At 72.4% G+C, this 57671-nt stretch carries 45 protein-coding genes, 2 tRNA genes and 1 other RNA gene (2 of these 48 only partly in view); 34 read left to right on the top strand and 14 right to left on the bottom strand.

Translation table 11 applies throughout. From position 1 onward, the window contains the following. On the bottom strand, positions 1-554 hold the 5' portion of the coding sequence (locus tag ITJ55_RS05175) for a DUF3105 domain-containing protein (RefSeq protein ID WP_370544021.1). Its footprint begins 121 nt before the window's first position; the window shows 554 of its 675 coding nt (coding positions 1-554); it begins with the start codon at positions 552-554; its stop codon lies off the left edge, out of view. A 248-nt stretch (positions 555-802) separates the two neighbouring features. On the opposite strand from ITJ55_RS05175, the gene ITJ55_RS05170 reads away from it, so the two are divergent. From ITJ55_RS05170 to ITJ55_RS05135, 8 genes are all read left to right on the top strand, one after another. Further along, positions 803-2167 carry a cystathionine beta-synthase gene (locus ITJ55_RS05170; RefSeq protein ID WP_194594360.1) on the top strand — a complete coding sequence of 455 codons (1365 nt, stop codon included), beginning with the start codon at positions 803-805 and terminating at the stop codon, positions 2165-2167. A 97-nt stretch (positions 2168-2264) separates the two neighbouring features. Beyond that, positions 2265-3419, top strand: coding sequence for a cystathionine gamma-synthase (locus tag ITJ55_RS05165; protein WP_194594359.1), 1155 nt, complete (start codon positions 2265-2267; stop codon positions 3417-3419). Between the two features lie 128 nt (positions 3420-3547). Beyond that, positions 3548-4927: an MFS transporter gene (locus tag ITJ55_RS05160; RefSeq protein ID WP_194594358.1), complete on the top strand. Its 1380-nt coding sequence runs from the start codon at positions 3548-3550 to the stop codon at positions 4925-4927. 88 nt (positions 4928-5015) lie between these two features. Further along, positions 5016-6035: a LacI family DNA-binding transcriptional regulator gene (locus ITJ55_RS05155; RefSeq protein ID WP_370544020.1), complete on the top strand. Its 1020-nt coding sequence runs from the start codon at positions 5016-5018 to the stop codon at positions 6033-6035. A 334-nt stretch (positions 6036-6369) separates the two neighbouring features. Then, the gene (gene mmsA / locus ITJ55_RS05150; protein ID WP_194594357.1) at positions 6370-7920 is read left to right on the top strand and encodes a multiple monosaccharide ABC transporter ATP-binding protein; all 1551 of its coding nucleotides are present in this window, start codon (positions 6370-6372) and stop codon (positions 7918-7920) included. Further along, on the top strand, positions 7917-9284 hold the full coding sequence (gene mmsB / locus ITJ55_RS05145; RefSeq protein WP_082486351.1) for a multiple monosaccharide ABC transporter permease: 1368 nt from the start codon (positions 7917-7919) through the stop codon (positions 9282-9284). The genes mmsA and mmsB overlap by 4 nt, the downstream gene beginning before the upstream one ends. 111 nt (positions 9285-9395) lie before the next feature. Then, complete coding sequence (locus ITJ55_RS05140) at positions 9396-10493, top strand: sugar-binding protein (protein WP_056257736.1); 1098 nt, start codon at positions 9396-9398, stop codon at positions 10491-10493. A 107-nt stretch (positions 10494-10600) separates the two neighbouring features. Next, positions 10601-11158, top strand: coding sequence for an MOSC domain-containing protein (locus tag ITJ55_RS05135; protein ID WP_370544019.1), 558 nt, complete (start codon positions 10601-10603; stop codon positions 11156-11158). A gap of 30 nt (positions 11159-11188) precedes the next feature. On the opposite strand, the gene ITJ55_RS05130 is transcribed toward ITJ55_RS05135, so the two are convergent. Further along, complete coding sequence (locus ITJ55_RS05130) at positions 11189-11755, bottom strand: TetR/AcrR family transcriptional regulator (RefSeq protein ID WP_194594356.1); 567 nt, start codon at positions 11753-11755, stop codon at positions 11189-11191. A 324-nt stretch (positions 11756-12079) separates the two neighbouring features. On the opposite strand from ITJ55_RS05130, the gene ITJ55_RS05125 reads away from it, so the two are divergent. From ITJ55_RS05125 to ITJ55_RS05115, 3 genes are all read left to right on the top strand, one after another. Continuing rightward, on the top strand, positions 12080-13309 hold the full coding sequence (locus ITJ55_RS05125) for a multidrug effflux MFS transporter (protein ID WP_194594355.1): 1230 nt from the start codon (positions 12080-12082) through the stop codon (positions 13307-13309). Positions 13310-13392: 83 nt separating this feature from the next. Next, positions 13393-14103, top strand: a complete 711-nt coding sequence (locus tag ITJ55_RS05120) for a phosphatase PAP2 family protein (protein ID WP_194594354.1) — start codon at positions 13393-13395, stop codon at positions 14101-14103. A 146-nt stretch (positions 14104-14249) separates the two neighbouring features. Beyond that, positions 14250-16268: a helicase HerA-like domain-containing protein gene (locus tag ITJ55_RS05115; protein WP_194594353.1), complete on the top strand. Its 2019-nt coding sequence runs from the start codon at positions 14250-14252 to the stop codon at positions 16266-16268. Between the two features lie 49 nt (positions 16269-16317). Here the strand turns inward: ITJ55_RS05115 and ITJ55_RS05110 are convergent, their stop codons facing one another. The 3 genes from ITJ55_RS05110 to ITJ55_RS05100 all read right to left on the bottom strand — a co-directional run bounded on the left by ITJ55_RS05110 (position 16318) and on the right by ITJ55_RS05100 (position 18045). Beyond that, positions 16318-16956, bottom strand: coding sequence for a hypothetical protein (locus tag ITJ55_RS05110; RefSeq protein ID WP_194594352.1), 639 nt, complete (start codon positions 16954-16956; stop codon positions 16318-16320). Positions 16957-17114: 158 nt separating this feature from the next. Continuing rightward, positions 17115-17495, bottom strand: a complete 381-nt coding sequence (locus tag ITJ55_RS05105) for an RNA-binding S4 domain-containing protein (RefSeq protein ID WP_194594351.1) — start codon at positions 17493-17495, stop codon at positions 17115-17117. 25 nt (positions 17496-17520) lie between these two features. Beyond that, positions 17521-18045 carry a YbaK/EbsC family protein gene (locus ITJ55_RS05100; RefSeq protein WP_056257716.1) on the bottom strand — a complete coding sequence of 175 codons (525 nt, stop codon included), beginning with the start codon at positions 18043-18045 and terminating at the stop codon, positions 17521-17523. A gap of 119 nt (positions 18046-18164) precedes the next feature. On the opposite strand from ITJ55_RS05100, the gene ITJ55_RS05095 reads away from it, so the two are divergent. Beyond that, positions 18165-18249, top strand: a tRNA-Ser gene (locus ITJ55_RS05095). A gap of 166 nt (positions 18250-18415) precedes the next feature. On the opposite strand, the gene ITJ55_RS05090 is transcribed toward ITJ55_RS05095, so the two are convergent. Genes ITJ55_RS05090 through ITJ55_RS05080 form a run of 3 tightly spaced genes read right to left on the bottom strand, consistent with a single transcriptional unit; the run spans position 18416 to position 19686 of the window. Further along, positions 18416-18907, bottom strand: coding sequence for a GNAT family N-acetyltransferase (locus tag ITJ55_RS05090; protein WP_194594350.1), 492 nt, complete (start codon positions 18905-18907; stop codon positions 18416-18418). A gap of 9 nt (positions 18908-18916) precedes the next feature. Beyond that, on the bottom strand, positions 18917-19492 hold the full coding sequence (locus ITJ55_RS05085; protein ID WP_194594349.1) for a Fic family protein: 576 nt from the start codon (positions 19490-19492) through the stop codon (positions 18917-18919). Beyond that, positions 19489-19686, bottom strand: a complete 198-nt coding sequence (locus ITJ55_RS05080; protein WP_056257705.1) for an antitoxin VbhA family protein — start codon at positions 19684-19686, stop codon at positions 19489-19491. Before ITJ55_RS05080 ends, ITJ55_RS05085 begins: the two co-directional genes overlap by 4 nt. Positions 19687-19761: 75 nt before the next feature. Here ITJ55_RS05080 and pta point away from each other — a divergent pair, with 75 nt between their 5' ends. Together pta and ITJ55_RS05070 are read left to right on the top strand one after the other, a co-directional pair. Beyond that, entirely contained in the window at positions 19762-21945 is a 2184-nt protein-coding gene (gene pta, locus ITJ55_RS05075; RefSeq protein ID WP_194594348.1) for a phosphate acetyltransferase, read from the top strand. Next, on the top strand, positions 21942-23135 hold the full coding sequence (locus ITJ55_RS05070; RefSeq protein WP_194594347.1) for an acetate kinase: 1194 nt from the start codon (positions 21942-21944) through the stop codon (positions 23133-23135). The genes pta and ITJ55_RS05070 overlap by 4 nt, the downstream gene beginning before the upstream one ends. 117 nt (positions 23136-23252) lie before the next feature. Here ITJ55_RS05070 and ITJ55_RS05065 read toward each other — a convergent pair whose 3' ends face one another. After that, positions 23253-23933, bottom strand: a complete 681-nt coding sequence (locus tag ITJ55_RS05065; protein WP_194594346.1) for an SDR family oxidoreductase — start codon at positions 23931-23933, stop codon at positions 23253-23255. Between the two features lie 54 nt (positions 23934-23987). Here ITJ55_RS05065 and ffs point away from each other — a divergent pair. From ffs to recR, 4 genes are all read left to right on the top strand, one after another. Next, an RNA gene (gene ffs / locus ITJ55_RS05060) (signal recognition particle sRNA small type) lies at positions 23988-24084 on the top strand. Between the two features lie 462 nt (positions 24085-24546). Next, complete coding sequence (locus tag ITJ55_RS05055) at positions 24547-33552, top strand: choice-of-anchor G family protein (RefSeq protein WP_194594345.1); 9006 nt, start codon at positions 24547-24549, stop codon at positions 33550-33552. Positions 33553-33687: 135 nt separating this feature from the next. Continuing rightward, positions 33688-36171 carry a DNA polymerase III subunit gamma and tau gene (locus ITJ55_RS05050; RefSeq protein WP_194594344.1) on the top strand — a complete coding sequence of 828 codons (2484 nt, stop codon included), beginning with the start codon at positions 33688-33690 and terminating at the stop codon, positions 36169-36171. A 3-nt stretch (positions 36172-36174) separates the two neighbouring features. Then, positions 36175-36774: a recombination mediator RecR gene (gene recR / locus ITJ55_RS05045; RefSeq protein WP_043595550.1), complete on the top strand. Its 600-nt coding sequence runs from the start codon at positions 36175-36177 to the stop codon at positions 36772-36774. A gap of 39 nt (positions 36775-36813) precedes the next feature. Here the strand turns inward: recR and ITJ55_RS05040 are convergent, their stop codons facing one another. Next, entirely contained in the window at positions 36814-37623 is an 810-nt protein-coding gene (locus ITJ55_RS05040; RefSeq protein ID WP_194594343.1) for a DUF1206 domain-containing protein, read from the bottom strand. A gap of 137 nt (positions 37624-37760) precedes the next feature. On the opposite strand from ITJ55_RS05040, the gene ITJ55_RS05035 reads away from it, so the two are divergent. The 8 genes from ITJ55_RS05035 to ITJ55_RS05000 all read left to right on the top strand — a co-directional run bounded on the left by ITJ55_RS05035 (position 37761) and on the right by ITJ55_RS05000 (position 47013). Beyond that, positions 37761-39026, top strand: a complete 1266-nt coding sequence (locus ITJ55_RS05035) for an aspartate kinase (RefSeq protein WP_055971466.1) — start codon at positions 37761-37763, stop codon at positions 39024-39026. A gap of 108 nt (positions 39027-39134) precedes the next feature. Beyond that, positions 39135-40190: an aspartate-semialdehyde dehydrogenase gene (locus ITJ55_RS05030; RefSeq protein ID WP_194594342.1), complete on the top strand. Its 1056-nt coding sequence runs from the start codon at positions 39135-39137 to the stop codon at positions 40188-40190. 178 nt (positions 40191-40368) lie between these two features. After that, the gene (locus ITJ55_RS05025; protein WP_370544065.1) at positions 40369-41796 is read left to right on the top strand and encodes a malate:quinone oxidoreductase; all 1428 of its coding nucleotides are present in this window, start codon (positions 40369-40371) and stop codon (positions 41794-41796) included. Positions 41797-41902: 106 nt separating this feature from the next. Further along, a complete protein-coding gene (locus ITJ55_RS05020) occupies positions 41903-43084 on the top strand; it encodes an Rv2578c family radical SAM protein (RefSeq protein ID WP_194594340.1) in 1182 nt (393 codons plus the stop codon). Positions 43085-43261: 177 nt separating this feature from the next. Next, entirely contained in the window at positions 43262-44503 is a 1242-nt protein-coding gene (locus ITJ55_RS05015; RefSeq protein WP_194594339.1) for a sensor histidine kinase, read from the top strand. Then, positions 44500-45672 carry a hypothetical protein gene (locus ITJ55_RS05010; protein ID WP_194594338.1) on the top strand — a complete coding sequence of 391 codons (1173 nt, stop codon included), beginning with the start codon at positions 44500-44502 and terminating at the stop codon, positions 45670-45672. The genes ITJ55_RS05015 and ITJ55_RS05010 overlap by 4 nt, the downstream gene beginning before the upstream one ends. Further along, positions 45659-46408 carry a response regulator gene (locus ITJ55_RS05005; protein ID WP_082486345.1) on the top strand — a complete coding sequence of 250 codons (750 nt, stop codon included), beginning with the start codon at positions 45659-45661 and terminating at the stop codon, positions 46406-46408. The genes ITJ55_RS05010 and ITJ55_RS05005 overlap by 14 nt, the downstream gene beginning before the upstream one ends. After that, positions 46408-47013: a thymidine kinase gene (locus ITJ55_RS05000; protein WP_194594337.1), complete on the top strand. Its 606-nt coding sequence runs from the start codon at positions 46408-46410 to the stop codon at positions 47011-47013. The genes ITJ55_RS05005 and ITJ55_RS05000 overlap by 1 nt, the downstream gene beginning before the upstream one ends. 276 nt (positions 47014-47289) lie before the next feature. On the opposite strand, the gene ITJ55_RS04995 is transcribed toward ITJ55_RS05000, so the two are convergent. From ITJ55_RS04995 to ITJ55_RS04985, 3 genes are all read right to left on the bottom strand, one after another. Beyond that, positions 47290-47363 (bottom strand) — tRNA-Pro (locus tag ITJ55_RS04995). Positions 47364-47441: 78 nt separating this feature from the next. Then, the gene (locus tag ITJ55_RS04990) at positions 47442-48362 is read right to left on the bottom strand and encodes a metallophosphoesterase (RefSeq protein ID WP_370544018.1); all 921 of its coding nucleotides are present in this window, start codon (positions 48360-48362) and stop codon (positions 47442-47444) included. Positions 48363-48406: 44 nt separating this feature from the next. Beyond that, entirely contained in the window at positions 48407-50968 is a 2562-nt protein-coding gene (locus ITJ55_RS04985; RefSeq protein ID WP_194594335.1) for a transglycosylase domain-containing protein, read from the bottom strand. A 50-nt stretch (positions 50969-51018) separates the two neighbouring features. Between ITJ55_RS04985 and ITJ55_RS04980 the strand changes: the two genes are divergently transcribed. Together ITJ55_RS04980 and ITJ55_RS04975 are read left to right on the top strand one after the other, a co-directional pair. Further along, the gene (locus ITJ55_RS04980) at positions 51019-51177 is read left to right on the top strand and encodes a hypothetical protein (RefSeq protein ID WP_167599048.1); all 159 of its coding nucleotides are present in this window, start codon (positions 51019-51021) and stop codon (positions 51175-51177) included. Further along, on the top strand, positions 51177-51647 hold the full coding sequence (locus ITJ55_RS04975; protein WP_056257671.1) for a RidA family protein: 471 nt from the start codon (positions 51177-51179) through the stop codon (positions 51645-51647). The genes ITJ55_RS04980 and ITJ55_RS04975 overlap by 1 nt, the downstream gene beginning before the upstream one ends. 87 nt (positions 51648-51734) lie before the next feature. On the opposite strand, the gene acs is transcribed toward ITJ55_RS04975, so the two are convergent. After that, the gene (gene acs / locus ITJ55_RS04970) at positions 51735-53687 is read right to left on the bottom strand and encodes an acetate--CoA ligase (RefSeq protein ID WP_194594334.1); all 1953 of its coding nucleotides are present in this window, start codon (positions 53685-53687) and stop codon (positions 51735-51737) included. Positions 53688-54056: 369 nt separating this feature from the next. Between acs and ITJ55_RS04965 the strand changes: the two genes are divergently transcribed. The 6 genes from ITJ55_RS04965 to topA all read left to right on the top strand — a co-directional run. Continuing rightward, a complete protein-coding gene (locus tag ITJ55_RS04965) occupies positions 54057-55151 on the top strand; it encodes a TadA family conjugal transfer-associated ATPase (protein WP_194594333.1) in 1095 nt (364 codons plus the stop codon). Continuing rightward, positions 55144-56247: a type II secretion system F family protein gene (locus tag ITJ55_RS04960; protein WP_194594332.1), complete on the top strand. Its 1104-nt coding sequence runs from the start codon at positions 55144-55146 to the stop codon at positions 56245-56247. The genes ITJ55_RS04965 and ITJ55_RS04960 overlap by 8 nt, the downstream gene beginning before the upstream one ends. Positions 56248-56350: 103 nt before the next feature. After that, complete coding sequence (locus ITJ55_RS04955) at positions 56351-56608, top strand: DUF4244 domain-containing protein (RefSeq protein ID WP_194594331.1); 258 nt, start codon at positions 56351-56353, stop codon at positions 56606-56608. Beyond that, a complete protein-coding gene (locus tag ITJ55_RS04950; RefSeq protein WP_194594330.1) occupies positions 56605-56994 on the top strand; it encodes a TadE family type IV pilus minor pilin in 390 nt (129 codons plus the stop codon). The genes ITJ55_RS04955 and ITJ55_RS04950 overlap by 4 nt, the downstream gene beginning before the upstream one ends. Then, positions 56991-57371, top strand: coding sequence for an Rv3654c family TadE-like protein (locus tag ITJ55_RS04945; protein ID WP_194594329.1), 381 nt, complete (start codon positions 56991-56993; stop codon positions 57369-57371). The genes ITJ55_RS04950 and ITJ55_RS04945 overlap by 4 nt, the downstream gene beginning before the upstream one ends. A gap of 159 nt (positions 57372-57530) precedes the next feature. Further along, positions 57531-57671, top strand: partial view of a type I DNA topoisomerase gene (topA, locus tag ITJ55_RS04940; RefSeq protein ID WP_194594328.1) — the 5' portion only. 2811 nt of this gene lie beyond the right edge of the window; only the first 141 of its 2952 coding nucleotides appear in the window; its start codon is at positions 57531-57533; its stop codon lies off the right edge, out of view.

The raw sequence follows: 57671 nt of genomic DNA, 5'->3' as shown, positions 1-57671 counted from the left end.
TTCGAGAAGGGCAGCTGGGCGCCCCAGGCCGACACGTACATCGGCGAGTCGAGACCCTCATAGGGCGAGACCACCGCGTAGGTGTCGGGGGCGAAGTCGCGCAGCGCCTCGATCTCGGACTCGCTGACCTGCTCGGGGTCGTAGGTGAACCAGACCGCGCCGTGCTCGAGGTCGTGGACGGCGTTCTCGTTCGGCACCGGCTCGGTGTAGACGCCGCAGTTGAGCCAGATCTGGTTGTGGTCGCCACCGGCCGGCGGGGTCATCGCGTAGTCGACGCTGCCGCCCACGTGGTTCGCGGTGAGGTCGGCATACGTCTTCACGCCGTCCACCTCGATGGCCTGGGGGTCTTGACGGGGCTGCCCGCTCGTCACGACGAAGGTCACGACGAGCGCGATCACCGCCGCGCCGGCCACCGAGGCCGTGACGATGCCGATCGTGCGGTTGCGCTTCGCCCGGGCCTGCTGCCGTTTGAGCTCGGCGACCTTCTCTTGGCGTCGGGCGTCGCGCTGCTGCTTGACGGTGGGCTTGTCGGTCGGCTTGTCGCTGCTGGCCACGGGGGTCCTCTGGGTCGGGGAGGTGGTCGGGACGCACCCGATCGTAGATGCGTCATCCATTTTGTCTCACGACTGCCTGGGAGGCGCGTGCCAGTCGGGCGGGCGACGTCACGCAGCCGTCACACGGCACCACCCCCTCGGTAGACTCGGCCCACGGGCCCGCCAGGACGCACCGGCCGGCCCGGCCACCCGAGTCGTCGACCTGCGCCGCGCCCCACGAGGGCCGCGCGAGAACCGGAGCACCCCCCGTGAAGTACGCCGAGACCGTCCTCGACCTGATCGGCGACACCCCGCTGGTCAAGCTCAACAAGGTGACCGAGGGCATCACGGCGACGGTGCTCGTCAAGGTCGAGTACGTGAACCCGGGCGGGTCGTCGAAAGACCGCATCGCCACCCGCATCATCGACGCCGCCGAGCGTGACGGGCTGCTCGGCCCCGGCGGCACCATCGTCGAGCCCACGAGCGGCAACACGGGCGTCGGGCTGGCCCTGGTCGCGCAGCAGCGCGGCTACCGCTGCGTGTTCGTGCTGCCCGACAAGGTCGGCGACGACAAGCGCAACGTGCTGAAGGCCTACGGCGCCGAGATCGTCGTCACGCCGACCGCCGTCGAGCCCACCAGCCCCGAGTCGTACTACAGCGTCTCGGACCGCCTGGCGAGAGAGATCCCCGGGGCCTTCAAGCCGAACCAGTACGCGAACCCCAACGGCCCGCTCAGCCACTACGAGACGACCGGCCCCGAGATCTGGCGCGACACCGACGGTCGCATCACGCACTTCGTCGCGGGCGTCGGCACCGGCGGCACCATCAGCGGTACCGGCCGCTACCTCAAAGAGGTGTCCGGAGGCGCGGTGCAGGTCGTCGGCGCCGACCCCGAGGGCAGCGTCTACAGCGGTGGCACCGGCCGCCCCTACCTGCTCGAGGGGGTCGGCGAGGACTTCTGGCCGGCCGCCTACGACCCGTCGGTCGTCGACCGCATCATCGCCGCCGACGACGCCCGCTCGTTCGAGCTGACGCGTCGCCTCGCCCGCGAAGAGGGGCTGCTCGTCGGCGGCTCGTCGGGCCTCGCCGTCGCGGCGGCCCTCGACGTCGCCCGCGAGCTCGGCCCCGACGACGTGGTCGTCGCGCTGCTGCCCGACAGTGGGCGCGGCTACCTCGGCAAGATCTTCAACGACGCCTGGATGCGTTCGTACGGCTTCGGCGTCAGCCACGACGAGCGCTCGGTGCGCGACCTGATCGCGTCGAAGGACGGTCAGCTGCCCGACCTCGTGCACGCGCACCCGTCCGACACCGTCCACGACGTCATCGGCATCATGAAGACCTACGGGGTCTCGCAGATGCCCGTGCTCTCGGCCGAGCCCCCCGTCGTCATCGGCGAGGTCGTCGGCGCCATCGAAGAGAAGGCCTTGCTCGAGGCGATCTTCCGGGGCGGGGCCACGATGGGCGACGCCGTCTCGGCGTACCTCGGCGACCCGCTACCGCTGATCGGCGTCAACGAGCCCGTCTCGGCGGCCCGCACGGCCCTCGAGTCGGTCGACGCCCTGCTCGTCACCGACGACGGTCGGCCGGTCGGCGTCGTCACCCGCCAAGACGTGCTGGCGTTCCTGTCGTCGTGAGCCGACGGCCGGGGCGACCCGGCCTCGCCAGCCGGCCCGCGCCTCCTTCTCTTCCCCACCCGCACCGCAGCACCCGTCCCCCTCGAAAGGACACCCCATGACCCACGGTTTCTCGACCCGCGCGATCCACGCCGGCCAGGAGTTCGACCCCACGACCGGTGCTGTCGTGCCGCCCATCTACCAGTCGTCCACCTTCGTGCAGGACGGCATCGGCGGGTTCCGCGGCGGCTACGAGTACGCCCGCTCGGCGAACCCGACCCGCGACTCGCTGCAGACCCTGCTCGCCGACCTCGAGGGCGGCAGCGCGGCGTTCAGCTTCGCCTCGGGGCTGTCGGCCGAGGACGCCCTGCTGCGCTCGGTCCTGGCACCCGCTTCGCGCATCGTCATGGGCAACGACGTCTACGGCGGCACGCACCGCCTCGTCGACCGGGTCTGGGTGCCGTGGGGCGTCACGCTCGACACGGTCGAGATGAGCGACCTCGACGCCGTGCGCGCAGCCGTGCAGGCCGCACCGACCGCCGTGCTGTGGGTCGAGACGCCGAGCAACCCGCTGATGAAGATCAGCGACATCGCGGCGCTCGCCGAGATCGGTCACGCGGCCGGCGCGGTCGTCGTGGTCGACAACACCTTCGCCTCGCCTTACCTGCAGCAGCCGCTCTCGCTCGGGGCCGACGCGGTGGTGCACTCGACGACGAAGTACATCGGCGGGCACTCCGACGTCGTCGGCGGGGCGGTCGTCGTGGCCGACGACGAGCTCGCCTCGAAGGTCGGCTTCGTGCAGTTCGGCGTGGGTGCCGTGTCGGCGCCGATGGAGGCCTGGCTGACGGTCCGCGGCGTCAAGACCCTCGGCGTCCGGGTCGACCGCCACTCGTCGAACGCGCTCGCGATCGCCCGGGCACTCGAAGGGCACCCGGCCGTCGAGCGGGTCTACTACCCGGGGCTCGAGTCGCACCCGGGGCACGAGCTCGCCGCGCGGCAGATGCGTGCGTTCGGCGGCATGCTCTCGGTGCAGCTCGCCGCGGGTGCTGCGGCGGCCCGGCGCTTCGCCGAGTCGACCGAGATCTTCCAGCTGGCCGAGTCGCTTGGCGGCGTCGAGTCGCTGATCGGCTACCCGAGCGAGATGACCCACGCCTCGGTGCGCGGCACCGAGCTCGAGGTGCCCGACACGATCGTCCGGCTGTCGGTCGGCATCGAGGACGTCGACGACCTGCTCGGCGACGTCACCCAGGCGCTCTCGCGCCTCGACGCCTAGGCGTCGCGACCCGACGAGGAGGCGCGGTGCGGGGAGTCCCGCACCGCGCCTCCGTCGCTCTTAGCTTCCGAGCGTCGTGCGCGCCCGGGGAGGCGCGCGGCGTCGGTGGCTCGGCCTAGGCTCGACGCATGTCCGACGCCGCCGTGAGCACCCGCCCCGAGGGCGTGCTCGGCAGCCGGTACCGCCTGGCCACTCTGGGCATGTGCGCGCTGATCGGCATCGCCGCGTTCGAGTCGCTGGCGGTCACGACGATCATGCCGATCATCAGCCGCGAGCTCGACGGCGAGGCGCTCTACTCGCTCAGCTTCGCCGCCCCGCTCGCCTCGGGGCTCGTGGGCATGGTCGTCGCCGGCAACTGGGCCGACCGCAGCGGTCCCCGCGTCGTCGTCATCGCCTCGATGCTGATGTTCGCCGTCGGCCTGCTCGTGGTCGGCACCGCGCCCGACATGGTCGTGCTGCTGCTGGGCCGACTCGTGCAGGGCGTCGGCTCGGGTGCGGTCATCGTCGGGCTGTACGTCATGGTCGCCCGGCTCTACCCGCCGGGCCTGCACCCGTCGATCTTCGCCGGCTTCGCGGCCGCGTGGGTGGTGCCCGGGCTCGTCGGGCCGCTCGTCGCCGGGGTCGTCGCCGAGACGGTGGGCTGGCACTGGGTCTTCCTCGGGGCCCTCGCCCTCGCCGTTCCCGCCTTCTTCGCGATCCTGCCGAGCCTGCGTCGCGTCCCACCGCCCGAGGTGGCCCAGGGGGCGCAGCGCGTCCCCTGGAGCGTCGGGCGCATCCTCTGGTCGGTCGGGGCCGCGCTCGGCGTCCTCGCGCTCAACCTCGTCTCCGAGTTCCCCACCTGGCTCACCGTCGTCGTCATCGTGGTGGCGGTCGTCGTGCTCGCCGTGGCCCTCCGGCCCCTGTTGCCCCACGGCACGTTGCGGGCGGCCCCCGGGCTGCCGACGCTCGTGCTGCTGCGCGGGCTCGTCGGGGCGGCGTTCCTCGGCAGCGAGGTCTACATCCCCTACATGCTCTCGGCCGAATACGACTTCAGCGCCTCGGCGTCGGGCGTCACCCTGACGCTCGGCGCGCTGGGCTGGGCGTTCGCCAGCTGGGTGCAGGGTCGACTCGGCGACCGGGTGCGGCAGCGCACGGGCATCCGGGTGGGCATCGTCCTCGTGCTGCTCGGCGTCGTCGTCGCCGCCCTCACCCCGCTCTTCCACCTGCCCCCGGCCGCCTTGATCGCCACCTGGGCCGTCGCCGGGTTCGGCATGGGGTTCATGTACCCGCGCTTCTCGGTGCTCGTGCTGGCGCTGTCGCCCGAGGCCGAGCGCGGGTTCAACAGCTCGGCGCTCACCATCGCCGACTCGACCGGGTCCGCCGTCGCACTGGCCCTGACCGGGGCGGCGTTCGGGCTGCTGGGCGGGGCGTCGAACCCGATCGCGTTCGTCGCCTGCTTCGCCGTGGGCACCGGCGTCGCCGTGCTCGCCCTCGCGCTCAGCGGCCGGGCTGTGCCCCGAGGACGCTGACCGCGCCTCCTGCCGGATGAATGCATAATGGTCTCCGGACGACGATGTGTACGGTCACATCGCGCGGTCACAGAGCGACGGAGCGACGGTGAAGCCTGACATCGACAAGGTGCGTGCTCCCAACATCCGTGACGTGGCCGCCCTCGCCGGGGTGTCGTACCAGACCGTCTCGCGCGTCCTCAACGACAGCCCGAGCATCCGGCCGACGACCCGCCAGAAGGTGCTCGACGTCATCGACCAGATCGGCTACCGACCGAACCAGGCCGCCCGGGCGCTGGTCACGAGCCGGTCGAAGGCCATCGGCGTGCTCACCCTGCAGAACGTCCACTTCGGCCCGCAGACCATCGTCAACGCCATCGAGTTCGAGGCCCGCACCGCGGGTTACCGGCTCAGCATCGCGAGCACGACCACGGCGTCCGACGACGTCCGGGCGAGCCTGCAGCTACTCACGAACCAGGCGGTCGAGGCGATCATCGTCATCGCCCCGCAGCGCAAGTTCTTCGACGTCATCGACGAACTCGACCTCGACGTGCCGATCGTGGCCCTCGACTCGACGCAGCGGGCCCGCGCCCACAGCCTGTCGGTCGACCAGTTCGAGGGGGCCCGGCTCGCCACCCGGCACCTCATCGACCTCGGCCACCGGCACATCGTCCACGTCGCCGGCCCGCAGGACTGGATCGAGGCCGACGAACGCATGCAGGGCTTCCTGTTCGAGATGGGAGAGGCCGACCTGTCGATCGAGCCGCCCATCCTCGGCGACCTGACGGCCGACTTCGGCTACACGGCGGGTCAAGAGCTGTTGCGTCGACGTGACTTCACGGCGGTGTTCTCGGCGAACGACCTGATGGCCGTGGGGCTTCTGCACGCCTTTCGCGAGGCCGACGTCGACGTGCCGCGCGAGGTCAGCGTCGTCGGCTTCGACGACTCGCCGACCGCGCCGCACCTGTGGCCCCCGCTCACGACGGTGCGGCAGGACTTCGCGCTGATCGGTCGCCGGGCCGTCGAGCTGGTCGTGGCCGAGCTCGAGGGCGGCACGGTCGTCGACCGCACCCTGATCCCCCCGGAACTCGTCGTGCGCGGGTCGACCTCGCGCCCCTGGTTCCTCTGACCTGCCCGCGGGCACCCCGACGTCGGGGTGGTCAGGAGGCGCGGCGAGCGTCGCGCGGACCGGCTTCGATAACGGATCCGCAACGGCATTTGACACGACCCCCTCTCAGGATTAGCTTTGCTCCAGTCGCGGTGTGAACGGTCACATTCAGCGGGCCGGGCAACGAACGCCGGTTCCGCGCTCGGGCCCCGCACGGCGACGTCGAACAGCAGGATGCCCGCCGGAGCACGTCTCCGTCGGACGACGACGAGGTCGAAGGTCGAGGACGACGTGCCCAGTGCCGTGACGTCGAGCGCACAGCTCGCGAGCAGCCACATCCCCGGGGGTGCCCCGCATGGGCGTTGATTCTCCCGTCATCCTCGAGATGCGCTCCATCACCAAGGAGTTCCCGGGCGTCAAGGCGCTCGACGACGTGTCGATGCAGGTCCGCGCCGGTGAGGTGCACGCCATCTGCGGCGAGAACGGCGCCGGCAAGTCCACCCTGATGAAGGTGCTCTCGGGGGTCTACCCCTTCGGCACCTACACCGGCGACATCGTCTACCAGGGCGACGTGATGCGCTTCCGCGACATCCGCTCGAGCGAGTCGCAGGGCATCGTGATCATCCACCAAGAGCTGGCGCTCATCCCCGAGCTCTCGATCACCGAGAACATCTTCCTCGGCAACGAGCCGACCCGCTTCGGTGCCATCGACTGGCGAGCCGCCAAGACGAAGGCCATCGACCTGCTCGCCCGCGTGGGCCTCCGCGACGACCCCGACACCGCCATCAAGAACCTCGGCGTCGGCAAGCAGCAGCTGGTCGAGATCGCCAAGGCGCTGAACAAGAACGTCAAGCTGCTCATCCTCGACGAGCCCACCGCGGCCCTGAACGAGGCCGACTCGCAGCACCTGCTCGACCTGATCCGCGGGCTCAAAGGCCGCGGCATCTCGTCGATCATGATCAGCCACAAGCTCAACGAGATCGAGGCGATCGCCGACTCGATCACGATCATCCGCGACGGCCGCACGATCGAGACCCTCGACGTCAAGGCCGACGGCGTCAACGAGGATCGCATCATCCGCGGCATGGTCGGCCGCAACCTGGCCAGCCGGTTCCCCGACCGCACGCCGAAGATCGGCGAGGTCTTCTTCGAGGTCAAGGACTGGTGGGTGCGTCACCCGCAGACCGCCGAGCGGTTCGTCTGCAAGGGCTCGTCCATCACCGTCCGCAAGGGCGAGATCGTCGGCCTGGCCGGCCTGATGGGTGCCGGTCGCACCGAGCTCGCGATGAGCATCTTCGGCCGCTCGTACGGGCAGTTCGTCTCGGGTCAGATCGTCAAGGACGGCGAGACCATCGAGATCAAGAACGTCTCGGACGCGATCGACAACGGCCTCGCCTACGTGTCGGAAGACCGCAAGGTGCTCGGGCTCAACCTGCTCGACGACATCAAGCGCTCGACCGTCGCCGCCAAGCTGACCAAGATCTCGAAGGCGTCGGTGGTCAACACCTACGAAGAGCACTCGATCGCCGAGGAGTACCGCAAGAGCCTGCGGGTCAAGACCCCGACGGTCGACGAGGGCGTCGCCAAGCTGTCGGGCGGCAACCAGCAGAAGGTCGTCCTGGCGAAGTGGATGTTCACCGACCCCGACCTGCTCATCCTCGACGAACCGACCCGCGGCATCGACGTGGGCGCCAAGTTCGAGATCTACAACATCATCAACCAGCTCGCGGCACAGGGCAAAGGCGTGATCGTCATCTCGTCCGAGCTGCCCGAGCTGCTGGGGCTCTCCGATCGCATCTACACGATCTTCGAGGGCACCGTCACGAACGAGATCGAGGCCTCAGAGGCCGACGCCGAGACGCTCATGCGATCCATGACCTCGAAGAAGAAGGAGCAAGCCGCATGAGTGGCATCAAAGACCTGAAGAAGGTGTTCGGCGGCAACACGTCGAACGCGCGCCAGTTCGGCATGATCGCGACCCTCGTCGTGGCCATCCTGATCTTCCAGGTGCTGACCGACGGGCTCACCCTGCAGCCCACGAACCTGATCGCCCTGGTCAGCCAGTACTCGTACATCCTGATCCTCGCCATCGGCATGGTGATGGTCATCGTGGCCGGCCACATCGACCTCTCGGTCGGTTCGGTCGCCGCCTTCAGCGGCATCGTCGTCGCCAAGGCGATGGACAGCTGGGGCCTGCCCTGGGGTGCGGCCATCCTGCTCGGCCTGGTCGTCGGCGTGGTCATCGGCGCCTGGCAGGGCTTCTGGGTCGCCTACGTCGGCGTCCCCGCCTTCATCGTCACACTCGCCGGCATGCTGCTCTTCCGCGGTGCCAACCAGTTCGTGGGCAACGCCGACACCATCCCCGTGCCCGACGGCTTCACCGTGATCGGTGCCGGCTACCTGCCCGAGTTCGGGCCGAACACCGGCTACAACAATGCGACGCTGCTGCTCGGCCTCGTGATCATCGTCGCCGTGGTCTACAACGAGTTCCGCCTCCGTCGCATCCAGCAGAAGATGGGCTCCGAGCGGGCTCCGTTCTGGGTCAGCATCGTCAAGCTGGTCGTGCTCGTGGCCATCGTCGCGTACGCCGCCACGCTGTTCGCCGGCGGCCGGGTCGGCACGTCCTTCCCGATCTCGGGCATCATCCTCGGCGTACTCGTGCTGGTCTACGGCTTCGTGACGCAGAACACCATCTTCGGTCGCCACATCTACGCGGTCGGCGGCAACTCGCACGCCGCCGAGCTGTCGGGCGTCAAGGCCAAGCGCATCAACTTCTTCGTCATGATGAACATGTCGGTGCTCGCCGCCCTGGCCGGCATGATCTACGTGGCCCGCGCCGGTGCCTCCGGCCCGCAGGACGGCCTGAACTGGGAGCTCGACGCCATCGCCTCGGTCTTCATCGGTGGTGCGGCCGTCGCCGGCGGCATCGGCACGGTGACCGGTTCGATCGTCGGTGGTTTCGTCATCGCCGTCCTGAACAACGGCCTGCAGCTGATGGGCGTCGGCTCCGACAAGGTGCAGATGATCAAGGGCCTCGTGCTGCTGATCGCGGTCGCCGTCGACGTATACAACAAGAGCCAGGGTCGCCCCTCGATCACCGGGTTCCTCACCCGGGGCCTGCGCCGCGACAAGAACGGCATCGCCGCCTCCGACCTGACGCCCGGCAGCCAGAACGGCGTCGGCCGCGACGCCGAGACCACCGAGCCCGCCCTCACCCCGAACGGCGACATCTCGGACGTCCAGCGGCCCAAGGCCACCACGCCCAACTAGACCCACCACCCGGCGCGCCCGTCCATCGACGGGCGGACGCGCCTCCACCGGGAGTCCGCACCGCGGGCGACCACACGGCACCACCCCTCACAACGAGAAAGTAGACACAGCATGCGCAAACTCGCGCTGACGACCTTCGCGGTCGCCGCAGCAACGACGCTGATCCTGAGCGGCTGCTCGAACTCGGCCCGCACCGACGCGGGTTCGGGCGACGCGGCCTCGGGCTTCGAGTCCGGCTCGACGATCGGCGTGGCCCTGCCCGCCAAGACGAGCGAGAACTGGGTCCTCGCCGGTGACCTCTTCACCAGCGACCTGACCGACGCCGGCTTCAAGCCCGACGTGCAGTACGCAGCGGCCAGCGGCACCGTCGCCAACCAGCAGGACGAGATCCAGTCCATGGTCACCAAGGGCGCCAAGGTCATCATCATCGGCGCCGCCGACGGTGGCCAGCTCGGCACCCAGGTCAAGGCCGCCCACGACGCCGGCGCCGTGGTCATCGCCTACGACCGCCTGATCCTCAACACGGACGACGTCGACTACTACGTCGCGTACGACAACTACAAGGTCGGCGAGCTGCAGGGTCAGGCCCTGCTCGACGGCATGGCCGCCAAGAAGGCCGACGGCCCGTACAACATCGAGCTGTTCTCCGGCTCGTCCGACGACGCCAACTCGAAGGTCTTCTTCGACGGCGCGATGAGCGTCCTGCAGCCGAAGATCGACGACGGCACCCTCGTCGTCGCTTCGGGTCAGACCGACATCAAGCAGACGGCGACCGACGGCTGGAAGCCCGAGAACGCCCAGCGCCGCATGGACTCGCTGCTCACCAGCACCTACGGTGACAAGGAGCTCGACGGCGTCCTCAGCCCGAACGACACCCTCGCCCGCGCCATCATCACCTCGGTGAAGCAGGCCGGCAAGGACATCCCGGTCGTCACCGGTCAGGACTCCGAGGTCGAGTCGGTCAAGTCGATCATGGCCGGCGAGCAGTACTCCACCATCAACAAGGACACCCGCAACCTCGTGAAGCAGGCCGTCGCGATGGTCACCTCGCTGAGCAAGGGCGACAAGGCCGAGACGAACGACGACGAGTCGTACGACAACGGCAACAAGATCGTCCCCGCCTACCTGCTGCCGCCCCAGATCGTGACGAAGGAGAACGCCGCCGAGGCGTACGCCAACGACACGACCCTCGAGCCGCTCACCAAGTAAGCACCCCGCTGCCGCTCGGCAGCACCGGCACCGGCCGGGCACCCCACCAGGGGTGCCCGGCCGTCGTCGTCGCGGGCGTCGTCGCCATCGCCGGGTATCGTGCCTGCGTGGGCACCGACCGAGCAGCGCAGGAGGCGCGGGTCGCGTCCGCGACGCCCGTCACCGTCGAGCTGCTGCTCGCCTCGCCCCGCTCCCGCTACGTGGGCCGCCCCGCCGACGGCCCGGCCCCGGCTCCGGCCACGGGGCCAGAGCTCCACGACGCCGTCACCGTGCGCGCCCACCTCGGCATCGTGGGCGACCGCTACTTCAACGCTCCCGCGCACCGGGGCGCCTCGGTCACCCTGTTCGCCGCCGAGCAGCTCGAGCACGTGGCCCGCGAGCTCGGCCTGCCCGCGGGCACGGTGCTCGACGCGGCGCTGACCCGCCGCAACGTGGTCGTCCGCGGCGTCGACGTCGACGCGCTGGTCGGGCACGAGTTCGACCTCGACACGGGCGACGGGCCCGTGGCGTTCCGGGCGACCCGGGCGGCCAACCCGTGCGCCTGGATGGACGTCGTCTTCGGGGCCGGCGCCTTCCGCGCCCTGAGGGGCCGCGGGGGAGTGCGCTGCGAGCCCCTCACCGACGGGGTGCTGCGGGTGGGGCCGGGACTGCTGCGCGCCTCCTAGGCGACCCGCCGACCGGCGGTCGGCTGTGGGTCAGCCCCACCAGGGGGGCAGCATGAGGTTCATCGTGTCGAGCAGGGCACGGCGGCTCGTGCGCTTGCCGCCGAGCCAGGCCTCGACCGCACCGACGAGCCCGTGCGCGAGGTGCCCCGCGGCGATGTGAACCGCCAGCCCCTCGGGCAGGCTGCCCTCGGGCAGGGTGTCGAGGTGCTGGACGCTGGACTCCTCGAAGTGGCGGGCCAGCGCTTGGTGGATCGAGGCGTCGAGGGGGTCGGGCAGGGCGAGGCGGTAGATCTCGCGGTACCGGACCACGTGGTCGACGACCTTCTCGATCGACCGCCGCGTGGCCTCGGGGCCGTCGGCCCGGCCCTCGAGGCGCAGGGCGTGGTCCTCGGCCCGGATGGCGTCGAGTTCGGGGGTGAGCACCGAGGTGAGCAGGCTGCCCGGTGAGGTCGCGTGGCTGTAGAACGTGGCGCGGTTGATGCCCGCGGCCCGGGTCACGTCGGCCACCGAGATGCTCGACACGGCCCGCGTCGAGGCGAGCTCGACGACGGCGGCGTGCAGTGCCTTCGTGGTCTGGACGATGCGCGCGTCGACCATGGACGTTCCTCCTCGGGGCCCGGGACGGGACGGTCGCGTCCGAGGCCAGGTCGAGCCTAGACCGGGGCGGGGCACCGACACGTCACGGCGCGGAGGGACTGTCGGCGGGACTCGCGCGCGGGATAGGCTGGGACGCGACGGGTGTCGTGCACCGACGCCGTCCCCCTCCCTCCTCCATCCCCTCGAACCACGCGGTGGTCGTGCGCGTCGGCGCGATCGCATCGATTCGACCCGTGAGCCGGTCGGCTCGTCGTGGCCGCGCCCCGTGGCGTCCGCCGGCCCTCGACCACCCCACCGTGACCCCCACCAGACAGGACCTGCCTCGTGACCACCGTCGTCCACCCGGGTGACTCCCTGACCCGCCGCCAGCGGCTCGTCTACGTCGTCGTGCTCGGCGCGCTCACCGCGCTGGGGCCGTTCACGATCGACCTCTACCTGCCGGCGTTCCCCGAGCTCAGCCGCGACTTCTCGGTCGACAGCGGGGTCATCCAGCTCACGTTGACCGCGACCACCATCGGCTTCGGGGTCGGGCAGCTGCTCGTCGGGCCGTGGAGCGACAAGGTCGGTCGGCGGACGCCCCTCATCGTGGCGACGGCCGTCCACATCCTCGCCAGCATCGGTGCGGCCAGCGCGCCGACCATCGAGCTGCTCGCGGTGTTCCGCGTGCTGCAGGGCATGGGCGCGGCCGCCGGTGGCGTCGTCGCCATGGCGACCGTGCGCGACCTGTTCGGCGGCCTGCCGCTCGTGCGCATGCTCTCCCGCCTCGCCCTGGTCAACGGGCTCGCCCCGATCGTGGCACCCGTCATCGGGTCGCAGCTGCTCGCCTTCACCAGCTGGCGCGGCATCTTCGTCTTCCTAGTGGCGTACGGCGCGTTCGTGATCATCGCCGCGATCTTCTTGATCGTCGAGACCCTGCCGCCGGCGCGACGGGCGGAGGCCGGGCACAGCACCCTGCGACAGCGCTACAAGGTGCTCTTCAGCGACCGCATCTTCGTCGGCGTCGCGCTGATCGGCGCCATGGTCTTCTCGGGCCTGTTCTCGTACCTGTCGGCCTCGTCGTTCCTGTTCCAAGAGGTCTACGGCCTGAACGCGCAGCAGTACGGCTACCTGTTCGCGATCAACTCGCTCGGCATCGTCGCGGGCGTGCAGATCAGCTCACGGCTGGCCCGTCGCGTGGGGCCGCAGTGGATCCTCGCCTGCTCGACCGTCGTGCTGCTGCTCTCGGCCGCGTCGATCGTCGTGCTCGACTCGCTCGGCGCCGGACTCGTGGGCATCCTCGTGCCGCTGTGGTTCTTCATCGCGGCCTGTGGCTTCTCGTTCCCGCAGGTGCAGGTGCTCGGGCTCGCCAACCACGGCAAGGAGGCCGGGACGGCGGCGTCGCTGCTCGGCGCGCTGAACTTCGGCCTGGCGGGCCTCATCTCGCCGGTGGTCGGGTTCTTGGGCATCGGGTCGGCCGTGCCGATGGGCAGCGTGATGATCGCCACCTCGTGCGTGGCCATCGCGAGCCTGTGGCTGCTGGTGCGCCCGCGGACGGTGCCGGCGCTCGGTCGCTGACCCGCGCCTCCTCGGGCGACCCGGGCGGCCGCCGCGGTGTGACCGCGCGGTCGCCGGCCCGCGCCTCCCGGTACCGTCTGGGGATGCGCACCGACCCGCTCGCCCCCAAGCCCGCGTCCCCGACCGAAGAGCGGGTGGCGCGCCGCGTCCAGCGGCGGTGGTGGGTGTTCAGCGCCCTCGGGGCGATCGGGGTCGTGCTGCTGCTCGGCGTCGTCATCACGGCGCGCGCGGGCGTGATCGGGGTCGACGAGCGCTTCATGGGCGAGTTGGTCGAGCACCGCAGCCCGTTCTGGGACGTCCCGTCGTTGATCTTCAACTCGATCGGCGCCGGGGTGGTCGGGGTCTTCGTGGTGCCGCTGGGCGTCGCCGCGGTCTTCCTGCTGCGGCGTCGCCCCTGGGCCGCGCTGTACTGGATCGCTGCGTGCGCGGTCAGCGCGGGCGTCGTGCAGGTCGTCAAGCACACCTTCGGCCGGGCCCGCCCCGCGGACATCCTCGTGGTGAGCGACTACGGGTCGTTCCCGTCGGGCCACACCGCCAACGCCGCGACCCTGGCCGTCGTGCTCGGGGTGATCTTGCGGCGCGTCTGGGTGTGGGTCGCGGGCGTGGTCTACACGCTGCTCATGCTGCTGAGTCGCACCTACCTCGGCGCGCACTGGCTCACCGACACCATCGGGGGCCTGCTGATCGGCGCCGGTGTGGCCGTCGTGCTGTGGGCACCGGTGGCGCACTGGCTGCTCGCCGAGCAGGAGCGCGTCCGCGGCCGCGGCTGGATCTGGCAGGGCCGCAGCGCCTGACCGTCACGGCGGACTCGGGCACGGCGTCGTCTGCCGGGGGTCGACGCGCCATCGGCGGGCGTGTTCGTGGCACACGGGCGGACGCGACGGCCCGGGGGCGACGAACTCGCCCGGACCGCGACGGCGGGGGTGCCTAGGCTGGCGGCATGACGGACGCGCTCGAGCAGGCCAGGGCGGAGGCCGCCGCCGCGGTCGCCGCCGCCGAGAAGGCGAAGCAGGACGCGGAGGCGGCACTCGCGCGAGCCGAGCAACTCGCGGACGAGGCGGCTGCGTCCGCCGCTGCTGCCCCCGAGGCCGCGGCCCCCGCTGCTGCCCCCGCCGCCCCCGACCCCGAGCAGGCGGCCGCCGAGGCGGACGTCGCCGATGCCGCGGCCGACGCGGGGCTCACCGAACCCGAACCCGTCGCGGGCAGCCCGGTCGAGGGGCTGCCGACGCCGGCCGGCGGGCCACTCGACGAGTCGGCCGTCGACGTCGTCCGGGCGGGCTACGGCTTCGACGGCCCGGCGCTCGAGATCGGTGCGCTGGTGAACGGCGAGGCCCGGGCGGACGTCCCCGTGCGCATCCCGTTGTCGATGCTCAACCGGCACGGGCTCGTGGCCGGGGCCACCGGCACGGGCAAGACGAAGACCCTGCAGGTGCTGGCCGAGCAGCTCTCGGCCGCCGGGGTGCCGGTGTTCGCGGCCGACGTCAAGGGCGACCTCTCGGGCATCGCGACGCCGGGCGAGGCGAACGACAAGCTGCTCGCGCGGACGCGGGGCATCGGGCAGGACTGGTCGCCGCAGGCGGCCCCGACCGAGTACTTCGCCCTGGGCGGCAAGGGCACCGGCGTGCCCGTCCGGGCCACGGTCAGCGGGTTCGGCTCCCTGCTGCTCAGCAAGGTGCTCGGCCTCAACGACACGCAGGAGAGCAGCCTCGGCCTGGTGTTCCACTACGCCGAGCAGGCCGGGCTGCCGCTGCTCGACCTGGCCGACCTGCGGGCCGTGTTGTCGTGGCTGACGAGCGACGAGGGCAAGGGAGAGCTCGAGGGCCTCGGCGGGTTGAGCAAGCAGACCGTGGGGGTCATCCTGCGCGAGCTGATCACCTTCGCCGACCGGGGCGCCGGCGCCTTCTTCGGCGAGCCCGAGATCGACACCGCCGAGTTCCTCCGCACGGCCGAGGACGGTCGCGGCATCGTCAGCCTGCTCGAGGTGCCGGGCGTCCACGACCAGCCGGCACTGTTCTCGACCTTCTTGATGTGGCTGCTCGCCGACCTCTACAACGACCTGCCCGAGGTGGGCGACCTCGACAAGCCGAAGCTCGTCTTCTTCTTCGACGAGGCGCACCTGCTCTTCAAGGACGCGTCGAAGGAGTTCCTGGCGCAGATCACCCAGACCGTGCGCCTCATCCGGTCGAAGGGCGTCGGCATCGTCTTCGTCACCCAGACCCCGAAGGACGTCCCCGGCGAGGTGCTCGCCCAGCTCGGCTCGCGCGTGCAGCACCAGCTGCGAGCCTTCACCCCCGACGACGCGAAGGCCCTGCGGGCCACGGTGTCGACGTACCCGACGAGCGACTACGACCTCGCCGAGGTGCTCACGACGTTGGCCACCGGGGAGGCGGTGGTGACGGTCATGAACGAGAAGGGCGCTCCCAGCCCGGTCGCCTGGACGCGCCTCCGGGCCCCCCGCGGATCGATGTCGCCGACCCCTGCCGACGTCATGACGGCCGCCGTCGCGGCCTCGCCGCTGATCGCGGCGTACGGCGCGGCGATCGACCGCGACTCGGCCCGCGAGATGCTCGCGCGAAAGCTCGAGGCCGCGGCGCTCGACGACCGCGAGCGGACGGACGCGGCGGCCCGGCAGGCGACCATCGAGGCCCAGCTGAAGGAGGCGGCGGCACGCGAGAAGGCGGACGCCAAGGCGGCGACCACCGCCGAGCGGGAGCGGAAGGCCGCCCAGGCCGAGTACGAACGTCAGCAGAAGGAAATCGAGCGTGCCGAGCGAGCGGCCGCGAAGGCACGCGCCGGGCGGGGCGGGACGACCCGCGCCTCCTCGGGTTCGCGTTCGTCCGGGTCCCGTTCGTCGGGGTCGTCCGGGGGGCTGCTCGGCGAGGTGCTCGGGTCGAGCGCGGGCAAGGCCGTCGTCCGCGAGGTCGTCAAGGGGATCTTCGGCACGCTGCGCCGACGCTAGGCGGCGCCCCGGGGCGCCGACGTCCCGGCGCCACGGTGCGTGGGCTGCCTCAGACGCTGCTGCCGAAGACCTGGAAGAGCAGGGCGAGCGTCCCGGTCGCCAGGGCGAAGAGGGCGCCCGCGATCGTGACGCCGATCCACGGTCGGCTCTCGTACCAGTAGGGGCTGTCGGGGTAGGCCGCGAAGAACTCGCGGCGGGTCAGCGGGCGGGGCACGACGGTGGTCGGCATCCCGAGGGCCTCGACGACGGCCTCGACCGACGCCTCGGACCAGTAGGTGCCGCGCATGCGGAACAGTCGTCGCCCTTCGTCGTCGAGGGCGAGCAGCTGGGTGACCGTCTCGGTCGAGTGGTCTCGGTAGGTGCGGACGAGCACGAGCGTGTCGACGTCGTCGCGACGCAGGCGGACGAAGCCGGGCAGCCAACCGCGCTTGACGAACTCGGTGCGGGTGACGGCGGCGTACGAGAGGCGGTAGCGCCAGTACATCAACAGCCCCATCACCACGACGCCGACCGCCACCGCGAGCACGCCGTTCTGGTGCCCCGTCGGCAGGGTCAGCCAGAGCACGGCGACGAGGACGGGGGAGAGGCTGAAGACGCCGGTCAGGGTCGCGCCCCGGGCGAGCTCGCGCCGGGGTCGCACCGTGACGTTGCCCCGCTCGGTCGGCGTCGCCGCGTCGGTCGTGCTCATGTCGTCCCCCAGAGGTGGGCGTCACCCCGGGTCCCCCGACCCGGGGCTGCTGCTGTCGGGGCAGCGCCGCCTGTTCAGCGTAGACGATGCGTACGCACAGAAACCGGCTCGATCCACCCCAGTGCGGGGAGCCCACGATCGGGGGAGTCGAGTGAGTGTCAGTTCTCGGCGCGGTCGCGGAGCCGCTCGATCTCGCGCCGGTCGCGCTTCGTCGGGCGCCCGGCCCCGCGGTCGCGGACGGGCACGGCGGCGACCTCTTCGCGCGGGGGCGGCGGGGGAGTCAGGTCGGTCAGCGCCTCGGCCGCGGCGGGAGCGCCCACGCGCTTCACCAGGCAGGTCTTCACGACGACGATGCGCTCGAAGCCCGCGATGCGGGCCCGCACCTCGTCGCCGGGGCGGACGGCCTGGGCCGCCTTCACGCGGTCTCCGTTCACCCGGACGTGACCGGCGCGGCAGGCGGCGTTCGCGGCCGACCGGGTCTTGTAGAGCCGGACGGCCCAGAGCCAGGCGTCGACGCGGGCGGACGAGAGGGGTGGCATGCGTCGATGCTACGGGTGGCCCGGCTCAGAGGTCGTCGTCGGCGACGCGCACCGGGGTGCCGCCCGTCACCCGGACGAGCTCGTCGAAGCTGCTCGCGAACACGGTGTTCGCCGTGCCGGCGCTCGCCCAGACGACGTCGTGCGCGGCCAGGGCGGTGTCGACGAGCGTCCGCACCGGGGCGGGGTGCCCGAGCGGCGCCACGCCGCCGATCACCTGTCCGGTTGCGCGCTTCACCTGGTCGGCGTTCGCCCGCATGATCGGGCCGAGACCGAGCGTCGAGCCCACGAGGTCGGTGTCGACCCGGTGGGCGCCGCTCGTGAGCACCAACAGGGCCTCGTCGCCGGTGCGGAACACGAGGCTGCTGGCGATGGCGCCCACCTCGCAGCCGAGGGCGGCGGCGGCCTGCGCGGCCGTGTGGGTCGACTCGTCGAACGCGCGGACCTCGCCCTCGGCGCCGGCGGCGCGCAGGGCCGAGACGACGGTGCGGGCGCGCGGCGGGAGGGCGGCGGCGTCGAGGTGCTCCGAGGAGGGGCGGTGCGCGTCGGTCATGCCCCGACCGTAGCCATGAGGGAGCCTCATGAGCCGGACCGACACGGGGCGTCCGCCAGGCGCCGCGGAGTCCGGTACGCTGGTCTCGGTCGTGCGCCGGTCCGCCGTGTGCCCGCCCTGGAGGATTCGCCTAGTGGCCTATGGCGCACGCTTGGAAAGCGTGTTGGGTGCAAGCCCTCAGGGGTTCGAATCCCCTATCCTCCGCGACAGAATGGCCCTTCCCTACGGGAGGGCCATTCGTCGCTCTGTGCTGGTTTGGCGCCCTCCGGGCGCTGCGGCTTCGCCGCGGACGGCTGCTCTGGCGCCCTCCGGGCGCTGCGGCTTGGCCGCGGACGGGTAGGCGTGGGCCTCGCGGGATGGGTGCTCGGGGTCAGGCGAGGGGGCGGGTCATGTAGCGGAGGTCGAGCCACTCGCCGAACTTCGTGCCGACCTCGCGCAGCACGCCGGCGTCCTCGAAGCCGAGCGACGCGTGCAGGCGCACCGACGCCTCGTTGCCCGCCTCGATCAGCGCCACCATGACGTGCAGCTCGTCGCGCGTGGCCCGCTCGACCAGCTCGGTCAGCAACCCCCGGCCGATGCCCTCGCCCTGGTGGCCCGGCCGGACGTAGACCGAGTTCTCGCAGGTGTGCCGGTAGCCGTCCTTGGCGTGGAACGGGCCGTAGCTGCCGTAGCCGACCACCACGTCGCCGTCCACCGCGACGATCGCGCCGCGCCGCGCCTCCTGGTGTGTCGTCAGCCACTCGCGACGGCCCTCGAGGGTCGGCGTGGCGTCGGTCCAGATGGCCTTCGAGTGCGCGACGGCGTCGGCGTGGATCTCGAGGACGCCGGGCAGGTCGGCCTCGGTCGCGGTGCGGATCAGCATGCCGACAGCCTAGGAGGCGCGCAGCAGCACCCGGTCGAACATCGCCTCGAGGGGCGCCAGGTCACCGGCGTCTCCCGCCCGGCAGGCCGAGTCGTTCTCGTCCTTCGTGACCGAGGCCCAGTCGAGGCGGTAGCCCTCTTCGTGGCACCAGAGGTCCCAGAAGGCCCGCTGCGCCCGGCCGTTGCCCTCGCGGAACGGATGGACGTGGTTGAGGTCGCGGTAGAGGCGGGCGAGCGCCGCGACGAAGGCCGGGCGGTCGGAGCCGTCGGGGGCCTCGGCCAGGTCGTCCTCGAACCGGTGCAGTGCGGCGTCGAGGTGCTCTGGCGGGGTGAACGAGCCCACGCCCTTGGTGATGCCGACCGTCCGCAGCCGACCGGCCCAGGGGTAGATCAGCCCGAAGACGGTCGAGTGGATCGCGCAGAGCAGCTCACGGCCGTACTCGTCGGGCAGGTCGACGGCGTCGAGCAGGGCGAGCACCGTGCCGGCGAGGTCGTCCTCGACCCGGCGCAGCTCGTCGGCGTCGTGGATGTCGAAGGCGTTCGCGAGCACGACCGTGCCCGGCCAGTAGTACGGATCGTCCGTCACTGCTCGGTCTGGGCGGCCGAGACCACGCGGTCGGTCACGTCGTCGGCGCTGAGCTCGCCGGCCTGGTAGCGCTCGATCAGGCGGCGCTGGTCATCCGAGAGCGACCCGCCCTCGAGGCGGGTGGAGGCGACCGCGCGCGCGAGGGCGTCGTCGCGGGTGAACCGCGCCGTCCGGGTCTTCCTCGGGGTGGCCACGCGCCGATCTTACGGCCCCCGGGCGAGGCACGTCTCCCCGGCGGCTCGAAGGCTGCCGCCCGTAGGCTGGCGGGCGTGTCGACACGCATCTACATCACCTCAGCCGAAGGCCACACGGGCAAGTCCACGATCGCGCTCGGCGTGCTCGACACGCTCAGCCACGAGGTGGGCCGCGTGGGGGTGTTCCGACCCGTCGCCCGCTCGACCGACGAACGCGACTACGTGCTCGAGCTGCTGCTGTCGCACGACAGCGTCGACCTCGCCTACGACGAGTGCGTCGGCGTCAGCTACGACGCGGTGCACGCCGACCCCGACGCCGCGCTCGCGACGATCGTCAGCCGGTTCGCGGCCGTCGAACGCCAGTGCGACGCGGTCGTCGTGATCGGTTCCGACTACACCGACGTGGGCAGTCCGACCGAGCTGTCGTACAACGCCCGCATCGCCGCCAACCTCGGCGCCCCCGTGCTGCTCGTGCTCGGCGGCCGCAGTGCCGACGGGCAGACCCGGCGCACCGGTGCCGACATGCGCCAGGTCGCCGAGCTGACCACGGCCGAACTGCGCTCCGAGCACGCGAGCCTGCTGGCGGTCGTGGCGAACCGGGTCGACCCGGACCACCTCGACGAGGTGGTCGACGGCATCGGGCACGCCCTCGAGTCCTCGCCCACCGGGCGGGTGCCGATCTGGACGCTGCCCGAAGACCGCGTGCTCGTCGCCCCGACCATGCGGGCCGTGCTGCAGGCCACCGGGGCCACGCTGCTGAGCGGCGACGACGCCCTGCTCGACCGCGAGGCCCTCGGCGTCGTGGTCGCCGCCATGTCGATGGAGAACGTGCTGCCCCGCCTCACCGAGGGCGCCGTCGTCGTCGTGCCGGGCGACCGGTCGGACGTGCTCGTCGCCACGGTGCTCGCCCACGCCTCCGAGACGTTCCCGTCGCTCGCCGGCATCGTGCTGAACGGCGGCTTCGCCCTCGCCCCGCAGGTCGAGCGGCTGCTCGAGGGCCTGGACAGCCCGCTGCCGGTCGCCACCACGACCACCGGCACCTACGACACCGCCCTGGCCATCACGCAGACCCGCGGCCGACTCGCCGCCGACTCGCCTCGCAAGTACGACCTCGCCCTCGCCCTGTTCGAGACGCACGTCGACGGTGCCGAGCTGCTGCGCCTGCTGCAGGTGAGCCCGTCCGGCGTCGTCACGCCCCTCATGTTCGAGTACCAGCTGCTCGAACGGGCACGGGGGCTCCGCAAGGCGATCGTGCTGCCCGAGGGCGACGACGACCGCATCCTTCGGGCGGCCTCGACCCTGCTGCAACGCGGGGTGGCCGACATCACACTGCTGGGCGACGAGACGGCGATCCGCGCCCGCGGCGCCGAGCTCGGCCTCGACCTCGCCGCCGCGCGCGTGCTCGACCCGTTCGACCCGAGCCTCCAGGTGCTCTTCGCCACCGAGTACGCCAAGCTGCGCGCCCACAAGGGCATCGCGGTCTCGCAGGCGATGGACACGGTCACCGACGTCTCGTACTTCGGCACGATGATGGTGAAGCTGGGCCTGGCCGACGGCATGGTGTCCGGCGCCAAGCACACCACGGCGCACACCATCCGCCCCGCCTTCGAGGTCATCAAGACCCTGCCCGACGTCGGCGTCGTGTCGAGCGTGTTCCTCATGGCGCTCGCCGACCGCGTGCTCGTCTACGGCGACTGCGCCGTCATCCCCGACCCGACCGCCGAGCAGCTCGCCGACATCGCGATCTCGTCGGCGCAGACGGCGCTGCAGTTCGGCATCGAGCCGCGCGTCGCGATGCTGAGCTACAGCACCGGCGACAGCGGCTCGGGCGCCGACGTCGAGAAGGTGCGCGCCGCCACCGCCCTCGTGCGCGAACGCCGCCCCGACCTGCTCGTCGAGGGGCCCATCCAGTACGACGCCGCGGCCGACCCGACCGTGGCGGCCGCCAAGATGCCCGAGTCCGAGGTCGCCGGTCGCGCGACGGTGTTCATCTTCCCCGACCTCAACACGGGCAACAACACCTACAAGGCCGTGCAGCGCAGCGCGGGTGCGGTCGCGATCGGCCCCATCCTCCAAGGCCTCCGCAAGCCCATCAACGACCTCTCGCGCGGCGCCCTCGTCGGTGACATCGTCAACACCGTCGCCATCACGGCCATCCAGGCAGGCACGCAGGCCGGCACGCAGGCCGCCGAGAACGCCCCCGCGGCACCGGTCGCCCCGGCGCCGACCACCCCCACCCCCGAAGGAGCCCCCTCGTGAGCACCGTCCTCGTCGTCAACTCCGGCTCGTCGTCGTTCAAGTACCAGCTGATCGAACTCGACGGCGAGCGGACGCTCGCTAGCGGCCTCGTCGAGCGCATCGGTGAGGACGTCGGCTCGACCCGGCACCGCAACGAGGTCACGGGCGACGAGACCCGCAACGACACCCAACCGATCGTCGACCACGCCGCCGGGTTCGCCGCGATGCTCGCGGCGTTCGACGCGCACGGCCCGTCGTTCGCCGAGTACCCGCCCGTCGCCGTCGGCCACCGCGTCGTCCACGGCGGAGAAGAGTTTGACCGCGCCACGGTCGTCACGGACGACGTCGAGAAGGCGATCGACCGCCTGTCGGCCCTCGCCCCCCTGCACAACCCGGCCAACCTCCAGGGCATCCGAGCCGCGAAAGAGGCCTTCCCCGACGTGCCCCACGTCGCCGTCTTCGACACCGCGTTCCACCAGACGCTCGCCCCCGCCGCCTACACCTACGCGATCGACGCCGACCTGGCGAAGAAGCACCACGTCCGCCGCTTCGGGTTCCACGGGACGTCGCACAAGTACGTCAGCGAGAAGACCGCCGAGTTCCTCGGTCGGCCCCTGTCCGAACTGAAGATCGTCGTGCTGCACCTCGGCAACGGGGCCTCGGTCGCCGCCGTCGACGGGGGCCGTTCGATCGAGACGAGCATGGGCATGACCCCGCTCGAGGGCCTCGTGATGGGCACCCGGTCCGGCGACATCGACCCGGCGGCCGTGTTCCACCTGCACCGCGAGGCCGGGCTCGACTTCGACGAACTCGAAGCGCTGCTCAACAAGAAGAGCGGCCTGCTCGGCCTGACCGGCAGCGGCGACATGCGCGACGTGCAAGACAGCGCGTCCCGCGGCGACGCCGTCTCGGAGGCGGCGCTCGCCGTGTACCGGCACCGCATCCGGCATTACGTCGGCGCCTACGTCGCGCAGCTCGGTGGCCTCGACGCCGTCGTGTTCACGGCGGGCGTGGGCGAGAACAACGCCCTGCTGCGTCGTCGCACGCTGCTCGGCCTCGAGTTCTTCGGCATCCACGTCGACGACGACCGCAACGAGCTGGCCTCGCGCGAGGCCCGCCTCATCTCGCCCGACGGTGCCCCGGTCCAGGTGCTCGTCGTGCCGACGAACGAAGAGCTCGAGATCGCCCGACAGGCGGCCGCCCTCAGCTGAGGCGTCGGGCCGGCGCACGACCCGGCCACCCCGGCGACGCGGAAGAGCCCCGGTGCGCAGGTCGCGCCTCCGGGGCTCTCGTCCTCCGGTCGCCAGGTGGCGACCAGGAGGCGCGGGTCAGTACTTGATGGTCGCCAGCGCGTCCGAGACGGTCACGTCGCCCGACACGGCCTCGAACTGCGTCTTGACGGCGGTGCCCTCGATCAGGGCGGTGGCGATGATCTCGGCGACGTCGGCGCGGGGGATGCTGCCGCGCTCGACGGTCGTGCCGACCGAGACCTGACCGGTGCCGGCGTCGTCGGTCAGGCCACCGGGGCGGACGATCGTCCAGTCGAGGCCCTCGCGGCGACGCAGGTCGGCGTCGGCCTCGCTCTTGGCGCGCATGTACACCTGGTACACGTCGTCGTCGTTCTCGGCGGGCAGTTCGGCCCGCGCGGGGTCGTAGTCGTCCGTCCCGATGGCCGAGACCATCACGTAACGGGTCACGCCCGCCTTCTCGGCGGCGTCGGCCAGCAGCACGGCACCGTCGCGGTCGATGGTCAGCTTGCGCTCGGCGCCGCTGCCCCCTCCGCCGCCGGCGGCGAAGACGACGGCGTCGGCCCCGTCGAGGTGGCCGGCGAGCGTGTCGACGTCGGTCTGCTCGAGGTCGAGCACCAGGGCACGCGCCCCGGCGGTCTCGAGGTCGGCGGTGTGGTCGGGGTTGCGGACGATGCCGACGGGGTCGTGCCCGGCGTCGGCGAGTCGGCGTTCGAGGAGCTGGGCGATCTTGCCGTGCCCTCCGGCGATGACGATTCTCATGCCCCCAGGCAACACCCCGGGTCGCGGGGACCGTTCAGTTGCCGCTAAACTCGTCGAGGCTCCTCACGTGGCGTCATCCAGGCCAACTCCCCCAGGGCAGAAATGCAGCAAGGGTAACCGGGCTCTGGCGGGTGCGTGAGGGGTCTTTCCTCTTTTCGGAGCGAAGCTCCGCCCACCCCTCACGTGCCTGACGGGGCGCGGTTCCCGTGGCCCCCCTTCGTGGGGTGCGCGATGCGCGCGATCGCCCCTATGCTCGACGGACGACGAGACCGAACCAGCTCGTCGGGAGCGACCAACCACCGCTCCGGCCGCACCGCTCACCACGGTGCGACCACGCCGCGACGACGTCGTCGCACCACACGATCAGGATCAGGACCGATGAGCCCCTCACCACGGCACGTCAGCAGCACCCGCACCAGGCGAACGAGCCCGCGCACCGCGCGGTAGGCCCGTCCGCCTCGTCGTCGTCCCCGGACGACGACGAGGCGGGCGGCTCGACCGCACACCGCGCCGTCACCGCGGCACCACAAGAGAACAGCAGCACCTCCCGCCTCACCAGCGGGAGTTCTTCGGATCAGGCGGCGGGCTCGTCCCGTCAGGAAGAGGCACACCCATGCGAAGCCAGGCGATCGAGCGTCCCCGCCGCTCCCACGCGTCCCGCGCACTGAAGGCGACGGCGGCGGCCGTCGTCGCGGCGGTGGTCGGCGCGCTCGTCGTCGTCGTCCCCGCGCAGGCGGCCACGACCGACCGCAGCGAGGCCGAGGCCTCGCTGCTCGGCGGTTCGGGCATCGTCGCGCTCGACCAGGTCGCCGCCCTCGGCGGGGCCTACTCGGCCTTCGGCACCACGCAGAACCCGCCGACGTCGCGCAACCCCCTGAACCTCACCGCCGTCAACGCGCTCACGGTCGGCCTCGGCAACGGCATCCGCCTGCTGGGGGGCAACGGGCTGGTGACCCTCGGCGTCGACGGCCAGTACGCGAGCGCCACCGCGACGTCGGCCACCGCCTCGGCCGGCCTCATCGGGGCCGACGGCTCGATCGCCACGGGCAGCGGAGCCCCCGGCACCGGGGCGACGCTGAACCTGCAGCCCCTGCTCGCGTCCGTCCCCGCGACGAACGGCGTGCTCAGCGACGTCCGACTGGGTCTCGGCGCGCTGTCGTCCCAGATCACCCAGCAGCGCGGCGCGACCGCCACGGCGCCGACGACGGCCTACCAGGTCGCCGGGGCCCGCTACACGATGACGAGCCCGGCCGTCCAGGGTGTGACCACGTCGCTCCGCGGCACGGTGACCGGGCTCGGATCGACGGTCAACGCGGTCGCCGGCAGCGGTGCCGTCACGGGGCTCGCCACCTCGATCACCGCACCGCTCACCACGGCCGTGAACGGGCTGCCCCTCGGGGGCGCGGTCACCCTCGGCCAGCCGGTCGTCGGGGTGACGGCGACCGTCGACCTCGACTCGACGATCTCGACCGAACTCGCGAGGCCCCTGACCTCGGGCCCGGTGACGATCACGCCGAGCACGGGCCAGGTCGTCGTCGACTTCGGTGCCCTGAACGGCCTGCCCGCGAACAGCGACCTCCTGAGCCCCGCGACGATCACGGCCATCACGAACGGCGTCACCGACATCCTGCAGAACCAGCTGCCGACGAACCTCGTCGCCGCCGCGAACGCCGCCGTGCGCGCCACCGCGGCGACCGTCGACCTGCGGATCGCGCTGCGCATCGACCTCGGACTCGCGACCGCCAACGAGACCCTGTCGACGCGCACGGTCACCACCATCGGCCAGCTCCTCGACGGGACGGTCCCGGCCACCGCCACCACCGTGACCGGGTCGGGCCTGGTCGGTGCGCTCGGCGCCGCCACCCTCCGCGGCGCGCTCCTGCCCGTCGTCGGCACCCTGCTCGGCTCGGTCGGCGGCCTCTACTCGCCGCTCGTGGACGGCACGGCGCTCGCCGCCACCACGACCACCCTCCGCACCACGACCGCGGCGGTGGTCACGACCCTCGCGCCGCTGACCTCGCTGCTGAACCAGCTCGTCCGCGTGACGATCAACGCCCAGGACGGTGAGGGCTTCCGCGACGCCCGGGGCACCGACGCGGGCTCGAGCTCCGTCCACGCCGTGAGCCTCTCGGTGCTGCCGCTCGTGAACGCCTCGCGGGTCGACCTCGCGACCTCCACGGTCCGCGCCGCGGCCCTGGCTCCCCTCAGCATCGCCACGCCCACCGCCGGGCAGGTCTTCGTGGTGCCCGGCACCCCCGGGGCGACCCGCAGCGTCGTGCTGACCGGTGCCGGCGAGCCGGGCGCGACCGTCACGGTCGACCTCGGTGCCGGTCGCACGGGCACCGGCACGGTGGCCGCCGACGGCAGCTGGAGCGTGACCGTCGCGAGCGTGCCCGTGGGGGCCTACAGCGCCTCCGCGACCCAGACCCTCGGGGCCGTGACCACCGGTCCCGTCACCCGGGACTTCACCGTCGTCGCCCAGCAGCCCCTCGTCGTCACGACGCCCACGGCCGGTCGCGTCTTCACCGTGCTCGACGCGGGTTCCACGACGCCCGTGATCGTCTCGGGCACCGGCACGCCGACGGCCACCGTCTCGGTCGACCTGGGCGGCGGCCGCACGGCCACCGCCGTCGTCGCCACCGACGGCAGCTGGACGACCACGGTCGACGACGTGCCCGTGGGCTCGTACACCGCCTCGGTCACCCAGGCCGTCGGCCAAGACGTGTCGGCACCGGTCACCCGGGCCTTCAGCGTCGTCGCCGGCGCCGGCCTCACGGTCACGAGCCCGACCTCGGGCACGCAGTACCGTCTGCCCGGCGCCGACTCGACCCGTGACGTCACGGTCTCGGGCACCGGGCAGCCCGGTGCCCCCGTCGCCGTCTCGCTCGGCGGCGGCCGCGACCTCACCGCCACGGTGGCCGCCAACGGCACCTGGTCCGTGACCTTCGCGGACCTGCCGGTCGCCGCCTACACGGCCACCGCGACGCAGACGGTAGGAGGCGCGGTGTCCGCCCCGCAGACCACCGACTTCGCCCTCGTGGCCGCGACCCCGGTCACGATCGCGACGCCGGCGCCCGGCGCGACGCTGACGGTCGCCGACCCCTCCTCGACCACCCCGGTCACGGTGACCGGCGCCGCCGAGCCGAACGCCCCGGTCGAGGTCGACCTGGGTGACGGCTACGTCGCGTCGACGACGGCCGACGGGACGGGTGCCTGGACGGCGACCGTCTCGTCCGTGCCGGTCGGGACCCGCACGATCAGCGTCACGCAGACCGTCGCCGGGGTCGTCTCGGTGCCGGTCACGCAGCAGCTGACGATCGCCGCCGGCGACCCGCTCGTCATCGAGGCCCCCGCAGAGGGCACCACGGTGCGCGTCGCGAGCAGCGCCTCCCTGGCGACCCTGACCGTCTCGGGCACCGCCGAGGCGGGGGCCGACGTCCGCGTCGACCTCGGCGACGGATTGACCGGGCGGGTCACGGCCGACGCCACGACCGGCGCCTGGTCGGTCGACGTCGCCGACGTGCCCGTCGGCCAGCGCACGATCTCGGCGACGCAGACCGTCGGCGGCACCGTCTCGGCCGTGCAGACGCGGGTCGTGGCGATCGTCGCCGGGACCCCGGTCGCCATCTCGACGCCGGCACCCGGGGCCACGATCCCGATCGTCGGCGGCACCACCGCCGACGTGACCGTCACCGGCACCGCCGACCCCGGGGCCACCGTCACCGTCGGCCTCGGCGCCGGCTTCGAGGTGCCGGCCACGGTCGACCCCGTCACCGGTGCCTGGACGGCCGTCATCCCCGACGTCCCCGTCGGCGACCGGACGCTCGGCGCGACCCAGACCCTCGGCGGCACCACCTCGGCACCGGTCACGCAGCCGCTGACCATCGCCCAGGGCACGCCCCTCGACGTCACGGCACCGCTCGACGGCGACGAGTACGTCGTCGCCGGTCCCGACGGCACGACGCCCGTCGTCGTCTCGGGCACGGGGCAGGTCGGGGCGACCGTCTCGGTCGACCTCGGCGACGGCCTCGTCGGCGAGGCGGTCGTCCCGGCGTCGGGCACCTGGTCGGTCGTCGTCGACGACGTCCCGGTCGGGTCGCACACGGTCTCGGCGACCCAGAGCGTCAACGGCTCGACCTCGGCGGCCGTGACCGTCGACATCGACGTCGTCGAAGGCGGTGACGTCGTCATCGCGGCGCCCGTCCCCGGCACCCGCATCGTGGTGGCCGACGACCAGGGCACCACCCCGGTCACCGTGTCGGGCACCGGCGTGCCCCTCCTGCCGCTCGTCGTGACGCTCGACGGCGTCGACCAGGCTCCCGTCACGCCGGACGCCCAGGGCGTCTGGTCGATCGAGCTGGCCGGCGTGGCCGTCGGCGACCACGTCGTGGGCGCGAGCCAGCAGCAGGGCGCGGTCCTGCTCGAGGCCCGGCCGACGAGCTTCTCGGTGGTCTCGGCCGCGGCCGACCTCACCATCTCGACCCCGGCACCCGGTGACGTGATCACCGTCGCCGGGGACGCGGCGACCACGGCCGTCGTCGTGAGCGGCACGGCCACCCCCGGCGCACCCGTCGAGGTCACGCTGGCCGGCACGGTCGTGCCGACGACCGCCGGCCCCGACGGCCTCTGGACCGTCACGGTCCCGGGCGTCCCCGTCGGCGACCAGCTCGCCTCGGTGACCCAGACGGTCGGCGGCACGACCACGACCGACCCCGTCACCTCGGCCTTCGAGGTCGTCGCCGGCACCGACGTGGTCATCACCACGCCCGCCGCAGACGTCCGCTACGTCGTCGCCTCGCCGGGCGTCACGCAGGACGTCCCGGTCGCCGGCACGGCACAGCCGGGTGCCCTCGTCACCGTCACCCTCGACGGCGTCGAGGCCGGCACCGCCCTGGCCGACCCCGCCACCGGAGCCTGGGCCGTGACCCTCGTCGGCATCGGGGTCGGGGAGCGCGTCCTCGGGGCCTCGCAGACCGTCCGCGACACCGTCCAGCAGGCCGACACGCGCCTCGTGACGGTCGTCCCGGCGGCGGGCCTCACGATCGTGGCGCCCGCCGCCGGCGTGCCGATCGTCCTGGCCGACCCCTCGTCGACGACGACCCTCGTCGTGTCGGGCCAGGCCGAGCCTGCAGCGGTCGTCCGCGTCGACCTCGGTGACGGCCTGACCGACACCGTCACCGCGGGCACCACGACGGGCGCCTGGTCGGTGTCGTTCACCGGCGTGCCCGTGGGCACCCGCACCGTCACCGCGACCCAGACGGTGGGCACCTCGGTCTCGGCACCCGAGACGCGCGTGGTCAGCATCGTCGCCGGTGCCCCGCTCGTCGTCACGGCTCCCGTCGACGGCGCCGTCGTCGACGTGGCCGGACCCGACGTCACGGCGACCGTGACGGTCTCGGGCACCGCCGCGGCCGGGGCCACGGTCGACGTGGTCCTCGACCCCGCGACGGGCCCCGACCTGACCGCCTCGGTGACGGCCGACGCCACCACCGGCGCCTGGTCGGTCGACGTGGTCGGCGTCCCCGTCGGCACGGTCGACCTGTCGGCCACGCAGAGCATCGGCGGCACCACCTCGCCGGCACAGGAGGCCTCGTTCGAGGTGTCGGCGGCCGCCCCGGTCGTCATCGTCGACCCGGACGACTCCGTCTTCACGGTGCTCGACCCCGACGGCACGATCGACGTGCCTGTCTCGGGCACGGCGTCGCCGGGTGCCGAGGTCTCGGTGCGGCTGAACGGCGGCGCGGCCGTCACGACGACCGCCGACCCCGCGTCGGGTGACTGGTCCGTGCTCTTCACCGATCTGCGGGCCGCCGTCTACCAGGTGACCGCGTCGCAAGCCGTGGCCGGCACGACGTCGACCCCCGTCGCCGCCTCGTTCACGATCGAGGTGGGTGCCGGGCTGACCGTCCTGCAGCCCGCGCCCGGCGACGTGGTGACGGTGGCCGACGCCACCGCGACCACGGACGTCACCGTGAGCGGCACGGCCGAGCCCGGGGCGACCGTGCGCGTCGACCTCGGCGACGACCTCGTCGCCTCGACGTCGGCCGACGGCACCACCGGTGCCTGGAGCGTCGTCGTCCCCGGCGTCACGGTCGGCGATCGCACGCTGAGCGCCACCCAGGCGCTCGGCGGCTCGGTCTCGCCCGCCGTGACCCAGCCGCTGTCGGTGGTCGCCGCCGCCGCGGTCGTCATCGACGCCCCGGCACCGGGCGCCGTCGTCGCCGTCGCCACGCCCGACGCCACGACCGACCTGGTCGTCTCGGGCACCGCCGAGCCGGGGGCCTCGATCTCGGTCGACCTCGGTGACGGCCTGACCGCCACCGCCACGGCCGACGACGAGACGGGTGCCTGGAGCACCACCGTGCCCGGCGTCCCGGTCGGTGACCGCACCATCGCCGTCACCCAGACCGTCGACGGCTCGACGTCCAGCCCGGTCACGCGCGACGTGTCCGTCGTCGTCGCTCCCGCCGCGCCCGTCATCGTCGCCCCGGAGCCGGGAGCGACCGTGTCGCTGCTCGACCCGGCCGGCACCACGTCGGTCGTCGTCTCGGGCACCGGCGAGCCCGGCGCCACCGTGGCCGTCTCGCTCGGCACCGGCCTCACGGCCGCGGCCACCGTCGACCCCGAAGGCGACTGGCGGACGACCGTCGACGGGGTCCCCGTCGGCGAGTACACCGTCACCGCCACCCAGACGATCCGTGGCGCGACCTCCGAGGCGGCGACGCGACCGTTCACGGTCGCCGCGGCCGCGGGCCTCGTGGTGGACCGGCCCACCGACGGCACGACGGTCGTCGTGCTCGCCGAGGGCGACACGGCCTCGATCGTCGCCTCCGGCACGGCCGAGCCCGGAGCGACCGTCACGGTCGACCTGGGCGACGGCCTGGTCGGCACGGTCGTGGCCGACCCGACGACGGGTGCCTGGACCGTGACGGTCGACGGCGTCCCCGTCGGCGACCGCACCGCCTCGGTCACCCAGACCGTCGACGGGGCGGTGTCGACCCCGGTCACCCGCGCGGTGTCGGTCGACGTCGCCGCTCCGGTCACCGTCACCTCGCCGGCCGACGGAGCGTCGATCGTGGTCGGCGACGCCGACGACACCACCGACGTCACGGTCACCGGCACGGGTCAGCCCGGGGCCACCGTCGTGGTCGAGGTGGGGGACGACCTGTCCGAGACGACCACGGTGACCCCCGAGGGCACCTGGACCGTCACGGTCGGTGACGTCCCGGTCGGCTCGTACCCGGTGGTCGTCACGCAGACGGTCCCCGCCGGCTCGACGACCCCCGTCACGCAGCAGCTCGACGTGGTGGTCGGCACCCCGGTCTCGATCACCGAGCCCGCTCCGGGCGACACGGTGGTCGTGCTCGAGGGCGAGACCACGCCGGTGACCGTGTCGGGCACCGCGCAGCCCGGCGCGACCGTCACGGTCTCGCTCGGCGGCGACCTGACGCAGACGGTGCCGGCCGACCCGACGACGGGGGCGTGGACCACGACCTTCGACGCCGTGCCGGTGGGTGCCGGGCCGATCTCGGTGGGCCAGCAGTACGGCACCGTCACGACGGTCCCCGTGACCCAGCCGTTCGCGGTGGTCGCGGCAGACCCGATCGCGATCACCGACCCCGAGACGGGCACGCGCCTCCTCGTGGTGTCGGCGGACGCCACGGTCGATCTGCCGGTGTCGGGTTCGGCGCAGGCCGGCGCGACGGTCTCGGTGACGCTCGACGACGGGACGGCCGTCACGGTCGAGGTCGACGACGACGGAGCCTGGACGACCACCTTCGCCGGGGTCGGCGTGGGCGAGCACGTGGTGTCGGCGACGCAGACGGTCGCCGGGGTCGAGTCGGCCCCGGCCACGACGACGGTCGTGGTCGAGGCCGCCGCGCCCCTGACCGTCACGGCACCGACCGACGGCCAGCAGTACCAGGCGGGTGACGCCGGCACCGCGCCGGTCGTCGTCCGGGGCCAGGGCCAGCCGGGTGCGCCCGTCACCGTCACGGTCGACGGGGGAGACCCCGTCACCACGACGGTCGGCGACGGCGGCTCGTGGCAGGTGCCCGTCGTGCTCGGCACCGGGTCGCACACGGTCTCGGTCGTGCAGACGATCGGCGACGCGACGAGCGCCCCGGTCGAGGTCGCGGTCGAGGTCGTGCCCGCCCCGGCCGACCCCGCGGCCGCACCGACGATCACCTCGCCTGCCGACGGTCAGCTCGTGACGGACGCGGACGGCGACGGCTTCGTCGACCTGCCGGTCACCGGCACGGGCGAGCCCGGGGCCACGATCACCGTCACCGTCGGCGGGACCACGCAGACGACGACCGTGACCGAGGGCGGCACCTGGTCGGTGACCGTGCCGGGCGTCCCGGTCGGCACGAGCACCGTGGTCGTCGAGCAGACGGTCGCGGGGGTCGTGACCGGGACCGCCTCGGTGACCGTCACGGTGGCATCCGCCGCCGAGGTCGCCCCCCTCGTGGTGACCTCGCCCGAGCAGGGCTCCATCCTGCCCTCGGACCCGGCGGGCACCGCCGACGTCCTGGTCGGCGGCACCGCCCAGCCGGGTGCCACGGTGGCCGTCCGGCTCGACGGCGGTCTGCCGGTCACGGTCGACGTCCCCGCCGGGGGCGCCTGGTCGACGACGCTGCAGGGCGTCGCGCCGGGGCAGCACGCGCTGTCGGTGACCCAGACCGTGGGAGGCGCGGTGTCGGCACCCGAGACCGTCGCCTTCACGGTCACCGCGCCCGCGAACACCGACGCCGGCGTCGTCATCACGTCGCCGGCACCGGGAGCCTTGATCGCCGACGTCGACGGCGACGGGGTCGAGGACCTCACCGTGACGGGCACCGGCACGCCCGGCGCTCTCGTCGAGGTCGACCTCGGCGTCGGTCCGACGCAGACGACGACGGTGGGCGACGACGGCACCTGGTCGGTCGAGTTCGCGGACGTGCCGGTCGGCGCGTACGTCCTCACGGCGACGCAGACCGCGGGTTCGGGCACGACCACGGCGACCCAGGACCTCGTGATCGCCTCGGTCGACCCGGTCGTCATCACGACGCCGGTCGCGGGTTCGGTCCTGCAGGCCGGGACGTCGGGCACGACGCCCGTCACGGTCGTCGGGACCGCGGAGCCCGGGGCGGCGGTGACCGTCCAGCTCGACGCCGGTGCGGTGCAGACCGTGACGGCCGACCCGGCGACGGGAGCCTGGACGGTCGTGTTCACGGACGTGGGCGTCGGGCCGCACGTGGTCGCCGCCACGCAGACCGTCGACGGGGCCACCTCGGCCCCGGTCACGACCGGGTTCTCGGTCACGGCGGGCGCGGGCACGCCGGGCACGCCGGGCACGCCGGGTACGCCCGGCACGCCGGGCACGCCGGGTACGCCGGGCACGCCGGGTACGCCGGGCAGCCCCGGGTTCCCGGGGCTGCCCGGGGCCGGCGGTGGGTTGGGCACCGGTGGCGGAGCCGGTGGGGGAGCGGTCGTGACCGGTGGGGCCTCCGGCCTGGCGTACACGGGCTCCGACGTCCTCGGCGGGCTCTCGCTCGCGGCCTTCGCGCTGCTGATCGGCCTCGGCCTGGTCTCGGCCACCCGCCTCCGACGTCGGTCGAGGGGGGCGCGAAACCGGTAGCACCGGCCGAGAGCCGCACCCGGGGGCCCGTCGTCACGACGGGCCCCCTCGTGCGTCCCGGGGCCGCCGTCCGGGGCTGCTCGACGGTGACCCGGACCGTCGACCGTTGTCGGTGGCCCCGACTACTCTTGGTCCGTGGTCACCGCCCTGTATCGCCGTTACCGGCCAGAGAACTTCTCCGAGCTCATCGGGCAGACGCAGGTGACCGATCCGCTGCGCACCGCCCTGCGGACGAACCGGGTCAACCACGCCTACCTGTTCAGCGGCCCCCGCGGCTGCGGCAAGACGACGTCGGCCCGCATCCTGGCCCGCTGCCTGAACTGCGCCCAGGGCCCCACCGACACCCCGTGCGGCGTGTGCGCGTCGTGCGTCGAGCTCGCGCGCGACGGTGGCGGGTCGCTCGACGTCATCGAGATCGACGCCGCCAGCCACAACGGTGTCGACGACGCCCGAGACATCCGTGATCGTGCCGTCTTCGCCCCGGCTCGCGACCGGTTCAAGATCTTCATCCTCGACGAGGCCCACATGGTCACCCCGCAGGGCTTCAACGCCCTGCTCAAGGTCGTCGAAGAGCCGCCCGAGCACGTCAAGTTCATCTTCGCCACGACCGAGCCCGACAAGGTGATCGGCACGATCCGGTCGCGCACGCACCACTACCCGTTCCGGCTCGTGCCCCCGGCCCAGATGCTCGAGTACGTCCACGAGCTCTGCGAGAGCGAGTCGGTCGAGGCGGCCCCCGGCGTGCTCCCGCTCGTCGTCCGGGCCGGCGGCGGCTCGGTGCGCGACACCCTGTCGCTGCTCGACCAGCTGATGGCCGGCAGCGAGAACGGGGCCATCGAGTACGAACGTGCCGTCGCCCTGCTCGGCTACACGCACGCCTCCCTGCTCGACGACGTCGTCGAGGCGCTCGGTGCCCGCGACGGCGCGGCGGCGTTCGCGGCCGTCGACCGGGTCGTCCAGACCGGCCAAGACCCCCGTCGGTTCGTCGAAGACCTGCTCGAGCGCCTGCGAGACCTCATCGTCGTCGGTGCGACCGTCGAGGGCGCCTCGGCCGTCCTCCGCGGTGTGACGGCCGACGAGCTCGACCGCCTCGTGCACCAGTCGCACGCCTTCGGCGCGGCCGAGCTGTCGCGGTCGGCCGACGTCGTCAACCGGGCACTCACCGACATGACCGGCGCCACGTCGCCCCGGCTGCACCTCGAACTGATGATCGCCCGCGTGCTCGTCCCCGAGAGCGACCAGAGCGGACGCGGTGCGCTGGCCCGGGTCGAACGGCTCGAGCGTCGCGTCGGGGTCGACGCATCCGGGTCCGGTTCGGGCTCGGGCTCGGGCTCGCCCGCGACGTCCGCGCCGGCGGCGGGCACCCGCCCCGCCGACGCCCCGCGGTCGTCGGGCCCGTCGACCTCGACGGGTGCCACCCGCGCCTCCGCCCAGGCACCGACCTCCTCGGGTGCGCCTGCCTCGCCGTCCCCCGTCGAGGCCACCCCCTCGACCGAGGCGGCCGGCGGGCCGTCGGCGGTCGAGAGCGCGACGGCGTCGTGGGCGTCGGCTGCCCCGGCGACGACCGCCGAGGCCGGGGGCACGTCGACGACCGAACCCGCGCCTCCGTCGGCACCGCACTCGGCCGCGTGGGCGCAGACCGCCGAGGCCGAGCGGCCCGCGGGCTCGGCCGCAGCACCGGTGACGCTCCAGCAGCTCCGCGACAGCTGGCCCGAGATCGTCGAGGTCGTCCAGAAGGCGCGGCGCACCGCCTGGATGGTCGTCGTCACGGCCACGGTCGTCGACTTCGCCGACGACGTGCTGACGCTGGCCTTCCCGAGTGCCAACGACGTCGAGAGCTTCAAGCGTCCCCAGGGTGCGGCCGAGGGCGTCAGCGAGTACCTGCGACGGGCCATCGTCGACGTGCTCGGCGTCAAGGTCAAGTACATCGCCCGCGTCGAGGGCGACGGGCCCGCGGGGCCCACCCCGGCGGGGGCTCCCGTGGCCGAGACGTCGACCCCGACCTCGACGACCGGCGAACGGCAGGTCACAGAAGCCGAGCCCGCGGCCGCATCTGCTGCCGCCGCGGCACCTGCTGCCACCGCGGCACCTGCCGCCGCCGCCGCGCCCAGCCCTGCGGCGACGCCCCCCGCCGCGGCACCCGCCGCAGCCGCCGAGCCTGCTGCCCGCTCGACGTCGACCCGCCCGTCCGGTGCCTCGGCACCCTCTCCCGAGGCGACCTCGAGCCGGCGTCCGGCCGGCTCGGCGCCGGTCACCGGGTGGGACGTCGCACCGATCCCGCAGAGCGCGCCGCCCGAGCCCGACGAACCCGAGCACATCACCGAAGAGCCGCCCGGTGGGGTGCCGACCGTCGACGCCGCGCCCCCGCCCGCCGAGGCCGTCGGCACCCCGGTGGTGCGGCCCGCGGGCACTCCCTCCCCGACGACGTCGACGCCCGCGACCCCGTCCGCCTCGGCCGGCCCGTCCGTGGCCGAGCGCCGTGCGGCGACCGGCGACCCCCGCCGCGGCATCCCCACCGGGTCCCGCTACGGCGAGGCAGTCGTCCGCGAGATCCTCGGGGCCCAGTTCATCGAAGAAGAGACGATCGCCCCCCGGGTCACGCCTCAGAGAAGCGAGTAGCGCGTGTACGAAGGCATCGTCCAAGAGCTGATCGACGAGTTCGGTCGCCTGCCGGGCATCGGGCCGAAGTCGGCGCAGCGCATCGCGTTCCACATCGTGCAGAACGAGTCGTTCGACACGTCGCGGCTCGCCGAGCTGCTGGTCGACGTCAAGACCAAGGTGCGTTTCTGCGAGATCTGCGGCAACGTCAGCGAACAAGAGACCTGCAACATCTGCCGCGACCCGCGCCGCTCGCCCGCCACCATCTGCGTGGTCGAAGAGGCGAAAGACGTCCAGGCGATCGAGCGCACCCGCGAGTTCCGCGGGCTGTACCACGTGCTCGGCGGGGCGATCAGCCCCATCGACGGCATCGGGCCCGACGACCTGCGCATCCGTCAGCTGGTCCAGCGTCTGGCCGACGACACCGTCCAAGAGGTCATCATCGCCACCGACCCCAACCTCGAGGGCGAGGCGACGGCGACCTACCTGTCGCGGATGCTCGCGCCCTTCGGGTTGCGCGTCACCCGCCTCGCCTCGGGCCTGCCCGTCGGCGGCGACCTCGAGTACGCCGACGAGGTCACGCTCGGCCGGGCCTTCGAGGGCCGCCGGCTCGTCTCCGAATGACGACCCGCGCCTCCTGGGCCCACCGGGGTCGCTGACCGGTCAGAGGCGGGCGCGACGCGCCCGCACGACGCAGTAGACGCCGTAGGCCATGAGCCCCGCGGCGACGGCGGTCAACACGACCACGCCGAACGGCAGGGCGGCCAGGGCCTTCAGCGCACCGTCGAGCCCCGTGGCCTCACTCGGGTCGGCGGTGACGGCGGCGACCGCGAACAGCACCCCGACGACCGCCAGCGCGACCCCCTTCGCGACGTAGCCGGTCACGCCGAGCGCGATCGTCCCGCGACCGACGGCGCCGCCCGGCAGCACCAGGTCGTCCCGGAACTTCTGCTTCACGCCCTTGACGACGAAGTAGACCCCGATCGCCACGACGGCGAGGGCGACGACGACGAGCAGCACGACGCCGCCGGGCACGGCGAGCAGGCGGGCGCTCAGGGTCTGCGTCTGGTCCGAGCTGTCCGACGACGACCCTCGGGCGAAGGTGAAGGCCGTGAGGCCCACGGCGAGGTAGGCCACGCCCTTGCCGCCCTCCTTCGCGCGGTCGGCCCAGGCGTCCGTGTCGCCCCCTCGGACGAGAGCGGCCTCGAGCAGCTGGAACAGCCCGAGGCCCCAGAGCCCCACGACGATCAGCCACAGCAGGAACACCCCCCCCGGGCGCGAGGCGAACTGCCCGAGGGCCCCGCCCTGGTCGGCCTCGCCGCCGCCGCCGAAGGCCACGCCGAGGGCGATGACGCCGATGACGACGTGCAGCAGCCCGTTCATGGCGAAACCGATGCGGGCCGAGGTCGTGAGTGCGCGGCTGTCCTGCAGGCGGTCGGCCGCGCCGCGGGCCTGGTCGGTGGTGTCGGGCATCGCTCCACCGTAGGGGAGCGGCGACGACGACGCCCCGCGACCCGACGTGCGTCACACGCCCTCGACACCGAATAGAATCGCCGGACGCAGGCGTGAGCCGGTCTCCGGCGCGCCCAGTTCCCCCTCCAGGAGTCACCGTGAGCTTGATCGTGCAGAAATTCGGCGGGTCGTCCGTCGCCGATGCCGAGAGCATCAAGCGCGTCGCCAAGCGCATCGTCGAGACGCGCAAGGCGGGCAACGACGTCGTCGTTGCCGTCAGCGCCATGGGCGACACCACCGACGAGCTGCTCGACCTGGCCAACGAGGTCAGCCCGCTGCCCGGCGGTCGCGAACTCGACATGCTGCTCACGGCGGGCGAACGCATCAGCATGGCCCTGCTGGCCATGGCGATCCGCAGCCTGGGGGTCGAGGCGCGCTCGTACACCGGCAGCCAGGCCGGCATGATCACCGACGCCCAGCACGGCAAGGCCCGCATCGTCGACGTCACGCCCGGTCGGGTGCGCGACGCGCTCGACGCCGGGTACGTCGCCATCGTCGCCGGATTCCAGGGCTTCAACCGGTCCACCGGCGACATCACGACGCTCGGTCGCGGCGGCTCCGACACGACGGCCGTCGCGCTCGCCGCGGCCCTCGACGCCGACGTCTGCGAGATCTACACCGACGTCGACGGCGTGTTCACGGCCGACCCGCGGGTGGTGCCCAAGGCCCGAAAGCTCGACCGCGTCACGAGCGAAGAGATGCTCGAGCTCGCGGCAGCCGGTTCGAAGGTGCTGTACATCCGCGCCGTCGAGTACGCCAGGCGCCACGGCGTCACCCTGCACGTCCGCTCGTCGTTCAACAACAACGAGGGCACGCTCGTCGTCAACCCGAAAGAGGGAGAGAACGTGGAAGAACCCATCATCAGCGGGGTCGCCGGCGACCTCAGCGAGGGCAAGATCACCGTCGTCGGCGTCCCCGACGTGCCCGGCAAGGCCGCGCAGATCTTCCGCACGGTCGCCAAGACCGGCGCCAACATCGACATGATCGTGCAGAACGTCTCGGCCGCCTCGACGAGCCGCACCGACATCTCGTTCACCCTGCCGAAGTCCGAGGGCGCCGTCGTGCTCCAGGCCCTCGAGTCCGACCGGGCCGAGATCGGCTTCGAGTCGCTGCAGTACGACGACCAGATCGGCAAGCTCGCCCTCGTCGGAGCCGGCATGCGGACGAACGCCGGCGTCTCGGCGCGACTGTTCACCGCCCTGTTCGAGGCGGGCATCAACATCGAGATGATCTCGACCAGCGAGATCCGCATCTCGGTCGTCACCCGGGCCGACACCCTGAACGACGCCCTGCGCGTCGTGCACACGGCCTTCGGCCTCGACGCCGAGGTCGACGCCGTCGTCCACGGCGGCACCGGCCGCTGACGCGACCCGACCGCCGACCGCAGGAGGCGCGCGCGGTCCGTCACCGCGCCTCCCGACCCTGCCCCGCCGCTTCGAGACACCGCACCACCGAACCCCCAGGAGGACCCCATGGCCGAAGGACTGCGCGTCGGCGTGATCGGCGCGACCGGACAGGTCGGCAAGGTCATGCGCACGTTGCTCGACGAGCGTGACTTCCCCGTGGCCGAGATCCGGTTCTTCGCGACCGCCCGCTCGGCCGGCACGACCCTGCCCTTCCGCGGCGCCGAGATCGTCGTCGAGGACGTCGAGACGGCCGACCCCACCGGGCTCGACATCGCGCTCTTCTCGGCGGGTGCGACGGGCTCGCGGGCCCACGCCCCGCGCTTCGCCGCGGCGGGTGCCCTCGTCATCGACAACTCGAGCGCCTGGCGCATGGACCCCGAGGTGCCGTTGGTCGTCAGCGAGGTCAACCCGCACGCCCTCGACCAGGCGGTCAAGGGCATCGTCGCCAACCCGAACTGCACGACGATGGCGGCCATGCCCGTGCTGAAGGTGCTCGACGCCGAGGCGACCTTGCAGCGGTTGATCGTCAGCACCTACCAAGCCGTGTCGGGCAGCGGCCTCGCCGGCGCGGACGAGCTGCTGCAGCAGACCCGGGCCGCGATCGCCGGCGACACCATCGGCCTCGTGCACGACGGCCACGCCGTCGAGCTGCCCGAACCCGTGACGTACGTCCGCCCCATCGCCTTCGACGTGATCCCGCTCGCGGGCTCGATCGTCGACGACGGCACCCGAGAGACCGACGAAGAGAAGAAGCTGCGCAACGAGAGCCGCAAGATCCTCGAGCGTCCCGACCTGCTGGTCAGCGGCACCTGCGTGCGCGTCCCGGTGTTCACCGGCCACTCGCTCTCGATCAACGCCGAGTTCGCCTCCGACATCACGGTCGAGCGGGCCGAAGAGCTGTTGCGCGACGCCCCCGGGGTCGTGCTGACCGACGTGCCGACGCCGCTCGAGGCGGCCGGCGCCGACCCGAGCTTCGTCGGCCGCATCCGTCACGACGAGGGCGTCCCCGGCCACCGGGGGCTGGCGTTCTTCATCAGCAACGACAACCTGCGCAAGGGTGCGGCGCTGAACGCCGTGCAGATCGCCGAGCTCGTCGCCGCGAAACGCTCCGCCGCCGTCTGAGACGCTCCGACGGGGGTGGACCGGGGCGTCGACGACGTCACCGGGTCTCTCGATGTCGAGAAACCCCGGGTCCGTCCCGGGTCGGGCACCCGGGGCCCGGGCGGGGCCCAGGCCTAGACTGACCTCCGTGACTGAAGCGAAGAAGCCCGTCGACGTAGCCCTCATCGGGGCCGGCATCATGAGTGCCACCCTCGGTGCCATGATCAAGCAGCTCGAGCCGAGCTGGACGATCGAGATCTACGAGGCCCTGGGCGACGTGGCCCTCGAGTCGAGCAACCCCTGGAACAACGCGGGCACAGGCCACTCGGCCCTCTGCGAGCTCAACTACACGCCCGAGCGGGCCGACGGCACGATCGACACCTCGAGCGCCGTCAAGGTCAACGAGCAGTTCCAGGTGTCCCGCCAGTTCTGGTCGTTCCTCGTGGCCGAGGGCGCCCTGCCCCAGCCCGACGCCTTCATCAACTCGACCCCGCACATGAGCTTCGTCTGGGGCGAGAAGAACGTCGAGTACCTCCGCAAGCGCCACGAGGCGCTGCGCGAGCACCCGCTCTTCCAGGGGCTCGAGTTCAGCACCGACCCGTCCGTCATCCGGTCGTGGGCGCCCGTGCTCATCCCGGGCCGGGCCGAGGGCCAGCCGATCGCCGCGACCCGCATCGCGGCCGGAACCGACGTCGACTTCGGGTCGCTCACGCGCCTCCTCTTCACCTACCTGCAGGGCGAGGGCGCGACCCTCGAGGTCGACCACCGGGTCACCGACCTCACGAAGCTGCGCGACGGCACCTGGCGCGTCGCCCTGCGCGCGACGGGCGGCAGCCCCACGACCGTCGACGCACGCTTCGTGTTCGTCGGTGCCGGGGGCGGGGCCCTGCACCTGTTGCAGAAGTCCGGCATCGACGAGATCAAGGGCTTCGGCGGGTTCCCGGTCAGCGGCGAGTTCTTGCGGTGCGACGACCCGGCCGTCGTCGGCAAGCACCAGGCCAAGGTCTACGGCAAGGCCGCCGTGGGCTCGCCGCCGATGTCGGTGCCGCACCTCGACACGCGCGTGGTCGACGGCCAGGCCAGCCTGATGTTCGGGCCCTACGCCGGGTTCAGCCCGAAGTTCTTGAAGCACGGCTCGATGCTCGACCTCTTCGCCTCCATCCGCCCACACAACCTCTACCCGATGATCCGGGCCGGTCTCGCCAACCTGTCGCTGGTGAAGTACCTCGTGGGCCAGCTCGCCGCGAGCAAGCAGACCAAGTTCGAGTCGCTGCGCGAGTTCATGCCCGACGCCGACCCGAAGGACTGGTACCGCATCACGGCCGGGCAGCGCGTGCAGGTCATCAAGAAGGACGCGAAGAAGGGCGGGGTGCTGCAGTTCGGCACCGAGGTCATCACGGCCGGCGACGGCACCATCGCGGGTCTGCTGGGTGCGTCGCCCGGTGCGTCGACCGCCGTGCCGATCATGCTGACCGTGCTCGAGCGGTGCTTCCCCGACCGCATCGCGGCCTGGAAGCCCCGCCTCAACGCGATGATCCCGACCTACGGCGACGACCTGTCGTCCGACGAGCGTCGTGCGGCCTCGACCATCGGTGCGACGGCGGAGGCCCTCGGCATCCACGCCTGACGCCCTCGGTGGTCGCCTCGCGGTCTACTGGCCGGGCCCGGCCCGGTCGGGCGCGCGCGCGTCGGGCCGGCTTGACCACCGTTCGAACGTGTGTTCGAATGGGCTCATGCGATGGTCCGAGCAAGCGATCGACACCGAGAAGGCGTCGGCCCTGCCCGGCCTGGCGCGCCTGAACAACCTCATCACCTCGGTCACCACGCCCGAGTTCGCGGGGGTGACCTTCCACGAGGTCGTCGCGAAGAGCGCCCTGAACCGCGTCCCGGGCGGTGACTCGGCCCTTCCGTTCGGCTGGACGATCAACCCGTACCGAGGGTGCAGCCACGCCTGCGTCTACTGCTTCGCCCGTCCCACCCACGAGTACCTCGACCTCGACGGCGGCGACGACTTCGACCGGCAGATCGTCGTCAAGGTGAACGTCGCCGAGGTCCTCGCGCGCGAGCTGCACCGTCCGACCTGGCAGCACCACCCGGTCGCCCTCGGCACCAACACCGACCCGTACCAGCGGGCAGAGGGGCGCTACCGGCTCATGCCGGGCATCATCGCGGCGCTCGCCGACTCGGGCACGCCGTTCAGCATCCTCACGAAGGGCACGCTGCTGCGGAACGACCTGCCCCTGCTCGCCGAGGCGGCGCAGCACGTGCCCGTCGACCTGGCCATGTCGATCGCGATCCACGACGACGACCTGCAGCAGTCGGTCGAGCCGGGCACGCCGACGACCGCTGCCCGTCTGGCCACCGTCTCGGCGGCTCGCGACCTCGGGCTGTCGTGCTCGGTGTTCATGATGCCCGTGTTGCCGTACCTGACCGACGGGCTCGACCACCTGCACGCGGCCCTCGCGGCGGTGCGCGACTCCGGCGCGTCGAGCGTCATGTACAGCGCGCTGCACCTCAAGCCCGGCGTCAAAGAGTGGTGGTTCGCCTGGCTCGAACGCGAGCACCCCGAACTCGTCCCGAAGTACCGCTCGCTCTACGCCCAGGGCACCTACGCCCCGACGGGCTACCGCTCCTGGCTGGCGGCCCGCCTGCGTCCGCTGCTGCGCGAGTACGGCCTCGAGAAGGGGCGAGCCGACCCGTCCACCGGGTCGATGCGTTCGGCGGCCCTCGACGACAGCGCGCGCTCGCTGCGGTTGCTGGGACTGAACGGTCGGGGCGCCGGCGCCCACGCCGGGGCCGGCACCGCAACGGGCGGGGGGTCCGACGTGGCCGACACGGAGCGGGCAGGGGCACCTCGGGCGTTGATCGCCTCCGAGCTCCCGGGCGGCGCCCGGACGCAACCGCGGCTCTTCTGAGTCGTCCCGACGGCCATGGCCCGAACCGTCGTCTGTGCCCCGGGTGGGCAGAACGGGGCACAAACGGCGGGCATCGTCCGCCTGCCCGCGTCGACGACCCCACATGTCGGGGTACACGGGTGCCCAGGCTTCTGCCATGATCTCTCCAGACCACGAACGAGCCGATCAGGAGGCCGCATGCTGCTCGGCCTCCCGGCCCACCTCGCCCCGGCGGCCCTCGGCGACTCCGTGTCGAGGGCATGTCACGCCATCGGTGCCACCGTGCTGGTCGCGGCGGCCACCCTCCTGGTCGTGAAGCAGGTGGCGTCGCCGAGCCTCCTGCTCTGGCCGGCGCTCGTCTCGCTCGTCCCGGTGCTCGCGTTGCTCGTCGTCGTCGAGCGCACGAGGTCCACGACGGCCCACCTCGCCTACCTGATCGTCGGCACGGCCTCCCTCTACTGGTACGCCGTCACCCTGTTCGCCCAGGTGTCGTCGGTACAGGCTTCCGACGCGTTCTCGCTGTCGTTGCCGAAGATCGCGCTCGTCATGGTGGGCAGCACGGCCCTCGGCCCTCGTCGCGGGTTGCTCTGGTCGGCGGCGGGGTACGCGGCCGGTGAGCTCGCCACGCAGCTGGCGACCCGGAACACGGGCGCGTCGTTCCGACTCGACGTGACCACGCTGCTCGCCTTCGTCCTCGTCGCGATCGTGTCCGTCCACGGCGAAGCGTCGCGCGGTCGTGCCCGTCGGGCGCAGCCGGGGCTCCACCGGGCGGCGCTCGAGCAGCAGGTGCAGCGGCTGCGCGCCGACGTCGAGGGTCAGGCGGCGGCCCTCGTGCACGACACGATCCTCGGGCACCTGGCGGCGGTGGCCGCCACCGGCCCGGGTCCGCTGAGCGCGCAGGCCGCACGGTCGATCTCCGACGACCTCGAGGTGCTCGTGGGGCGCGACTGGCTGTCGCCGGGCTCCGGAGCCCCGGCCGAGGCGATCGCGGCCGCCGACGGCTGGGAGCGCAGCCGCCTCCACGCCGCCGTCGAGCAGGCACGGGGCGACGGCCTCGACGTCGCCGTGACGGGTGACGTCTCGTCGGTCGGCCGTCTCGACGGCGCCACCGCGGACGCCCTCGGTCTCGCCGTCGCCCAGTGCCTGGTCAACGTGAGCCGACACAGCGGCGTCGACCGTGCCGAGATCGTCGTCTTCGGTGACGGCACCGACCTCACCGTGATGGTCATCGACGACGGCGTCGGGTTCGACCAGGCGTCGGTGGCCCCCGATCGTCTCGGGTTGACGAACTCGGTCGAGGCCCGTCTGGGTCGTGTCGACGGCCACGTGCAGATCTGGTCCTCGCCCGGCAGCGGCACCTCGATCGTGCTGAGGGTCCCCTTCGCCGTCGCGACCCCCACGTCCCTCGGCGTCACGACCGACGACGGGGTGTCCGCGTGACCGCCGGTGCCGCCCCGCGGACGTCGCCTCGCGCCTCCGTCCGGACGCCTCAAGAGGTCGATCCGCTCGGCGCCCTCGCGGCCCGGCCGATCACGGTCGCGGCCGGGGCGACCGCCGTGCTCGTCGCGTCCGTCGGGACCGTGCTCCGCGCCTCCGACGTGTCGACGTCCTGGGCGGCCTGGACGGCGCTGGTGACGGTGGTCGCCGCCGCGATCGTGCTCGTCGTGGCGGCCGACCCGCTGCGGGCGCCGTTCGGGCCACGAGGGGCCTGGTGCGTCGCGGCGGGTTGCGCTGTCGCGTCCGTGCTGTCCGCCGTGGCGACGTCCGGCAGCAACCCCTTCGTCCGCGACGACTGGGCCGGGGCCGTCTCGGGCGTGCTCCTGCTCGGCCTCGCCCCGTACCGACCGGCGCGCGAGATCGCCCTGGTGGGTGCTGTCGTCGCGTTCGTGATCGCGATCGTGGTCGTCGCCGAGTCCCCGGGCTTCGTCACGCCGGTGCCCACCGCGACGTACGTCGTCGTCGCCGTCACGCCGCTGCTGGCACTCGGGGCCGCGTCGGCCGTGTTCTCGGCCGTCTACGTCGGCCACGTCGAGCGGTGGATGACCCGAGCGATCGGGTTCCGACGCGTCAGCACCGACGACCTCGGGGTGACCCTCGCCCGCTCGGTCCAGCAAGATCGCGTCACCGTGCTGAACCGAGAGGTCGTCCCGTTCTTCGCCCGACTGATCGCGGCGGGCAGGGTCGCCGAGGGGGACGCCGACGAGGCGCGGCGCGTGGCGGAGGCCCTCCGCGCCTCCTTGGTGGCGGACGCCGACGCGACGTGGCTGACCCGACGTCTCGACGCCCCCGGTCGGCGGGTGCCGACCGAGGTCGTCGACCCCGATCGGGCGGCAGACCGGCTCGGGCCGGAGCACCGGACGGCGCTCTGGGCGTTCTTCTCTGCGGTGGACGACCCCGCGGTGGTCGACGTGCGCTCGCTGCGGCTCGTGCTCGTCGGTCAGGAGGCGCGGGTCGACATCACGATCGAGCTCGCGGTCGCGTCGTCGGCCACGGTCGCACGTCGGTCGCTCTCGCCCTACCTCACCGTGCTCCGCCTCGTCTCGGGCGACCTCCGCGTCGACCGGTCGACCTCTCTTCTGACACTAAGGTTTTCTTATGACCAGCACTGAGCCGAGCGGCCGCTCGTCCCACCGTCCGGGCTTCGGGAGGCCCGTCGCAGCACCGTCGTGGGCCACCGTCGGCCCGGGGTCCGAGGCGCCTCCGGCTCGACGCGTCCGGCTCGCGATCCTCGACGACCACGAGGTCCTGCTCGACAGCCTCAGCAGCTGGATCAACGTCAACGCGTACGACTTCGACCTCGTGCTGACGGCTCACACCTGGCTCCAGCTGGTCCACAGCGACAACTTCCCGACCGACCTGGTGTTCCTCGACTTCCAGCTGAAAGAGCCCGTGTCGATCGAGGCCAGGGTGCGCACGTGTCGCGCCGCGGGGGCGAAGGTCGTCGTGCTGTCCAGCCTCGACACCCGTGAGTCCCGTGAGAGGGCGCTCGAGGCGGGCGCTTCGGCCTTCCTGTCGAAGACCCTGCCGATGCGCGAGGTGATGGACGCCGCCCGGCAGGTCATGGGCGTCGCTCGCGACAACTCGCCCCAACGCGACTGGCGTCCGCTGCCGGCCGGTGCCGCGAACCAGACCCGCCCGAAGCTCAGCGCGGGCGAGGCCGAGGCGTTCCGCCTCTACGTGTCGGGGTTCAGCACGAACGAGGTCGCGGCCCAGATGAACGTGCAGTACGAGACCGCGAAGACGTTCCTGCGGCGGGTCCGCGAGAAGTACGCCAAGGCGAACCGACCGGCCAGCAAGAAGTCCGAGCTCATCCGTCGGGCCGCCGAAGACGGCTACCTGCAGTAGTGGCCAAGCTCTACTTCCGCTACGGCGCGATGAACAGCGGCAAGAGCACGGCTCTGCTGCAGGCGGCCTACAACTACGAAGAGCGCGGGCAGCGCGTCCTGCTGGCCAAGCCCGGCGTCGACACCAAGGGCGACGACGCGATCGTGTCGCGTCTGGGCGTGACGCGGGCCACGGACGTCACGTTCGCGCCCGACGACGACGTGCGACGGGTCTTCCTCGAGCGGCGCGACTCGGTGCGTGCCGAGACGGGGTCGAGCCTGGCCTGCCTGCTCGTCGACGAGGCACAGTTCCTCGCACCTCATCAGATCGACGACCTGCTCCGCATCGCGATCCTCGACGACGTCCCCGTGCTCGCCTACGGCATCAGGACGGACTTCCGCACCGTGGCCTTCCCGGGCAGTCGCCGTCTGCTCGAGGTGGCGCACTCGCTCGAAGAGCTCAAGACGATCTGCCGCTGTGGCCGCAAGGCGGTGTTCACGGCTCGCACCGTCGGCGATCGGTTCGTGTTCGACGGTGACCAGGTGGCCATCGACGGGCGGGAGGTCACCTACGAGTCCCTCTGTGGTGCCTGCTACCTCGCCGAGTCCGGCGGCCGTCTCGCCTGACCCGTGTCGCCCGCAGGGCGAACCGACGAGCACAGAATGCACAGGCCCCACCCAAAGGTGGAGCCACTTCGTGTCGCCCGAAGGGCGAACCAACGAGCACAGAATGCCCATGTCCCCACCCTGAGGTGGGACCAATCCGTGTCGCCCGAAGGGCGAACCAACAAGCGCAAAATGCAAATGGCCCCACCCAAGGGTGGAGCCATTTCGTGTCGCCCGAAGGGCGAACCAAAGGGGAAATAGAAATTGGCCCCACCCTAAGGTGGGACCAATTTCGTGTCGGGGTAGCGGGATTCGAACCCACGACCTCCTCGTCCCGAACGAGGCGCGCTACCAAGCTGCGCCACACCCCGATGTCTTCGCGTTCTCACGTGAAGCAACCTGACAAGAATAGCCCATGTTCGGGGCTCTTCGTGTCACCGGCCCGAAGGTCAGGCCGTGAGGGTGACGATGACGGCTTCGGGGCGGCAGGAGAACCGCACGGGGGCGTAGATCGACGTGCCGAGGCCGGCCGAGATCTCGAGGTGGGCGGTCTTGCGGGCGTGGCTCCAGGTCGTGAGGCCGCTGACCTTGCTGCGGGGGAGGTCGCAGTTGGTCACCAGGGCCCCGTAGCCGGGCACCTGCACCTGTCCGCCGTGCGTGTGGCCACCGAAGATGACGTCGGCCCCGTTGTTGACGAACGAGTTGAGCACGCGCTGGTAGGGGGCGTGCGTGACGCCGATGCTGATCGGGTCGGGCCCGCCGCGGTCGTCCTGCCAGCCGACGTTCTCGCGGAGGTCGTCGAGGGCGCCGGGGATGCGGTCGAGCCGGTCCCAGCCCCGATGGGCGTCGTTGACGCCGAACAGCTCGAGCCGTGAGCCCCGGAGTTCGAGTGCGCGGGCCGTGTTGTCGAGGTCGAGCCAGCCGAGTTGGTCGGTGAAGAACGACTGCATGCGGTCGACGTCGAGGTCGACCGGGGCGCGATGGATCGTGCTGGGCCCGCCGAAGTAGGTGAAGGGGTTCTTGGGGGTGGGTCCGTAGTAGTCGTTCGAACCGTTCACGAAGACGCCGGGCACGCCTCGGAAGGGCTCGAGCGTGTACTCGAGCGCCGTGTGGGCGTCTTGGTGGCCGATGTTGTCACCGGTGTTGACGACGAGGTCGGGTTCGAGCACGGCGAGGCCGCGGATCCACTCCTGTTTCTCGGACTGCCACGGGGCGAGGTGGAGGTCGGAGAGGTGCAGGATCGTCAGGGTGCGTGAGCCGGGTTCGAGGATGGGCAGCACCTCGTGTCGCACGGTGAAGCGGTTGCGCTCGACGAAGACTCCCCAGGCGAGGGCCCCGAGGCCGACGGCCGCGCCCGCTGCTGCGGTCACGGCCGTCGTCCGGAGGGGGGTGAGCCCGCTGGTCACGCGAGGCCTCACGTGCAGTTGCCCGGGTCGTTGCCGTCTCGGTCGCCGTAGACCGTCAGGCCGATGGCCGAGTCCTTGGCCGCGGACGAGCCGGCGGTGGGGTTCGTCCCGGCCACCTGGCAGGCGTTCTTGCCGTCACCCTGGGTGAAGCCGGCGATCGAGACCTTCGACGTGTCGAAGCCCGACCCGCCGATCGACTTGATCGCGTCCGCGACCTTCTGGCGCGAGACGTCGGGTACCTGGGCGGCACCGCTGCCGTCACTCGTGTAGACCGTCACGGTGGTGCCCTTCGAGACGACCGTGCCCACGGCAGGGTCGGAGCCGATCACCTGGCCGGCCGGCAGTGCGGACGCCTGCGTGCCGCCGTCCTTGAAGGCGAGGGATGTGCTGCGCAGGAGGGCCTGCGCCTCGGAGGCCGAGGTGCCCTGCATGTCGGGCACGGCGACGCCGGAGCCCCGGAGGACCGAACCGGAGGCCTGACCGAAGGCCGTGCCCGGGTACACCGTGTTGTTCACGGACTGGACGGCACGGAAGAACTGCGGCCGGGCGTTGGCGTAGCTGCCCCAGCGGCTCTGGTTCGGTGAGGTGTACGACCGGAGGTTGGCCTTGGGGCCGTCGTAGGTGCCCTGCCAGACCGCGGTGGCGAGCTTGTTGGTCGCACCGATGATCCAGATCTGGTCCTTGTCGTTCGTCGTTCCGGTCTTGCCGATCTCGGGGTACCCGTCGGCCGGCAGGCCGCCGACGGCGGTTCCGTTCCGCCAGAGGCCCTGCATGGCGACCGCTGCGGCGGCGGCGACCTGCGGGTCGAGGGCCTGGGTGCACTCCTGCGGCTGACCGCCGAGGTCGTTGCCGTCCGCGTCCTTGACGTTGTCGACGACGATCGACTTGCAGTAGGTGCCGCCCGAGGCGATGGCGGCGTAGGCCGTCGCCATCGTCAGCGGGGCGATCTCGTTCGTTCCGAGGATGGACGACGGGTTGGCTGTCTGCAGTTCTTCACCGTCGGCGCGGTGGACACCGAGCTTCTGCGCGACCGCCCCGATGTCGGCGAGGTCGAGCTTCTGGGCCATCGCCATGTAGGCGGTGTTGATCGACTGGGCCGTGGCCGTCGCGACCGAGACGGTGCCCGGGTTGCCCCCGTTGTCGTTCTTGGGATCGTAGCCCTTGACCTTCTCGCCGTTCCAGGTCATCGGGGTGAAGGTGCGGGGCGTCGCGTTGACCGACTCCGAGATGCCGTGACCCTTCTCGAGCCAGTCGAGCAGGGTGAAGGGCTTGTAGGTCGAACCCGTCGAGAACCCCTTCGACCCGCCGTAGTCGCGGTCGGTGCTGAAGTTGACCGAGGTCTGGGTCGGGTCGGTGCCCGACACCTCGGAGAAGGTGGTGTTCTGGGCCATGACGATCACGCGACCGGTGCCGGCCTCGACCGAGTTGACGACGCTGCCGAGCTTGAAGCGCGACTCCTTGGCCGGCGCGAAGGTGTCGACCTGGGCCTTGGCGTTCGCCGTCAGGTCGAGGTTCAGCGTCGTGTAGACCTCGTAGCCGCCGTTGCGCCAGTTGGCCTCGCGCTCTTCGGGGCTCGAGCCGAGCACGGCCAGGTTCTTGATGTTCTTCTTCACGTAGTCGCAGAAGTACTGGGCGCCCGAGGCCGTGACGGCTCCGCAGCCCTGGGTCGGCGGGGTCAACACGACGTAGCTGGCGACGGGGGTCGAGAGCGCGAGGGCAGCGGTCGGCTGGTCGATGTCCTTCTCGGCGTACATCGACTTGATGATGACGTCGCGGCGGGCGGTGTTGGCGTCGTACTTGTCGGGCGACGACATGTTGCGCGAGTCGGGGTACTGGACGATCGCGATGAGGCTCGCCGCCTCGGCCACCGTGAGGTCGGACGCGGCCTTGTTGTAGTAGTGCTGCGCGGCGGCCTGCACCCCGTAGGTCTGGTCACCGAAGTAGGCGATGTTGAGGTAGGCCAGCAGGATGTCGTCCTTGCTGTACTTCTTCTCGAGCCCGATGGCGAACTTCATCTCTTCTAGCTTGCGGTCGAGGGTGGTCGTCGTCGCCTCCTTGTAGGCGGCGTCGCGCTCTTCCTGGGTCGGCAGCTGCTGGGACTGGGCGATGCGGATGTTGCGCACGAGCTGCATCGTCAGGGTCGAGCCACCACCGCTGGCGCCGAGTTCACCGGCACCCGCCGATCCGACGGCCGCGCGGACCAGCGACGTGACGTCGACGCCCCCGTGCTCGTAGAAGCGGCGGTCCTCACCGGCGACCACGGCCGTCTTGAGGTTCTCGCTGACCTCGTCCCACTTGAGCTCGACGCGGTTCTCGCTGTAGAGCGTCGCGAAGGGGACCTGCTGCCCGCCCTGGGTCGCGTACAGCGTGTTGCGCTGCTGCAGCTTGCCGATCTCGATGTACTCGGGGATCGACTCGAAGACGCCGATCGAGCTCGAGGCCGTCATGCCGGCGACCGCGATGGCCGGCGTCACGCCGATGGTCACCAGGAGGCCGGCCAGGACGCTGAAGCCGACGAATCCGAAGAGTGCCCCGATGGCGGACGTGGGCTTCGATTTTTGGGCAGACATAGGATCAGGGTAAGCGACATCGCCGAATTTCAAGCTGAACGGAAGCCGAAATGGTCCTTTGGGAGTACACGACGACGCCCCTGCTGGTGCACAACAGCACGGCGATCCTCAACAACTGGGGCTCCGACGGGTGGGAGCTCGTCCAGGTGACCCAGGGCCCCGAGGGCGGTCCCGTCGCGTGGCTCAAGCGCCCCCGCCAGGACGCCTGATGGGCACGGTCGACGACCGCCTGGCCGAACTGGGTCTCGTCCTCCCGCCGGTCGCGGCGCCCGCGGGCTCGTACCTGCCGGCCCTCCGCAGTGGGTCGCTCGTCTTCACCGCGGGGCAGTTGCCCTTCGTCGACGGTCAGTTGCCCTCCACGGGCAAGGTGGGCGAGGGCCACGGCCTCGTCGAACCCGCCGACGCCCAGGCGCTCGCGGCGACCTGCGTCCTGAACGGCCTCGCGGCGGCGGCGACCGTGCTCGACTCGCTCGACGACGTCGTGCGCGTCGTGAAGCTGACCGGCTTCGTCGCCTCCGACCCCGACTTCTCGGGTCAGCCCGGCGTGATCAACGGTGCCTCCGACCTCCTCGGCCAGATCTTCGGCGAGGCCGGGCGTCACGCCCGCAGCGCCGTCGGGGTGGCGGTGCTGCCGCTCGACTCGCCCGTCGAGGTCGAACTCGTCCTCGAGGTCCGCTGACGCGCCTCCTCGTCCTGACGCATCGGCGGCCCGTCCTCGACCAGAGGAGGGGCCGCCGTCGCGTCGGGCCTCGTGACCGAGCCGGGGTCAGCGCATCTCGGCCGTGATGACCGACATGACCGAGGTGTCGGCCAGCGTGGTGGTGTCGCCGACCTCGCGGCCCTCGGCGACGTCGCGCAGCAGGCGCCGCATGATCTTGCCCGAGCGCGTCTTCGGCAGCTCGTCGACGAGGACGACGGTGCGCGGCCGGGCGATCGCACCGATCTGGTGGGCGACGTGCGCGCGCAGGGCGGCCACCGCCTCCTCGGGGGTCTGGGTGGTCTTCGCCTTGTTGCGCAGGATGACGAAGGCGACCACCGCCTGACCGGTCGTCTCGTCGGCGGCGCCGACGACCGCGGACTCGGCCACGATGGGGTGCGACACGAGGGCCGACTCGATCTCGGCCGTCGACAGCCGGTGGCCCGAGACGTTCATGACGTCGTCGACGCGGCCGAGCAGCCAGATGTCGCCGTCCGCGTCGCGGCGGGCGCCGTCGCCGGCGAAGTAGCGGTCGCCGAAGCGGCTCCAGTACGTCTCGACGTAGCGGTCGGGGTCACCCCAGATGCCGCGCAGCATCGACGGCCAGGGCTCCGACACGACGAGCAGGCCGCTCTCGCCGTTCGCCACCGGCACTCCGTGGTCGTCGACCACGTCGACCACGACGCCCGGCAGCGGGGTCTGGGCCGACCCGGGCTTGGTGGTCGTCACCCCGGGCAGGGGCGAGATCATCTGCGCGCCCGTCTCGGTCTGCCACCACGTGTCGACGATGGGCGTGCGGCCCGCGCCGATCACCTCGCGGAACCACAGCCAGGCCTCCGGGTTGATCGGCTCGCCGACCGAGCCGAGGAGGCGCAACGACGTCAGGTCGCGGGCGCCGGGGATCTCCCTCCCGGACTTCATGAAGCCCCGGATGGCCGTCGGCGCCGTGTAGAAGATCGTCACGCCGTACTTCTCGACGAGGTCCCACCAGCGGCCGGGGGCGGGGAAGTCCGGCGTGCCCTCGTAGAGCACCTGCGTGGCACCGTTGGCCAGGGGGCCGTAGACGACGTAGCTGTGGCCGGTGATCCAGCCGACGTCGGCGGTGCACCAGTAGACGTCGGTCTCGGGGTGCAGGTCGAAGACGACGGAGTGCGTGTAGGCGACCTGGGTGAGGTAGCCGCCCGAGGTGTGCAGGATGCCCTTGGGCTTGCCGGTCGTGCCGCTCGTGTACAGGATGAACAGCGGGTGCTCGGCCTCGAACGCCTCGGCCACGTGCTCGTCGTCGACGGTCTCGATCGCGTCGTGCCACCAGACGTCGCGGCCGTCCGTCCAGTCGACGTCGTTGCCACCCCGCCGGACCACGAGCACGTGCTCGACCGACAACTCGCCGTCCACCGCGAGGGCTTCGTCCACGGCCGCCTTGAGGGGCGAGACGGCTCCCTTGCGCCAGCCGCCGTCGGCCGTCACGACCAGTCGCGCGCCCGCGTCGTCGATGCGGGCCCGGAGGCTCTCGGCGCTGAACCCACCGAAGACCACCGAGTGCACCGCCCCGATCCGTGCCACGGCCAGCATGGTGACCACGGCCTCGGGGATCTGGGGGAGGTAGACGACGACGCGGTCACCGGACCGGACCCCCAACGACAGCAGGAGGTTCGCGGCGCGCTTCACCTCGCGCGTCAGCTCGGCGTACGTGAGGGAGCGTGCGTCGCCGGGCTCGCCCTCCCAGTGGAGGGCGACGCGCTCGCCGTGACCTGCCTCGACGTGGCGGTCGAGGCAGTTGTAGGCGACGTTGAGCGTGCCGTCGGCGAACCAGCGGGCGAAGGGCGCGTCCGACCAGTCGAGGGTCTCGGTCGGCGTCACGGCCCACGAGAGCCGTTCGCGGGCCTGGTCGGCCCAGAAGGCGAGGCGGTCGGCGGCGGCCCGCTCGGCCAGGTCGGGCCCGGCCACGGCCGTCCTGGCGAAGTCGGCGGGCGGGGCGAAGGTGAGCCCGTCGGGGGTGTGGTCGTCGGTGCCGTCGAGCATCGGAAGTCCTCTCGCGTCGTTGCGTGAACCGCGGCACGGAGCCGCGCGGACGACCTTACTCCGGGGGTCCCAGCGAACAGACGCCTGCGACACGCCCGCGACCCTGACGCCGTCGTGGTGCACGAGGGGTGATCTGGGGTACAGTGGGCGAGTCGGATTCGATTCCGACGTGCGTCGCGCTGATTCCCCCCAATCGCCCGACGCACGTGGCGGCACCGGTTCCCCCCAACCGGTGCCGCCCCTCTCTTTTAACCCGGTCGTCGCCCGGGTGGGGCCTCGCCTCCTCCCCACGCCGTGGTGCGGGCGATCTGTCCCCATCGATGCCCACCGATCTGTCTGTCCTGGGGCGTGCGTGCCTACCGTTTGGGCATGTCCTCTCCGCCCCCTCCGTCCCGGTTCGCAGAGGCCGACCGTCACCCGTCGCTCACCCTCGATCACCCGCCTGCCCGGTTCGTCCTCCGGCCGTCGTCGCCGCGAGATCACGATCGGGGTACAGGTTCACCGATCGGGGTACAGAACCGGTTCACCCGGCAGCAGCGGTCCGCGTTCGGGCCGCTGGCGCGGTTCCTCGACGAGCCCGACGTCACGGACGTCTTCGTGACCGGCGGGGTCGGGGTCTGGGTAGATCGCGGCGGCGGGGCCGAGGCCGAGACGGCGGTCCACCTGTCCGAGGCCTCGGCACGACAGGTGGCCACACGTCTGGTCTCGCTCGGGGGACGGCACGTCGACGAGACGAGTCCGTGCGTGGACGTCCGTCTCGGAGACGGGGTCCGCGTGCACGTGGTCCTCCCGCCGCTGGCCGTCGCGGGCACGGCCCTGTCCATCCGCGTGCCGCGTGCCCAGTCGCCGTCGTTGCTCGATCTCGAGCGGCGGGGGTTCTTCGACGGGGGCGACCTCGACTCGGTGACGCGTTGCGTGACCCGACGGGCCAACGTGCTCGTCAGCGGGTCGGGCGGAGCGGGCAAGACGACCTTCCTCGCGGCGTTGCTCTCCGAGGCACCCGCCTCGGACCGCATCGTGACGATCGAGGACGTCGCCGAGTTGCGACCCCGTCATCCCCACGTCGTGGCGCTCGAGACGCGCCAGCCGAACCTCGAGGGTGCCGGGGGAGTCGACCTGTCCCGCCTCGTCCGCGAGGCGCTGCGCATGCGACCCGACCGACTCGTGGTGGGCGAGGTGAGAGGGCGCGAGATCCGTGACCTGCTCGCGGCCCTGAACACGGGCCACGACGGAGGGGCGGGCACGGTCCACGCCAACGGGCTGGACGACGTGCCCGCACGTCTCGAGGCGCTGGGGGCACTCGCCGGCTTGTCGGTCGACGCCCTGGCCCGCCAGGCCGTCAGCGCGATCGACGCCGTCTTCCACCTCGAGCGCCGCGGCGGCCACCGGAGGCTCGCCGAGATCGGGCACCTGGCCGTCGGCCCCGACGGTCGACTGGTCGCCCGGACGGGGCTGCGTGACTGACCGGCCGGACGCCCCCGGTCGGCGGGGCGGGCCGGCTCGGCGTCCCCCCAGTCACCGTCCCCCGGGCCACCGTCCCCCGAGGCGCCGCCCGGCGAGGCGGGCCCGGACGACGCCGACCCCGGCCGCCGTCGTCGTCGAGCGCCTCGCCGTGCTCGTCGAGGCCGGGGTCGCACCGACTCGCGCCTGGGGCCACGTCGCGTCCGTCGAGCCCGAGGGTCCGATCCGCCGGTTGGCCCTGGCCGTGGCCGCCGGTGGGGCCGACGGCGTCCCGGTGTCGTCCGGTCTCGTCGCCTGGCTCGACGCGGACTCGTTCGTCGGCGTCCCCGAGGCGCTCGAGCACGAGCGGACCTGGCGGCAGGTCGCGTGCGCGTGGCGGGTCGCCGAGACGAGCGGGGCTCCGATGGCCGACTGCCTCCACGCGGTGGTCGGGGCGCTGCGTGCCGCCGACGAGGCCCGACGAGACGTCCGGGTCGCGCTGAGCGGCCCCCGCGCGACGTCCCAGGTGGTGCTCGCGCTCCCCGTCGTGGGTCTGCTCTTCTCCCTGGGGCTGGGCTTCGACACCGGCGCCGTCCTCGTGGGCACCCCGACCGGCTGGGCCTGCCTCGTCGTCGCGGTGGGTCTCGTGACGCTCGCCCGTCGGTGGAACGCGCTCCTCGTCCGGCGCGCACGTCCGTCCCCGCGCGTGCCGGGCCTGCGTCCCGAGCTGCTGGCGGTGGCGTTGTCCGGGGGAGCAGCGTGGTCGTCCGGCCTCGCGGCCGTCGACGAGGCCGTCGCCTCGTGCGGCCTCGGCGAGGTGGCCGACGAACCCCGAGGAGGCGCGGGTGCGGTCGACGAGGCCGCCGACGACGCCGAGCGGCGGCGCTGCGAGGTCGTGCTCGACCTCTCGCGTCGAGCGGGTGCCCCGGCGGGGTCGCTCCTGCGCTCCGAGGCCCGTGAACTGCGGTCGGAGGCCCGCACCGCGGCCCAGACCGCGGCGAGCCGCCTCGGGGTCACCCTCATGCTGCCGCTCGGGGTCTGCATCCTGCCGGCCTTCCTCGTCATCGGGGTCGTCCCGCTGGTCGTCTCACTCGTGTCGTCCACAGCCGGCTCGTGGTGACCGTCGTCCCCAGCAGGAGCCCGCGTCGCCACTCGGCCGACGTGACCCCGACAGGCTCGAACCGTCACCGCAGCGGTGTCGCACCCCTAGAGAGAGGAACACCATGACCCTCAGCACGAATCCGCAGGCCGTCGTCCCCACGGCAGGCCCGACGTCCACCCGGGGCGCCTCGCCGACCCGGCGTCTCGTGACGGTGGCGCAGCGCCTCGCCCGGGCCGACGACGGCGCGGCGACGGCGGAGTACGCGATCGTCATCATGGCCGCCGTAGGCTTCGCCGGCTTGCTCGTGACGATCATGAGGTCGGACGAGGTGCGGGGCGTGTTGTCCGACCTGGTCCGATCGGCCCTGACGGTCGGTTGAGCACCCCCGTGTCGAGCCGGGTCGCCGGGTGCCTCGGTCTCGTCCTCCGGCGCCTCCGTGTCGACGGGGGGAGCGCGACCGTCGAGTTCGCCCTGGTGATGCCGTCCCTCGTCGTGGTGGTCGCGTTCGTCGTGACGAGCCTCGCCGTCACGTCGCAGTCGGTCCGCCTCGCCGACGCCGCAGCCGTCGTCGCCCGGCAGACGGCCCGTGGCGACGGCAGCTCGGTGGGGGCCACCCTCGAGCGACTCGCACCGGGTGCTCGGCTGGTCCGATCCGACGGCTCGGACCTCGTCTGCGTCGACCTCCACCGGGACGTCCGTCTCGGTCCGGTGGGTGGGCCGGTCACCCTGACCTCCCGCAGTTGCGCCCCGACGGCCGGACGATGACCATCCGCCACCGGCTGTCCTGCGACCGCGGCAGCTCGACCGTCGTCCTCGCTGGCGGACTCGTGGCGCTCGCCGTCCTCGGCGTCGTGCTGGTCGGCTCCCACTCCGCGCTGGCCGTCCGGTCACGCGCCGCCGGAGCGGCCGACGCCTCGGCGCTCGCCGCGGCCGACGCCCTGTCGGGCCTGGTCGCGGGCTCACCGTGCGACCGTGCGGCCGCCACGGCGGCCGCGAACGGGGTGGGGGTCTCCGAGTGCCTCGTGACGGGTGCCGAGGTGACGATCGAGGTCGCGACGGCCTTCGGGCCGTTCGACGTCAGGGCCCGGGCGACGGCCGGTCCGCCGCCCGTGCCGGCCCCGCCCGGGGGCCGTGTCCCGTGAAGGGGGCCCGGGCGTCGGGTGTGTATGGTGTGGCTGTCGGCTGCACGGCTCCCGACGTTCCTCGGGGTCGGTGGGAGCGATCGAGCACCCCGTCCTCGCCCTGCAGCCCCTCGCCCGGTCCGTCGGACCGGGTCGCCGCACCACCACCCAAGGAGTCCCGTGCCAGGCACGAAGAAACTGGTCATCGTCGAGTCGCCCGCCAAGGCCAAGACGATCGGGCAGTACCTCGGCGACGGTTACGAGGTGCTGGCCTCCGTTGGTCACATCCGCGACCTCGTCGAGCCCAAGAACCTCCCGGCC

Origin of the sequence: Frigoribacterium sp. VKM Ac-1396 (assembly GCF_015350895.1) — a bacterium.
Lineage (GTDB): Bacteria > Actinomycetota > Actinomycetes > Actinomycetales > Microbacteriaceae > Frigoribacterium.
This window is presented reverse-complemented; position numbering and strand designations above follow the sequence as displayed.

What these genes read in the sequence shown, in the direction of transcription:
- ITJ55_RS05165 (WP_194594359.1), top strand. Translation starts at nt 2,265, where the DNA reads ATGACCCACGGTTTCTCGACCCGCGCGATCCACGCCGGCCAGGAGTTC.
- ITJ55_RS05160 (WP_194594358.1), top strand. Translation starts at nt 3,548, where the DNA reads ATGTCCGACGCCGCCGTGAGCACCCGCCCCGAGGGCGTGCTCGGCAGC.
- mmsA (WP_194594357.1), top strand. Translation starts at nt 6,370, where the DNA reads ATGGGCGTTGATTCTCCCGTCATCCTCGAGATGCGCTCCATCACCAAG.
- mmsB (WP_082486351.1), top strand. Translation starts at nt 7,917, where the DNA reads ATGAGTGGCATCAAAGACCTGAAGAAGGTGTTCGGCGGCAACACGTCG.
- ITJ55_RS05140 (WP_056257736.1), top strand. Translation starts at nt 9,396, where the DNA reads ATGCGCAAACTCGCGCTGACGACCTTCGCGGTCGCCGCAGCAACGACG.
- ITJ55_RS05130 (WP_194594356.1), bottom strand. Translation starts at nt 11,755, where the DNA reads ATGGTCGACGCGCGCATCGTCCAGACCACGAAGGCACTGCACGCCGCC.
- ITJ55_RS05120 (WP_194594354.1), top strand. Translation starts at nt 13,393, where the DNA reads ATGCGCACCGACCCGCTCGCCCCCAAGCCCGCGTCCCCGACCGAAGAG.
- ITJ55_RS05115 (WP_194594353.1), top strand. Translation starts at nt 14,250, where the DNA reads ATGACGGACGCGCTCGAGCAGGCCAGGGCGGAGGCCGCCGCCGCGGTC.
- ITJ55_RS05110 (WP_194594352.1), bottom strand. Translation starts at nt 16,956, where the DNA reads ATGAGCACGACCGACGCGGCGACGCCGACCGAGCGGGGCAACGTCACG.
- ITJ55_RS05105 (WP_194594351.1), bottom strand. Translation starts at nt 17,495, where the DNA reads ATGCCACCCCTCTCGTCCGCCCGCGTCGACGCCTGGCTCTGGGCCGTC.
- ITJ55_RS05100 (WP_056257716.1), bottom strand. Translation starts at nt 18,045, where the DNA reads ATGACCGACGCGCACCGCCCCTCCTCGGAGCACCTCGACGCCGCCGCC.
- ITJ55_RS05090 (WP_194594350.1), bottom strand. Translation starts at nt 18,907, where the DNA reads ATGCTGATCCGCACCGCGACCGAGGCCGACCTGCCCGGCGTCCTCGAG.
- ITJ55_RS05065 (WP_194594346.1), bottom strand. Translation starts at nt 23,933, where the DNA reads ATGAGAATCGTCATCGCCGGAGGGCACGGCAAGATCGCCCAGCTCCTC.
- ITJ55_RS05055 (WP_194594345.1), top strand. Translation starts at nt 24,547, where the DNA reads ATGCGAAGCCAGGCGATCGAGCGTCCCCGCCGCTCCCACGCGTCCCGC.
- ITJ55_RS05040 (WP_194594343.1), bottom strand. Translation starts at nt 37,623, where the DNA reads ATGCCCGACACCACCGACCAGGCCCGCGGCGCGGCCGACCGCCTGCAG.
- ITJ55_RS05030 (WP_194594342.1), top strand. Translation starts at nt 39,135, where the DNA reads ATGGCCGAAGGACTGCGCGTCGGCGTGATCGGCGCGACCGGACAGGTC.
- ITJ55_RS05025 (WP_370544065.1), top strand. Translation starts at nt 40,369, where the DNA reads ATGAGTGCCACCCTCGGTGCCATGATCAAGCAGCTCGAGCCGAGCTGG.
- ITJ55_RS05020 (WP_194594340.1), top strand. Translation starts at nt 41,903, where the DNA reads ATGCGATGGTCCGAGCAAGCGATCGACACCGAGAAGGCGTCGGCCCTG.
- ITJ55_RS05015 (WP_194594339.1), top strand. Translation starts at nt 43,262, where the DNA reads ATGCTGCTCGGCCTCCCGGCCCACCTCGCCCCGGCGGCCCTCGGCGAC.
- ITJ55_RS05005 (WP_082486345.1), top strand. Translation starts at nt 45,659, where the DNA reads ATGACCAGCACTGAGCCGAGCGGCCGCTCGTCCCACCGTCCGGGCTTC.
- ITJ55_RS04985 (WP_194594335.1), bottom strand. Translation starts at nt 50,968, where the DNA reads ATGTCTGCCCAAAAATCGAAGCCCACGTCCGCCATCGGGGCACTCTTC.
- ITJ55_RS04980 (WP_167599048.1), top strand. Translation starts at nt 51,019, where the DNA reads ATGGTCCTTTGGGAGTACACGACGACGCCCCTGCTGGTGCACAACAGC.
- ITJ55_RS04975 (WP_056257671.1), top strand. Translation starts at nt 51,177, where the DNA reads ATGGGCACGGTCGACGACCGCCTGGCCGAACTGGGTCTCGTCCTCCCG.
- acs (WP_194594334.1), bottom strand. Translation starts at nt 53,687, where the DNA reads ATGCTCGACGGCACCGACGACCACACCCCCGACGGGCTCACCTTCGCC.
- ITJ55_RS04965 (WP_194594333.1), top strand. Translation starts at nt 54,057, where the DNA reads ATGTCCTCTCCGCCCCCTCCGTCCCGGTTCGCAGAGGCCGACCGTCAC.
- ITJ55_RS04955 (WP_194594331.1), top strand. Translation starts at nt 56,351, where the DNA reads ATGACCCTCAGCACGAATCCGCAGGCCGTCGTCCCCACGGCAGGCCCG.
- ITJ55_RS04945 (WP_194594329.1), top strand. Translation starts at nt 56,991, where the DNA reads ATGACCATCCGCCACCGGCTGTCCTGCGACCGCGGCAGCTCGACCGTC.